Here is a 57,671-nt window from a genome sequence, read left to right as displayed (position 1 = left end):
AGTATTTGTAGCACTACCACTGGCGCTGATCCACTTTGAATCTGGCGTCGTGCCCGCGGTTGCCATGACGCTGATTACCTTTCAGGCCCATCTTTCTCACTCTAGCACGAGCATCAATCTGGGGCCGCTGCGATACATCATCGGCGACAATAAGTTCCACCGTATTCACCACTCTTCGGAAGCGCATCACCGGCACAAAAACTATGGGTTCTTTACGACGATCTGGGACACCATTTTTCTCACGGCACACTGGCCGAAAAAGAATGAGTGGCCGGAAGTCGGCCTCAAAGGCCAGTCCGAACCGCTCACCGTGCGCGACTACCTTGTGTTTCCGTTTGATCGACGCCGCTGGTGTAGAGCTAAAGTCGGAAGTGGTGCACAAGCGAGTTGAAGGTATGTTGGATGCAACGGCAGGTTTACGCTGAGAATCTGATCGTCGAGGTCGGCGTCGCTGACACATGCATTTCATCCTGCGCCGATAGTTCATCGTGACTGAAGGTCGGGCGTTTCGAGAAGCGCTGAACACCAGGGCGACGGCGCTCACGCCTGGCCCGTCTTTCGCTCGTTGCGCGGCCGCTTCCTTGAACTTCGCCGTGTACACCCAGTTCGGTATCCGAACATCTCTTTTTCGTTCCGTTGGCGGACTTTATACGCGGTCTGCTGCAAGGCGAAATCTCAGAGGGAGACTCAGCTGTGTCTGGAGGTTCCAGGGCAAAAAATATCTAAGCCCCTCGCAAAGTCGGTATCAAATCGGCACCAGCTTTTAGATGATCAAGGTAGTCCGCCCACCACTGCATCATCTTTTTTCGTTCCGGCAGGTATTCCGCATAGTTGTAGGCGGCTCGAACCTCGTCACGCTCGCCGTGCGCCAATTGACGCTCTATGGCGTCGCGATGCCACAGATGCGATTCGTTTAGCAGCGTGGAAGCGATCTTGCGGAAGCTATGCCCCGTGAATTCGTCGTTGGCATATCCAAGCCGACGCAACGCCGCATTGATTGTGTTCTCACTCATCGGCCGCTCCCGCGTTCGCTCTCCTGGAAAGACGTACTTGCCAGCGCCGGTCAGCGGCTTCAGTTCGCGTAGGATACCGATCGCCTGCGTCGGCAATGGAACGACATGAGTCGCCCTGGATTTCATCTTCTCCGCCGGGATACGCCATTCGGCTTTATCCAAATCCATTTCCTTCCATTCGGCGTGACGCAGTTCACCGGGACGCACGAATACTATCGGCGCTAAGCGCGCGGCACACCTGACCACCAACGTTGCTTGGAGACCATCCAGCGCACGGAGCAGTGCACCAACCGCGACCGGATCGGTGATCGTGGGAAACGGCGTCGTCGTCGGTCTAGATAATGCGCCCTTCAATAGTTCGGCCGGATCGTTCTTCGCTAAGCCAGCGGCGATGGCATAGCGAAACACCTTGCTACATGACCAACGCACGCGGCCAGCCGTTTCAATCGCGCCTCGCGCCTCAATGCGGCGCAAGCAATCCAAGATTTCTGACGCCTCAATTTCGTTCACAGGGCGCTTCCCAAGCCATGGAAAGATATCTGCCTCGAGGCGGTTCCAAATGCGCTCCTTATGGCTCTCGGAGCGCCCGACCATATGCTTTGCGAACCAGTCCGTTGCCACCGCTTCGAACGAATGGAACGCCGCGAGTTTAGCCTTACGCTTAACCGCCCTCTTAGCCTGTACGGGGTCTGCGCCAGCCATCAGGGTCTCTCGTGCTCCCCGATGGCGTTCACGTGCCTTCGCCAACGAGGTCTCAGGATAAACCCCCAAGGCCATCGTCTTGCGCTTGCCGAGATACCGGTAATCCCATCGCCAATACTTTCCCGCCTGGTTGACCAGCAGGTACAAGCCCCCACTATCGGTCAATTTATACGGCTTGCCCTTGATTTTGGCTTGACGGCAGGCGGTGTCGGTAAGCGGCATGTCTCGGCCCTGACGGTATTTTTTCGCGGACGCGCAGCACAGTCTATCGTATACCGTCGAAAATACCGTCAGCTGACGGTAGCTGGCAATGGACATTCGCGGACCAAGGCGGTCATGAAAAAACCCGCAACGCCTTACACGATGCGGGTTTTCAGACTTTCTCGGAACATCCGGGAAGACATTTTGGTGGGCCCCCCGGGAGTCGAACCCGGCACCAACGGATTATGCGTACCACTATGGCTTTCGCCACCCCTTTCGGGTTTGTGGTCTGGACTGTCTCTTGTCTTTACGACCTGCCCGTACAGTCTCTACACGTTCTCTCGAAGAAAGATCGAGAGCTTCGCTCGGGATCGCCACGCTGCCCGCCAACTTGAGCGGCAAGCCGGCAACAGAGGTTTCCCCGAATTTGAGCAGTTCTACCGAAGGGCAGAGTCAACTTGCCCGACGGCAACCCGTTCTGATGATGCCCGTACCCTCGCGGGCCGTAGGACACCACCCATCAAGTCCGCTGCTCTAACCAAGCATGAGCTAGAGGCCCGAAACTTCGCGATTCTACCTAAAAAAAGACCCGGCATGGCGCCGGGTCTCGCGTGAAACGCACGCCTCGATCAACTTCCTTCGAGGAACGACTTCAACTTGTCGGAACGGCTCGGGTGGCGCAGCTTGCGCAGCGCCTTCGCCTCGATCTGGCGAATCCGCTCACGCGTCACGTCGAACTGCTTACCGACTTCCTCGAGCGTATGATCCGTGCTCATCTCGATGCCGAAGCGCATCCGCAGCACCTTCGCCTCGCGCGGCGTCAGCGAATCGAGCACGTCCTTCACGACGTCACGCATGCTCGCATGCAACGCCGCGTCGGCCGGTGCGACCGTATTCGTATCTTCGATGAAGTCGCCCAGATGGGAATCGTCGTCGTCTCCGATCGGCGTTTCCATCGAGATCGGCTCCTTCGCGATCTTCATGATTTTGCGGATCTTGTCTTCCGGCATTTCCATCTTCTCGGCCAGCGTCGCCGGATCCGGCTCGAGACCGGTCTCCTGCAAAATCTGCCGCGAAATACGGTTCATCTTGTTGATCGTCTCGATCATGTGAACCGGAATCCGGATCGTGCGCGCCTGGTCCGCGATCGAACGCGTAATGGCCTGGCGAATCCACCACGTCGCATACGTCGAGAACTTGTAGCCGCGACGATATTCGAACTTATCCACCGCCTTCATCAAACCGATGTTGCCTTCCTGAATCAGATCGAGGAACTGCAAGCCGCGGTTCGTGTACTTCTTCGCGATCGAGATCACGAGACGCAGGTTGGCCTCGGTCATCTCGCGCTTCGCCTGACGCGCCTTCAGCTCGCCCGCCGCCATCTGACGGTTCGTTTCCTTCAGGTCCTTCAGCGGCAGTACCACGCGCGCCTGCAAATCGATGAGCCGCTGCTGCTGCTCACGAATCGCCGGAATGTTGCGCGACAGCACGGCGCTGTACGGATGGCCTTCGCCAACGATGCGCTCGGCCCAATCGAGGTCGGTCTCATGGCTCGGGAAGCGCGCGATGAACTCGGCGCGCGGCATCCCGCACTTGTCGACGACGATATGCAGAATCTGACGCTCGACCTGACGCACTTCGTCCACCTGCGCACGCAGCGTGTCGCAAAGCCGCTCGACGGTACGCGCGGTGAAGCGAATCGACATCAGCTCGTCCTGGATCGTTTCCTGCGCCTTCAGGTAGGACTTCGACTTGTAGCCCTCCTTCTCGAACGCACGACGCATCTTGTCGAACCACTCGCTGATCAGCGAGAACTTGTCGAGCGACGTGCGCTTCAGCGCCTCGAGCTGCGCCGCGTTGGCCGTGGCCTGCGCGGTGCCGTCGTCTTCTTCCTCTTCTTCCTCGTCTTCCTCTTCGACTTCCTCGTCGTCAGCCTCGATCGCTTCGGCTTCCTGAGCCGAGAAGCCGTCCGTATCCTCGGCGTTCGGATCGATCAAGCCGTCGACAAGCTCGTCGATGCGGATTTCGTCGTTCGCCACGCGCTCGGCCATCGCCAGGATGTCCGCAATCGTCGTCGGGCACGCCGAGATCGCCATCACCATGTGCTTGAGGCCGTCCTCGATCCGCTTCGCGATCTCGATCTCACCCTCGCGCGTCAGCAGCTCGACGGTACCCATCTCGCGCATGTACATACGCACCGGGTCGGTCGTGCGACCGAACTCGGAATCGACCGTCGAAAGCGCGACTTCGGCCTCTTCCTCGACCTCGTCGTCCGACGCCACGTTGGGCGCGTTGTCGTTCAGCAGCAGCGTCTCGGCATCGGGCGCCTGCTCGTACACCGCCACGCCCATGTCGTTGAACGTGCTGATGATGCCCTCGATCGCCTCCGTCTCCGTGAAGTTGTCGGGCAGGTGATCGTTGATCTCGGCATAGGTCAGGAAGCCCCGCTCCTTGCCGAGCTTGATCAGCGCGCGCAACTTCGAACGCCGTTCTTCGAGCTCCTCGGCGGTGCCGGGCTGCGTCGACGCGAACGCGTCCTTCAGAAGCGCCTTCTCCTTCGCGCGACGATCGCGCGCCTTGGCCTTTTCGGCTTTGCCCGAGGCAGCGTGCTGCTCGTCAGCTTGGGTTGCGTCGTCATCGACGGAAACTTCGTTCAGCTTTTTCGTCATGGAGTTCGCCGTACCGGCAATATTCTCGACTCGCGGCTGCTGGACTTCAGCCGGTTGCACCGTGGATACCTGGGTTTCGCGCACTGCCGAATCGTCCGGCCTGGCAGCCGCGCCCCTCCCGCTTTTCGCGCCCGCCTGCTTCGCGACGGGCCTCGTCTCCGGTTTGGCGGATGATTTCGCCGCCTTGGTCACATCGGCCGCTGCCGCCGAAGCCCGCGCAGCCGCCTTGGTCGTCGATTTCCCGCCGGCCGCCAAAGCACTCGCGGAAGCCTTTCTGGCCTCGGACACGTTGCGCACCGTCCGCGGCGAAACCTTGCCGGCAACGCTCTTCGCCTTGCCTGTCCCCGTTGTCTTCGCCGTCGCCTTTGCGCCTGTCGTCTTTGCCATCGCTATCTCGCCTCGCCTGTCTGCCTTCGCGCCTCTTGCCAAGAAAACCTGAAAAATCAAACCGCTGGAAACCTTTTATTATAGCACGCGCGCCCTTACCCGCCCGTCAAAGCCCAAGGCGGCGCTTCATTTCGGCCCGCTGCCGGTTGAGCTCCGCGACCTCCGCAATCTCGTCCGAGGTGTGCCTCGACTGCCGCGACAAGCGCTCGAGCCGTTGACAGCAAGCGTCGTAGCGCATCTTCAGGATTGCCGCCTGGAGTTCTTCGCCAGCGATGCGCTCTCGCTCGCGCTGTTGTTCGACGGCGGCTTCGTCGTTTTCGGGGCTATGTAGCAACAAATCCCGCACGTTTTCATCATAGACCAGAATTTCCCGAAAAATTTCTTCGAAGGTCGAGGCGTTCGCCCCCGTACGCAGTAAGTCGGACAGCAAGCGGAATTCTGCTGCACTGCCCAATTCGCGCGCGTGGGTCGCCACTTCCGCGAACAACTCGCCATGCGCTTGCGCGAAGAGGCTCTCCTCGGCCTCCTGGTCCAACGTTGCAACGATGCGCGGATACATGACGAGATTGCGCAACGCACGCTCCTCGATTCCCGTCACGCGCCGACGGTCCTTGCGCGCCGGTGCCGAACGAGCCGCGGCGACGATCCGCGCATCGACCTCGGAGAGCGCCGCGACTTCCTCGAAAGGCACGTCGAGCCGGTCCGCGAACATGTGCATGATCTGCGCGCGCAACGCGTTCGGCGGCAGCGCTTGCAGTAGCGGCTTCGCATCGAAGAGCGCGCGGGCCCGGCCTTCGGGCGTATCGAGTTCCTTGCCGGCAATCACCTCGCTCAACATGAACTGCGACAGCGGCGTCGCTCGCTCGATCTGCTCGGCGAACGCCTCCTTGCCGAACTCGCGGATGAAGCTGTCCGGGTCGTGCTCGGGCGGCAGAAACAGAAACTTGATCGTCCGGTTGTCCGCCGCATGCGGCAAGCACGCATCGAGCGCGCGGCGCGCGGCGCGCCGCCCCGCGGCATCGCCGTCGAAGCTGAAGATGACCGTATCGGTCTGCCGCAACAACTTCTGCACGTGGATCGGCGTGCAAGCCGTACCGAGGGTCGCAACGGCGTTCGGACACCCGAGCTGCGCCAGCGCGACGACATCCATGTAACCTTCCACCACCAACACCGAGTGCGCCTCGCGAATCGCAAGTCGCGCCTCGAAAAGACCGTAAAGCTCGCTACCCTTGCTAAATAGTGGCGTTTCGGGCGAATTCAAATACTTCGGCTCTCCCGACTCGAGCACGCGCCCACCGAATCCGATCACCTGTCCCTTCACGTTCCGGATCGGAAACATGATCCGTTCGCGAAAGCGGTCGTAGCGGCGCGGCTGGCCTTCGCTATCGAGCTTGTCGCTGACGATGACGAGTCCCGCCTCGACGAGCGCATCGCTGCGATAGTCGGGAAAAGCAGCCTCCAGGTTTTGCCACCCGTCGGGGGCGAACCCCAGCCCGAAACGCGCCGCGATCTCGCCCGTCAGCCCCCGCTTCTTCAAGTAGCGGATCGCCTCGGGCGAGCCGCGCAGCGCCTTGCGGTAGTAGTCGCAAGCAATGTGCATGAGGTCCGAGAGCGCAGCCGCCGTCTTGGCGTTCGCCGTGCCCGGGCCGGCCTGCCATGCCTCGCCGCCCGAGCCCGCCGGGCCCGCGCGGCCCGGCGCCGGTTCCTGCGGCACCGTCAGCCCGACCGATTGCGCGAGCTCGCCCACCGCTTCGGGGAAAGCCAGACCGGCGTGGTCCATCAGAAACCCGATCGCCGTGCCGTGCGCACCGCATCCGAAGCAGTGATAGAACTGCTTCGTCGGACTGACCGTAAACGACGGGCTTTTCTCGTTGTGGAAAGGGCACAGGCCGACGAAGTTCGCGCCGCCCTTCTTGAGCTGGACGTATTTGCCCACCACATCGACGATGTCGACGCGGTTCAGCAAGTCCTGCAGAAACGAGTGCGGAATCACGTTGCGTGTCGCCGGCGCGGCCCGCCCCGCGCGTTCGCGCGGCGGCGAGCCCGCGTTTCGCTATTTGGCGAGCGCAGCTTTGACGAGCGCCGATACGGCCGTCATGTCGGCACGCCCCGCGAGCTTGCCCTTCAGGACGCCCATCACCTTGCCCATGTCCTGGGGACCGGCGGCACCGGTTTGCGCCACGGCGTGCTGCACTTCGGCCGCGATTTCGGCTTCCGAAAGCTGCGCCGGCATATAACCTGCGAGAACCGCCAGCTCGGCCGTTTCCTTGTCGACGAGATCGGTACGGCCCGCGGCTTCGAACTGGCTGATCGAGTCCTTGCGCTGCTTGATCATCTTGTCGATGACGGCCGTGACGGCCGTGTCGTCGAGCGTCGTACGCTCATCGACCTCGCGTTGCTTGATCGCCGCGAGCAGCAGGCGAATCGTCGCGAGACGCTCCGATTCGCGCGCGCGCATGGCGGACTTCATGTCGTCGTTGATCCGATCCTTCAAACTCATCATTCACCCGAAGAACGCATTGAAACAGAAGGAAAACGCTTACCGAGCGCAAAAACCCGCTTGGGATCCGACCTCAAGCGGGTTTTTGCGCGACGCACGGACTGATCCGCACGGCGCGGCTAAATCGTTAGAGCTATCAGTAGAACTTCTTCGGCAACATCTGGCTGCGCAGGCGCTTGAAATGGCGCTTCACTGCCGCAGCTTTCTTGCGTTTGCGTTCAGCCGTAGGCTTTTCGTAAAACTCGCGCGCACGAAGCTCGGTCAGAAGACCGTTCTTCTCGATCGTGCGCTTGAAGCGGCGCATCGCGACTTCAAAGGGCTCGTTTTCTTTTACGCGGATGATCGTCATGTTCCTAACGGAAACTTGGCAAAGGTTCGGGAGTATAGCAGACGATCTGCATTAATGCCAGGCGCCTGTCAAGCGTCCGTTTTGCGAGCGTATTCCGCCGCGGCCTGGCCCGCCGCGACCCCGGACGCCCACGCCCACTGGAAGTTGTAGCCGCCGAGCCAGCCCGTCACGTCGACGGCTTCCCCGATGAAATAGAGCCCCGGGACGCGCTCGCTCATCATCGTGGCCGACGACAGCTCTCGCGTGTCGACTCCGCCCTTCGTCACCTCCGCCTTGCGGTAGCCCTCCGTGCCGCTCGGCACGAGCGTCCATACCGAAAAAGCCTCGCCGAGCCGGCGCAGCGTCTTGTCGGGAAGGTCCGCCACGCGCGCATCGGGCGAAAGTCCCTGCGTTTCGAGCCAGGCGTGCGCAAGCCGCGACGGCAGCCACTCGGCGATCAGAGTGCCAATCTGGCGCTTCGTTGCGCTCTTGGCCTGCAGCAGCTCGGCGACAGGCTCGCGATCGGGCAGCAGATCGATCCGGATCGGCTCGCCCGGCTGCCAGTAGCTCGAGATCTGCAACACGCCTGGTCCGGATAGACCGCGATGGGTAAAGAGCAGGTCTTCGACGAACGACCCGGCTACCTTCGTCTTCTTTTCGCCTGTCGCCACACCGACTTCCAGGGAGACGCCCGACAGGGCCATGAACGGCGCCCAAACATCTGACGAAAAGGTCAACGGCACGAGAGCCGGACGCGGCTCGACGAGCTTATGGCCAAACTGCTTTGCCACCCGATAAGCGAAGTCCGTTGCGCCGATCTTCGGGATCGACAGTCCGCCCGTGGCAACGACGAGCGCGCGCGCCGCGATCGGGCCCGCGCTCGTATCGAGCGCAAACCCGCTGCCGTTCGCATGACGGACCGCATCGACGGTCACGGGGCGCCGCCATGCAACCTTGCCCGTGTCGCATTCCGCCTTGAGCAGGTCGATGATCGCTTCGCTCGAGTGGTCGCAGAACAACTGCCCGCGGTGCTTCTCGTGCCATGAGACGCGGTGCGCCTTCAACAGGGAGAGGAAATCGCGCGGCGTATACCGCGCAAGCGCGGAGCGGCAAAAGTGCGGGTTGGCCGAGAGAAAATTGGCGGGGCTCGCCTGCAGATTCGTGAAGTTGCAGCGGCCGCCGCCGGAAATACGGATCTTCTCCGCAAGCCGCGCCGCATGGTCGATGAGCACGACGCGCCGACCGCGCTGTCCCGCCACCGCCGCGCACATCATCCCCGCCGCACCGGCGCCGATCACCGCGATATCGAAATCTTCCATGGCGCGCAGTGTAGCGTGTTCGATCCGCTCCGGCGCGGCTATCCATTACCGGATTACCGCGTGAGAACCGTTACGATCCAATGCCAGCAGCCGTCCTCACTCCCGGCGACAGCCAGCCGCCAATCGCTGCGCTGGTATAATTTTACGTTTCCATTGGAAAGGTTGGACGGGCGCACCACGTCGCCGGACGTCGGCTCCATCGCACCGCCCGCCGCCCTTTGCATCACCCACCATGCTCGTTCTCGGCATCGAAAGCTCCTGCGACGAGACCGGTCTCGCGCTGTATGACAGCGAGCGCGGTCTCCTGGCGCACGCCCTTCACTCGCAGATCGCCATGCATCGCGACTACGGCGGCGTCGTGCCGGAGCTCGCTTCGCGCGACCATATCCGTCGCGCCCTGCCGTTGCTCGAGGAGGTCCTCACACGCGCGAGCGCGCGCGGCACCGATGTCGACGCCATCGCCTTCACGCAAGGCCCCGGCCTGGCCGGCGCGCTGCTCGTGGGCGCAAGCGTTGCCAACGCGCTCGCCATGGCTTGGGACAAGCCGACGATCGGCATCCATCATCTCGAAGGCCACTTGCTGTCGCCGCTGCTCGTCGAAGCACCGCCGCCGTTTCCGTTCGTCGCGCTGCTCGTTTCGGGAGGACATACGCAGCTGATGCGCGTGACCGACGTCGGCATCTACGAAACGCTCGGCGAAACCGTCGACGATGCGGCCGGCGAAGCGTTCGACAAGACAGCGAAGCTGCTGGGGCTCGGCTATCCGGGCGGCCCCGAAGTCTCCCGCCTTGCCGAATACGGCACGCCGGGCGCCGTGGAGCTGCCGCGGCCGATGCTGCACTCAGGCGATCTCGATTTCAGTTTCAGCGGACTCAAGACCGCCGTCCTCACGCAAGTGAAGAAGCTCGGCCAGAACGTCTGCGAGCAGGCGAAGGCCGATCTCGCACGCGGTTTCGTCGATGCGGCGGTCGACGTCCTCGTTGCCAAGTCGCTCGCCGCGCTGAAGAAGACGCATCTGACAAGGCTCGTCGTGGCGGGCGGCGTCGGCGCGAACCGGCAGCTGCGCGACGCGCTTTCGCAAGCGGCGCAAAAGCGTCGGTTCGACGTGCACTACCCGGACCTGTCGCTTTGCACCGACAACGGTGCGATGATCGCCCTCGCCGGCGCTTTACGTCTGCAGCGCTGGCCCGAGCAGGCCAGCAGGGACTACGCGTTCACCGTCAAGCCGCGCTGGGACCTCGCCTCGCTCGCGCGATAACGGCACCCAGTTATGCAGCAAGCGCAGGCTGGCGCTTGTCGTGCTCGATCACGGCGTAAGCGCTGTGGTTGTGGATCGACTCGAAATTCTCGGCCTCGAGCGTGTAGGCGACGATCCGCTCGTCCGCATTGAGCCGCTGCGCGACATCGCGCACGAGATCCTCGACGAATTTTGGGTTCTCATAAGCGCGCTCGGTCACGAACTTCTCGTCGGGGCGCTTGAGCAACCCCCAGAGCTCGCACGACGCCTCATCTTCAGCAATCCTGATCAATTCCTCGGCCGACATGTCGCCCGTGAGCTCGGCGCGAATCGTCACATGCGAGCGCTGATTGTGAGCGCCGTATTGCGAGATCTCCTTCGAGCATGGGCAAAGGCTCGTCACGGGCACGAGGACCTGCACGAACGTGCGCAGCACGCCGTCGCGCATTTCGCCCGTCATCGTCACTTCGTAGTCGAGCAGACTCGAGACGCCCGAAACGGGCGCCGTCTTGCTGACAAAGTACGGAAACGACACCTCGATGCGGCCTGCCGGCGCTTCGAGCTTCTCGAGCATCGCGGCCAGCATCGCGCGAAACGTCGCCGACTCGAGCGGCGCCTTGCTTTCCTCGAGCAACGCGACGAAGCGCGACATGTGCGTGCCCTTCTGATCGGCGGGCAGATGGACATCGAGGTTCCAGATGCCGACCGTCGCCTGCGCGTCGCCGTTTGCCGTACGCACGGCGAGCGGGTGACGCACGCCTTTTACGCCGACGCGCTGAATGGAGATTTGCCGCGTATCAGGCGAGCTTTGCACGTCGGGCATCGCGAAGGCTGGGTTCATGAGATTCATGGTTCTTTTGGTCCTTTAAGGCGCAGCGGCGAGAAACACCGCGCACCTATCGGCGCCGGCCATGCAGATCACTGCATATAACGAAACATGGGCCGAGAGGCCCATGCATGAGTACGCTACGGCAAGAACGCAGCCGCCGTGAAGCGGCGGCCGCATCGTTACGCGACGCGTTGCGCAAGCTTCGCGGCAGGCTCGACGAAACGCGCGCGAATCGATTTTTCGATGCCCGCGCCGTCGAGACCGCACTCTGCCAACAACTTGGCCGGATCGCCGTGATCGATGAAGCTGTCGGGGAGGCCCAATTGTAGTACGGGCCGAACAACCCCATTGGCGAGCAGGGTTTCCACGCAAGCGGACCCGGCGCCGCCCATGATGCAGCCTTCCTCGACCGTCACGAGCGCATCGTGGGTTTGCGCGAGCTCGAGCAGCAACGCGGTATCGATCGGCTTCACGAAGCGCATGTTGGCCACCGTCGCATTGAGCGCCTCGGCCGCCGCGAGCGACGGTGCGACCATCGTGCCGAACGCGAGGATGGCGATGCGGTTGCCCTTGGCGGCCGTCGATTGCCGACGAACCTCGCCACGACCGACCGGAATCGCCGACATCTGCTTGGCCGTCGCGACGCCGATGCCGGCGCCGCGCGGGTACCGCACTGCCGTCGGATTCGACTGCTGCAGCGCCGTGTAGAGCATCTGGCGGCATTCGTTCTCGTCGGACGGCGCCATGACCGTCATGTTCGGAATGCAGCGCAGGAAGGCCAGATCGTAGGCGCCCGCGTGCGTCGCACCGTCGGCGCCGACGAGCCCGGCGCGGTCGATCGCGAAGACGACGGGCAGATTCTGGAGTGCCACGTCGTGGATGAGCTGATCGTAGCCGCGCTGCAGGAACGTCGAATAAATGGCGACGACGGGCTTCATGCCTTCGGCGGCCAGACCGCCCGCGAACGTCACCGCATGCTGCTCGGCAATGCCGACGTCATAGTAGCGGTCGGGGAAGCGCTTCTCGAATTCGACGAGACCGGAGCCCTCGCGCATGGCGGGCGTGATGCCGACCACGCGCGAATCGAGCTCGGCCGCATCGCAAAGCCACTCGCCGAAAACCTGCGTATAAGTCTTCTTGGGCGGCACGGCAGGCGGCTTGATCCCTTCGGCCGGATTGAACTTGCCAGGGCCGTGGTAGAGCACCGGATCGGCTTCCGCGAGCTTGTACCCTTGCCCCTTCTTCGTCACGACGTGAAGGAATTGCGGCCCGCGCAACTCACGGATGTTCTGCAGTGTCGGGATCAGCGAATCGAGATCGTGTCCATCGATCGGGCCGATATAGTTGAAGCCGAACTCCTCGAAGAGCGTAGCCGGCACGACCATCCCTTTCGCGTGCTCTTCAAGCTTGCGCGCAAGCTCGAGCATCGGCGGCGCGACGCGCAACACACGCTCCACGCCCGCGCGAGCCGCGGCATAGAAACGGCCCGACATCAGCCGGGCGAGATGACGGTTCAGTGCGCCGACGGGCGGCGAAATCGACATGTCGTTGTCGTTGAGGATCACGAGCAACGGCACGTCGTCGCAGACGCCGGCGTTGTTCATCGCTTCGAACGCCATGCCGGCCGTCATTGCGCCGTCGCCTATGACGGCGATCGAAAAACGGTTGTCACCCGCGAGCTTGTTCGCGATCGCCATGCCGAGCGCGGCCGAAATCGACGTGCTCGAATGGGCCGTGCCGAACGTGTCGTATTCCGATTCCGAGCGGCGCGGGAAACCCGAAATGCCATGGCGCTGACGCAGCGAGTGCATCTGATCGCGGCGCCCGGTGAGAATCTTGTGCGGGTACGTTTGATGGCCGACGTCCCAGACGATGCGGTCGTGCGGCGTGTCGAACACGTAATGCAGAGCGATCGTGAGCTCCACCGTGCCGAGATTGGACGACAAGTGCCCGCCCGTCTGCGACACGCTGTCGAGCACGAACGCGCGCAGCTCGTCGGCAAGCGGCTTCAGTTGACGACGGTCGAGACGGCGAAGGTCCGCCGGGTCGTCGATAGTTTTGAGCAAGTCGTACATCGTCGTTCCATTGTAGGAAAACTTACGCGCCCGCTTTTTTCTCGCGCTCCCCGTGGCATTCGCGCGGCGGCGGGCTTAGCGTTCAACTGACCCGGTTCACCACCAGGTCCGCCAACTCGGCGAGACGTTGCGCACGCCCGCCGAATGAGCCTAGTGCCTCGTGCGCCTCGCGATGCAATTGAGCCGCGAGCGCACGCGACGCCTCGAGACCGAGGATGGACACGTAGGTCGGCTTGCCGTCCTTCGCGTCCTTGCCCGCCGTCTTGCCGAGCGTTGCCGAATCCGTCGTCACGTCGAGAATGTCGTCGACGACCTGGAACGCCAGCCCGATCGCCGCGGCGTAGCGGTCGAGCGCACCCATCGCGGCGGCATCGGGCGCCTCGCCCGCGAGCGCGCCCATCCGTACGGCCGCGCGCAATAGCGCTCCGGTTTTCATCCGATGCATCGTCTCGAGCTGGATACGCGTCAGCGTCAAGCCGACGCTCGCGAGATCGATCGCCTGGCCGCCCGCCATGCCGAGCGACCCGCTCGCCAGCGCAAGCTCGCGCACGAGCGCGGCCTGAGCCGGCACGTCGAGCGCCGCTTCGTCGGTCAGCGCGATGAAAGCCTGCGATTGCAATGCGTCGCCGACGAGCAGCGCCGTGGCCTCGTCGTACTGGACATGCACCGTCGGCTTGCCGCGCCGCAGCTCATCATCGTCCATGCACGGCATATCGTCGTGCACGAGCGAGTAGACGTGGATCATCTCGATCGCGGCAGAGGCCGCTTCGAGGGCCGCCGCGCGCGCGCCCGTCAGCTCGCCCGCCGCATGCACGAGCAGCGGCCGCACCCGCTTGCCGCCGCCGAGCGCCGCGTAGCGCATCGCTTCGTGCAGCCGGGCAGGCTCGATCCGCGGGCCCGGCAGATATCGCTCGAGCGCCGCCTCGACGCGCGCGAGCACCGCGCGCATCCATTCTTCAAAAGTCATAAGTCGTCTCCGCCTTCCGCGGCAGGGGTGCCGGCGGGCAGAGGCTTCAACGTCTCGCCGTCGAGTACGCGCACTTGCTGCTCCACCTTTTCCAGTTGTTGCTGACAGTAGGCCACGAGCGCCGCGCCGCGCCGATACGCGGCGAGGGACTCCTCGAGGCTCAGCGCGCCGCCCTCCATTCGAGCGACGAGCTGCTCCAGTTCCGCGAGCGCCGCTTCATAGTTCTCGGGTAGCGGCCCCTCGCTGTCGGGCCCGCTTTGTGCGCGTGAGGCGGCGTCCTCGGGTGCGGTGTTCGCCATCGAAATAGGGTGAATTCAAAAACAAGTCGGACATTCTACGGCAAAAGCCGGCAGTCGGCCCCATCCGGCACCTTTTGCCATTCGCATCAACACAACGTTTGCGCAACTATCCTGCCCGGCGTCGCCGCAATAGGGGCATGGTAATGAAGGGGAAGTCGATATGAGCTGCTTCGAGTCGATACGGACATCCGAGTGTTGCGCGGGCGCCAAAACAATAGACGAATCACCCGTCGTTTGGCCGATGGATACGCCCGAGCGGCGGGCCAGGGCGCCCTGCTGCGGTCGAATCAACGGACAAATCATGGACTTAGGTGCCCCACGGAAGGGGGAAAGGGTATAATCGCGGGCTCCCCAAATCGAATCTTCGATGGTTGGGTTGTTCACTGCTTTCACGTCTTCACGGGAGTGGGAATGTCCAATCTGAGCAATGCATTGCAGCTGAAGGCAATCTCGAGTCAGCTGCCAGTCACGGCTTACTTTGACGAAGCGCTTCTCGAGCGCGAACTGGAAGTCCTTTTCAAGAAGGGTCCCCGTTACGTCGGGCACGAGTTGATGGTGCCCGAAGTCGGGAGCTATTTTGCGCTGCCCTCCGAAAACGAGGGCCGCGTCCTCGTGCGCAACGAGCGCTCGGAGATCGAGCTGCTCTCCAACGTGTGCCGCCATCGTCAGGCCATCATGCTGGGCGGGCGCGGACAGACGCAGAACATCGTCTGTCCGCTGCATCGGTGGACCTACAACCTCGACGGCGAGTTGCTCGGCGCCCCGCACTTCGCCGACAACCCTTGCCTGAATCTCGGCGCCACGAAGCTGCAGAACTGGCACGGCCTGCTTTTCGAGGCCGGGGGACGCGACGTGGCCAAGGATCTCGCCAAGCTCGGCACGCGCAATCACTTCGATTTCGCGGACTATATGTTCGATCACGTCGAGGTGCACGAGTGCAACTACAACTGGAAGACTTTCATCGAGGTTTACCTCGAGGACTATCACGTCGTACCTTTCCACCCGGGCCTCGGCAGCTTCGTCAACTGCGACGATCTCACATGGGAATTCGGCAACTGGTACAGCGTGCAGACCGTCGGCGTCCATGCGGGTCTTGCCAAGGCGGGCAGCCCCGTCTACCGCAAATGGCACGATGAAGTCCTGCGCATGCGCGGCGGCCAGCCGCCCGAGTACGGCGCCATCTGGATGGTCTACTACCCTGGGCTCATGATCGAGTGGTATCCGCACGTGCTGGTGCTGTCGTGGCTGATCCCGCGCGGCCCGCGCAAGACCACGAACATCGTCGAGTTCTATTATCCCGAGGAAATCGCCCTTTTCGAGCGCGAGTTCGTCGAAGCGGAGCGCGCCGCCTATATGGAAACAGCCCGCGAGGACGACGAAATCGCCGAGCGCATGGACGCCGGCCGGCTCGCGCTCATGCGGCGCGGCGAGTCGCAGGTGGGGCCGTATCAGAGCCCGATGGAAGACGGCATGCAGCACTTCCACGAATTCCTGCGGCGCGAGCTCGGTACGATCTGACGAGCATCGGGCGAGCGGCTTTGGCCCAGAGCAAGGCGGGCAAGAAGGTCTTCCTTCTTGCCCGCTTTTTCGTGCGAGGATGCGACAGTGAACGGCGCGCGCCGGCGAAACGCGCCGTCATCGGCTGAAATCGCCGTGAACAGGCCCTAAACTTTGAGCATCAATCAGCCTTCGCTCACCACGAGGACCATCATGCCGCACACCCATTACACGACGCTGATCCTGGCCACCAATCTCGCCGAGCGTCTCGAGCACGCGCCGCAATCCGTACTCGTCTTCGATTGCAGCTTCGATCTCGCCGATCCCGCTGCAGGCGTTGCGGCCTATGCGGCCGGCCATATTCCCGGCGCGCATTACCTGCATCTCGAGCGCGACCTCTCGGGGCCGAAGACAGGGAAGAACGGGCGGCACCCGCTGCCCGAGCGCACGGCGCTCGTCGATACGCTCGCCGCGCACGGCCTGATGCAGAACCAGCAGGTCGTCGCCTATGACGCGCAGGGCGGCGCTTACGCCGCACGGCTCTGGTGGCTTTTGCGCTGGCTCGGACATGATTCGATCGCCGTTCTCGACGGCGGCCTCCAGGCCTGGCAAGGCGCCGGATACAAGCTCGATACGGCGACGCCGGCCCGAGTGAAGGGTGACTTCAAGGCGGGAGCGCCGCTCGCGGTCACCGTCGATGCGCACGCGCTCGAGCAAAACCTGTCGACGCATGAGCGGCTCGTCGTCGATGCGCGCTCGCCGGATCGCTACCGCGGCGAGAACGAGACGATCGATCCCGTCGCCGGCCACATCCCCGGCGCCGTGAATCGCTTCTTCAAGGACAACCTGACGGCCGACGGGCGATTCAAGCCCGCGCATACGCTGCGCGACGAGTTCAAGGCCGCGATCGGAGCGACGCAGCCCGAACATGTCGTCCTGCAGTGCGGCTCGGGCGTCACGGCCTGCCACAACGCGCTGGCGATGGAAGTGGCGGGCTTGCACGGCTCCGTCCTCTACCCCGGCTCGTGGAGTGAATGGTGCGCGGAGCCGTCGCGTCCGATTACGGTGGGAGCTAAGCCCTAGTCCTGGGCCTGTATGTACGAACCGCGCGCGGACTCTTTGTCGCTCGTCGCGGACTCGCCAGCCGACTCAAAAGCCGTCTCGGTGCTAAGCCACGCCGTGCTCACGCAGCCAGGCGAGGGTGCGGCGCCACGCGTCTTCCGCATCCGCCTTGCGGTAGCTCGGCCGATAGTCGGCGAAGAACGCGTGCCCGGCATCGGGATAAACGACGAACTGCGAACCGCGGCCGACTTCCGGGCCTTTTGCGATCGCAGCCTTCATCCGCTCGATCACATCCTGGGGATTGCCTTGGTCCTGAAGCCCGTAAAGCCCGAGCACGGGCGCGTGCAGTTCGGCGACTCGGTCGATCGGGTTGAACGGCTTCGTGTCGGTCGGCTTGCCTTCCAGAAACCCGTAAAACGATACGACCGCCTTCAACTTCGGGTTGTGCTCGGCAAAGAGCCACGCCTGCCTGCCGCCCCAGCAGAACCCGACCACACCGACCCGCTTCAGATCGCCGCCGTGCTCGCCCGCCCATTGAACGGCGGCGTCGAGGTCGGCCATGACGGAGGCGTCGGGCACCTTGCTTACGAGCTCGTTGCTCAACTGCTGAATCGATTTGTAAGCGTTCGGATCGCCTTGACGCGAATATAGATTCGGCGCGAGCGCGAGGTAGCCGAGCTTCGCGAACCGCCGGCAGACATCGGCGATATGCTCGTGCACGCCAAAAATCTCGTGGATCACGATCACGACGGGAAGGTGCGTCTTGCCCTGCGGCTGCGCACGATAGGCGGGCACGAGTGTGCCCTGCGATTGGAACCCGACCGCGCCGGCCTCGAGGCCGGCACTGTCGGTATGGATGGTCTGCGCCGAGACGGGCAGCACGGCCGCCGCAAATCCGCTGCCGATCGTCGCCTTGAGGAACGTGCGGCGATCGAAGGGCACATGCGGCACGAGGGTATCGATATCCGGTGACAACATTTTCGCTCCTGGTTTTTTTGGGGCCACCCGCCGCGGACCGACCGGCGTACCGGCGCATCACCTCAATGCAGCTTGACGCGCGGCAACGTCGTGCGCCGCAGCCAGTGCGCGACGGTATCGAGCATCATGCGCGGATAACCGTGCAACGCGGCAATATGCAGCCTGTACAGCGACATGTACATGAAACGCGCAAAGAGTCCTTCGACGAGCATGCTGCCGCCGATCACCCCGCCCATCAGATTGCCGACCGCGCTGAAGTGACCGAGCGAGACGAGCGAGCCGAAATCGCGGTAAGTGAACTCCGGCAACGGCCGGCCGTCGAGCCGGTTGGCGAACGCGCGCAGCAGAAAGCTCGCCTGCTGGTGCGCGGCCTGCGCGCGCGGCGGCACCTTGCGGTCGTTGCCGTCGTGGCTTGGCCATGGGCACGCGGCACAATCGCCAAGTGCAAAGATATCGTCATCGGCTTCCGTTTGCAGCGTGCGCCGCACCACGAGCTGGCCGAGCTTCGTCACGGGCAGCCCGTCGAGCCGGGAAAGCACGGGCGGCGCCTTGATGCCGGCTGCCCAGACAGTCAGATCGGCACGCACCGTCTTGCCGCTAGCCGTGCGCACGAAGCCGGGCGCGATCTGAGCGACCCTCTCGCCTGTCATCAGCTTGACGCCTAGATTTCTCAGCAATTCCGCCGTTGCGCTCGAGACACGCTCTTGCAACGCGGGCAAAATGCGCGGCCCTGCCTCGATGACGACGAGGCCGATATCGTGGCTCGGATCGAGCTTATGCAGCCCGTACGCGGAAAGCACCTGTGCCGTATTGCGGAGCTCCGCCGAAAGCTCGACGCCCGTCGCACCGCCGCCAACGATCGCGATCTGGATGCGCGGCTCGCTTTCAGGCGACATCTCCGGCCCATCCTCGACGGTCACGTGCACTTGATGCTCAGCGCGCATGCAAGCGGCGATCAGCTTCTTGCGAAAGCGCTCCGCCTCTTCGACGGTATCGAGCGCGATCGAATATTCCTCGGCGCCGGGCACGCCGAAGAACGCAGTGGTGCTGCCGATGGCAATGACGAGGGTGTCGTACTCGAGCTCGCGTGCCGGCAGAATTTCGGCGCCGTCGTCGTCGATCACGCGCGCGAGCATGATCCGCTTCGCGGCGCGATCGATACCGACGAGCTCGCCCTGCTGAAACTCGAACCCATGCCAGCGCGCCTGCGCAGGGTATTCGAGCTCCTGCGTGAACGGATCCATGCTGCCGGCCGCGACTTCATGCAGCAACGGTTTCCAGATATGCGTCGGATAGCGATCGACCAGCGTAACGAGCGCGCGCTGAGCGGATTTTCGCTTGCGCCCGCCATACCGATCGCCAAGCCGCGTTGCGAGCTCCAGCCCCCCTGCCCCACCCCCTACCACGATGAAACGATGCATGCCTGATTCTCCGTAGTTGCCGTTGCTGATTCTTGTTGCCGGCATCACGATGTGATGCGCACCGCTGAGCGCGGGGGGCAGCTACCGTCAGTTTTCAGTGCGCCTCTTCCCAATTCGCTCCCACACCGACTTCCGCGACGAGCGGCACCTTGAGCTCCGCAACGCCGCACATGAGCTGAGGCAACTTCTCGCGGACGGTCGGCAATTCGTCTTCCGGTACTTCCAGCACGAGCTCGTCGTGAACCTGCATGATCATGAGGCTCGCCGCGTTCTCGCGCTCGAGCCAGTCCTGCACGGCAATCATCGACATCTTGATGAGATCGGCGGCCGTGCCCTGCATCGGCGCGTTGATCGCGGCGCGTTCGGCCGCCTGCCGGCGCGGGCCACTCCCGCCGTTGATCTCCGGCAGCCAGAGGCGGCGGCCGAACACCGTTTCGACGAAACCCTTCTCCTTCGCGCTCATGCGCGTGTCGTCCATATACCGCGCGACACCGGGGTAACGGGTGAAATAACGGTCGATATAGAGCTTCGCCGCATCGCGCGTGATGCCGAGGTTCGACGCGAGGCCGAACGAGCTCATCCCGTAGATCAGGCCGAAATTGATGACCTTCGCGATGCGGCGCTGATCGTCCGTCACTTCGAGCGGCGTCACGCCGAAGACTTCCGACGCCGTTGCACGATGGATGTCTTCGCCTTTCGCGAACGAGGCCAGCAGCGACTCGTCGCCGGAGATGTGCGCCATGATGCGCAGCTCGATCTGCGAGTAATCGGCCGAGACGATCTTGCGGCCCTCGGGGGCGATAAACGCCTCGCGGATGCGGCGACCTTCGGCCGTGCGCACCGGAATGTTCTGCAAATTGGGATCGTTCGAGGCGAGCCGCCCCGTTACCGCGACGGCCTGCGCGTAGTTGGTATGAACGCGCCCCGTGCGCGGATTGACCATGCGCGGAAGCTTGTCCGTATAAGTCGACTTCAGCTTCGACAACCCGCGATGCTCGAGCAGCAGCTTCGGCAGCGGATAATCTTCGGCAAGCTTTTGCAGGACATCTTCGTCCGTCGACGGCGCGCCGCTCGGCGTCTTCTTGATGACCGGCAGTTGCAGACGCTCGAAGAATATCTGTCCGATCTGCTTCGGCGAGCCGAGATTGAACTCGCCGCCCGCCAGCTTGTAAGCCTCGGCTTCGAGTTCGATGAGGCGCGTGGCGATTTCGTTGCTTTGCCGGCGCAAGCGCTCACTGTCGATGAGCACGCCGTTGCGCTCCACCTTGCGCAACACGCGCGACGTCGGAATCTCGATATCGCGATAGACGCGCAAGAGGCCCGGCTCGCATTCGATGCGCGGATAGAGCGCCGCATGGAGTTGGTACGTGACGTCCGCGTCCTCGGCCGCGTACTCGGCCGCGGTCGCAAGCGGCACCTCGTCGAAGCACAGTTGGCCCGCGCCCTTGCCGCAAACATCTTCGTACTTGATGGTCTCGACCCCGAGGTGACGCATCGCGAGACTGTCCATGTCGTGCGAACGGTGCGATTCGAGCACGTACGACTGGAGCAGCGTGTCGTGCTCGACGCCGTTCAATGCGATGCCGTGGTTGAGCAGCACCTGCTCGTCGTATTTGAGGTGCTGGCCCAGCTTCTTCTTCTCGGGGTTCTCGAGCCACGGCTTCAGTCGCGCAAGCACTTCATCGCGCGGCAACTGCTCGGGATGGTCCGGGCCGCGATGCGCCACCGGGATGTACGCGGCGCAGTTGGCCTCGACGGCGAGCGAAAGGCCGACGATCTCGGCGACCATCGGATCGAGCGAAGTCGTCTCGGTATCGAACGACGTGATCGGCGCCGCGTCGATTCTGGCTAGCCAGGTGTCGAATTGCTCCCACGTCTGCACGGTTTCATAGTGGCGCGGCGCCTCGATCGTCGGAGCCGGCGCGGCCGCGAGCACGTTGGCCGCTTCGGGCGCGACCTCCTGTGCCGTTTCGACTTGCTCGATGAGCGTTTCCACTTCGCGCAGCCATGTGCGGAAGCCGTAGCGCATGAACAGCTCGCGCAGATCGAGCGGCGATTCGGGGCGCGTCGTCAAGGTCTCTTCGATCGACGCGACGTGGTCCTTCAGGTCGCATGCGCGCTCGACCGTAACGAGCTTCTTGCCGAGCGGCAAAAAATCGAGGGCGCGGCGCAGATTCTCGCCGACGGCGCCTTTGATGTCCGCGGCGTTCGCGATGACGCCCTCGAGCGTCTCGTATTGCGAGAGCCACTTGACGGCGGTCTTCGGACCGCACTTGGCGACGCCGGGTACGTTGTCGACCGTATCGCCGATGAGCGAAAGGTAGTCGATGATTCGCTCGGGCGGCACGCCGAACTTCGCGATCACGGCCTCGCGATCGAGCGTTTCGTTCGTCATCGTGTTGACGAGCGTGACGTGCGGGCTCACGAGCTGAGCGAGGTCCTTGTCACCCGTCGAGATGAGGACGTTCATTCCCTCGCGCTCCGCTTCGGCGGCCAGCGTGCCGATGACGTCGTCGGCCTCGACGCCGTCCACCATCAGCAACGGCCAGCCGAGCGCGCGCACGGCGAAATGGATCGGCTCGATCTGTTTCGCCAGGTCGTCCGGCATCGGCGGACGATGAGCCTTGTACTCGGGGTACCACTCGTCGCGAAACGTCTTGCCCTTGGCGTCGAACACGCACGCGCTATACTCTGCCGTGACATCCTTGCGCATGCGCCGCAACATGTTGACGATCCCATAGAGCGCACCCGTCGGTTCGCCGTCAGGACCGCGCAAGTCAGGCATCGCGTGGTAAGCCCGATAGAGATAGCTTGATCCATCGACCAACACCAGGGTCTTACCTTTTAGGTTTCGTTCCAAAAGCATTATGAACAAGACTAGAAAAGTGATTCCGAGTCTGCGATCGCTCGCAGATCAAGAACGCGCAACGGCCAAGAAGGCCCGCGCATCGTGGCAGATGTTCACGATTATGGCAGAGTTCATCGAGGCGACCGAGTACCTCTCGGAGATCCGCCCGGCCGTCAGCATCTACGGCTCGGCGCGCCTGAAGCCGAACTCGCCGTACTACAAGCTGACGATGCAGATCGCGCGCAAGCTGTCCGACGCGGGCTTCGCCGTCATCTCGGGCGGCGGCCCCGGCATCATGGCGGCCGCGAACCGCGGCGCGCATGCGGGCAAGGCCCCGTCCGTCGGACTCAACATCGAGTTGCCGCACGAGCAGTCGGGCAATCAGTGGCAGGACATCTCGCTGCGTTTTCGCCACTTCTTCACGCGCAAGGTCACGTTCGTCAAGAACTCGGACGCCGTCATCGTGATGCCGGGCGGCTTCGGCACGCTCGACGAGCTCGCCGAAGTCCTCACGCTGATTCAGACGAAGAAGTCGCGCCACGTCCCGATCATTCTCGTGGGCGGCGAGTTCTGGAAGGGGCTCCTCGACTGGTTCCAGAATTCGATGGTGCCGATGGGGCTCATCAGCCCCGGCGACATGAACCTGATGAAGGTCATCGACGATCCGGACCAGGTGCTCGAGGCGGTGCTTTCGTTCTACGAGGATCGCGAAGAGCCCCAGCCGCAGACGGTCAAGGCGGAAGAGGATCGGATGTTTTATCTCTGAGGCGCGAAGCGGCCTACTCCCCAATCGCAATGATCTGATTCAGCTGCTCGCATGCCGCTGCGAAGACTTCGTCGGGCGCACGCTTCCATGGATGCGCCTTGGCGCCGCGCGCGCGCCAGTCGAACGACTTCGGCTGGTGCCCAAGCACGTAACTCGTAATGTTCTTCGGCCCGCGAAACTTGATTGCAAACGGGTTAGTGTCATTGAACGCCGCTGTAGTCATCGGGAGTCCAATCACGATTCCAGTTTTTTCATTGAACGGTTTCGGCGAGAGGACCAGCATCGGGTGGAAATCCCGCATCTCGCGGCCAATCTGAGGATTGCAATCGATCCAGATGATGTCGCGTCGTTCCGGCACCCATGAACCGCCCGCCATCAGACCACCTCAGCGCCGACGGGGCCCGTTGCCATCGCTTCGCCCCCGTGTTTCGCGGGGTCGAACTGTGCCAGCTTCTCCGCGAGTGTGAGTTTGCGAGGACCGATCGGCTTCACCGTCACGCCCACCTCGTCGGTCGTCACTTCGACCTCCTGCCCCACCTCGAAGTGGGCAGACCGTGCAACGGCCGCGGGGATCCGAACAGCCAAGCTGTTCCCCCACTGCTGAATCCTGAGCGTGGCCGATTTTGCCATGGCGCAATCCCCTTTCGTATAGACAAGTATATACGGTCGCGCACGACGTTTCAACATGTGGATACGCTGCGAACGCGATCGTCAGCAACGTTTCCCTATTGAAACGCCACCTCCGCAAAACTGCGCAACTTGCGGCTATGCAGACGGTCGAGCCCGTTCATCCGCAAGAGCTCCATGGCCTTCACCCCGATCTGCAGGTGCTGATCGACCTGAGCGCGATAGAACTGATCGGCCATGCCGGGCAGCTTCACCTCCCCGTGCAGCGGCTTGTCCGAGACGCACAGCAGCGTGCCGTACGGCACGCGGAACCTGAAGCCGTTTGCCGCAATCGTCGCGCTTTCCATGTCGAGCGCGATCGCGCGGCTCTGCGAAAGCCGCCGCACCGGCTCTCGATAGTCGCGCAGCTCCCAGTTGCGATCGTCGACGCTCGCCACCGTCCCCGTGCGCATCACACGTTTCAACTCGGCGCCTTCGAGCTGTGTCACCTGCGCGACGGCGCGCTCGAGCGCGACCTGTACCTCGGCTAGCGCCGGAATCGGCACCCAGAGCGGCAGGTCGGCATCGAGCACGTGATCCTCGCGCACATAGCCGTGTGCCAGCACATAATCGCCGAGCCGCTGGGTGTTTCTGAGGCCGGCGCAGTGCCCGAGCATGATCCATGCGTGCGGCCGCAACACGGCGATGTGATCGGTGATCGTCTTCGCGTTCGAGGGGCCGACGCCGATGTTGATCATCGTAATGCCGCTGCCGTCGGCCCGCTTCAGGTGATAGGCGGGCATTTGCGGCAGCCGCACCGGCGCCGTTCCTTCGTCCGGCTGCTCACCGAGATTCGCGTTGTAGGTGACGACGTCGCCGGGCTCGACGAACGACGTGTATTGGCATCGATAGGCACGCAGCTCCTCGTCGTCGGTAGGCGACATCAGGGCGTGCCCGAGTTTCGTGAATTCGTCGATGTAGAACTGATAGTTCGTGTAAAGAACGTAGTTCTGAAAATGCGTGGGCGACGTCGCCGTATAGTGCTTGAGACGATGCAGCGAAAAATCGACGCGCGGCGCCGTAAAGAGCGCAAGCGGATGCGGCTCGCCGGGCGCCGGCTCGTACGTGCCGTTGACGATGCGATCGTCGAGCTGCGCGAGATCGGGCGTATCGAAAACGTCGCGCATCGCCATCAGCCGATCACGCCCGAGGTCGCCTTCGAGGTGAATGCCTTCAGCGAACGCGAAGTGAATGGGGATCGGCTGCTGCGATACGCCGACTTCGATCGAAACGCTGTGATTCTTCGCAAGAAGCCGCAGCTGCTCGCGGTAGTAGTTGCCAAAGAGATCGGGGCGCGTCACCGTCGTTTCATAAACGCCAGGACCTGCAACGAAGCCGTAGGAGCGGCGCGAATCGACGCGCGTATTGACTTCAGTCTGAACACGCACGAACGGATAGCAGGCGCGCACATGCTCGGTGAAGGCTTCGTTGCGGCGGTAGCGCGCGAAGGCGTCGCGCAGGAACGCGGTATTGGCCTCGTAGATCGCGGAGAGCCGCGCGACGGCATCGGCCGCGTCGGTGAAGGCTTCGGTCGGAAAGTCGCTCGGGTGCACTGCCCGCGCATGCTGAGTCAGATCGTTTTTCATCTTTGATTTCGCCTCGTCGAATGCAACGACATTACCACGAAGTATGTGGCTAAACGTTGCGCGGCCGGTCACGCTGGCCATTCGGCCAGCGAGGCGTGGGGACATGCGCCACGGCGCTCAAAAAAATGTGTCCCGGTGCGTGCGCAAGCGAAGCCGTTTTGGGGGACGCATTTGCTAGAATCTAAGGGTTCCCTTGGAGAAACACTATGAAGCCGTATCTCCCCGTCGCCGTTGCCGTTTCGGCGATGCTTGCCGTGTGCGGCGTCTCCGCCGCCCAACCGGCCGATAACGCCCAGGCGCACGCGGCATCGCGCGCTGCCAACGAAGCGGCGGGTCTGCCCGATCTTGACGCCATCAATCGGCCGGCGGCGGAGGTCTCGTCGAAAGTCGATATCAACGTGCCGCGCACGCCGAGCTTCTATGAGAGGAGCGGCAACGGCACCGAAATCACCGAGTACCGCGACAAAGGCAAGCCCGTCGAGATCGACGTTCGCTCGAATTTCGGTACGCACTATCAGATGAGCGCCTCGCCCGATACTTCCCCGAAACCTCACGACAGCGGTCAGCCAAGTACGCGCCTGCCGTCGATCAACCTGCATTACTGATTGTTATGAAGGGACCGTCATCGGGCCGTCACGCATGAGCGGCCGGCCCGCCGTGGCGCTGTCTCAGCCTCAGCAACGTTCATCGTCGCGCCGCCGAACGCCGGCTTTTGCTGGCGGGTGCCTTGCAAGGCGCGCCAAGCGCACTCCCTTGCCGTTCGTCAATCCGATTTCGAAGCTCTCCGCATGGCCGTATTCACTGTCGTCAACGAAACCGACCTCGCGCAATGGATGCGCCACTACGATCTCGGCGAGGTCGTCGATTTTCGCGGCATCAGCTCGGGCATCGAAAACAGCAACTACTTCCTCACCACGACGCGTGGCGACTTCGTCCTCACGATCTTCGAAAAGCTGACGGCCGAGCAGTTGCCGTTCTATCTCGATCTGATGCGCCACCTGGCGTCGCATAGCGTGCCGGTTCCGGATCCCGTGCCGCGCGACGACGGCGCGCTCTTCGGCATCCTGCACGGCAAGCCCGCCACCATCGTGACGAAGCTCGAGGGCAAGGCCGAACTCGCGCCCGGCGCCGAACATTGCGGGGAAGTGGGCCAGATGCTCGCGCGCCTGCATCTGGCGGGCCGCGATTTCAAGTCGCATCAGCCGAATCTGCGCAGCCTCGCCTGGTGGAAAGAAACGGTGCCGCAGATCGTGCCGTTCGTCGACGAAGCGCAGCGCGAGCTTATCGTCGACGAGCTCGCCCACCAGGAGGCATTCTTCGAATCGGCCGATTACGCAGCGCTGCCGGGCGGCCCCTGCCATTGCGATCTTTTCCGCGACAACGTGCTGTTCGCGCCGGCGGCGCCGGGAACGAACCACCAGGTGCGGCTCGGCGGATTCTTCGACTTCTATTTCGCGGGCTGCGACAAGTGGCTCTTCGACGTGGCGGTGACGGCCAACGACTGGTGCGTCGATCTTGCGACTGGCCGTTTCGATGGCGCGAGGCTCACGGCGCTGCTGCGCGCCTATCAGACCGTGCGGCCCTTCACGCCGGAAGAGAACCGGCATTGGCGCGACATGCTGCGTGCGGGCGCGTACCGTTTCTGGGTCTCGCGCCTTTACGATTACTATCTGCCGCGCGCGGCCGCGATGCTGCAGCCGCATGACCCCACTCATTTCGAGCGCATTCTGCGCCAACGCATGATGCACGCCGACGCCGCGAGCGCTTCCCCGCTATGCAACTAATCGAAGTTCCCGCAAAAACCGGCTACGTCTGGTACCGGCAGGGCATATGGCTCTTTCGCCGCAACCCGCTGGCGTTCCTGACGATCTTCTTCACCTACCTCTTCGCGATGTGGATCGTCTCGCTCGTGCCGATGGTAGGCGGCATCCTGCCGCTCGCGTTCATTCCGGGTGTGGCGGTAGGGTTCATGGCGGCCTGTCGCGACACGGTGGCGGGCAAGCCGGTCTTCCCGACGATACTGGTGGACGGATTCCGTTCGTATGGAGGGCTCGCCGCGCGACGGCTCATCGAGCTCGGCGGCCTCTACGTCGCGGCGATCGCGCTCGTGTTCGCGGGCTCGGCGCTCGCCGATGGGGGGATCTTGTTCAAATTGATGCTCGGCGTCTCCGGCGTGTCTCCGGAAACGCTGGCAAAGACGAAATCAGTGCCGCTTGCGGGGCTCGTGGCACTAGCCTGCTATGTGCCGGTAGCGATGCTTTTCTGGTTCGCGCCCATTCTCGCCGCGTGGCACGGCGTGCCGCCCGCCAAGGCAATGTTCTTCAGCCTCGTCAGCTGCTGGCGCAACCGCGGTGCGTTCATCGTCTACGCCGCGCTATGGTTCGCGACGGCAATCGTCGTATCGATCGGGCTTTCGTTCCTGATGGACGCGCTCGACGCGCACGACTATGCGTTCGCCGTGCTTTTTCCGGCGACGATCACGTTGACGACGATGCTCTACTGCTCGTTCTACGCGACCTACCGCGGTTGCTTCGGGACGCAGAACGCTGAAAAGCCGGCCGGGCAATAAGGCCGGGCCGGCTCGTTCGTCAGCACTCGGCTTTGCTCAGTACTGGCCGAGCCACGCCGCGGAAGGCGTCGCCGCGTCGCGGTCGAGCTTGCGCATGCGGTACTCGAGATCGTAAAGATCGGTGGCTTCCGCCAGATAGGCATCGTCGCGCTCTTTCTTGCGCTCGTCGGCGGATTTCGTCAGGAACAGGAACAGGCGGCTAAGCAGAAACATGGTGGACCTCTCGGCAGGGTTGACCCCTAGGTATTTACCCGTATTATAGGGAAAACCCTGATCACTTGCCAGTCCTTTGTCGCAGTGCGTCAAAACTGTCGCGTTAACGCATCGCTCATCCACTTTGGCCGCCGATTCGCGGCTCAGCGGCCGGACGCCGCGGCTCGCCTGACCGCGGCGTTGACAACCCGATTGCGTCTGCGCTGATAGCGGAAAAACTCCCACATCAGCGCGCTCGCATCGGGCCCTTTGCGCGAGTGGAATGGAATCGCATCATCGCCACCAGCCCACGCATGGCCTAGATCGGCAACGCGCACGAGCCGCACGACGCGGCGGCCGCCCGCCGAGTAGTCGCGGATCATCGTCCCCGCCTCCCGCGTTTCGCGAATGGTGCCCGAGACCGGCGCACCGCTGGCGTCCACAAGCCCGTTCGCGCGCAGAAACTCGACCGCGAGCTGTTCGGCGTTTTGCGGCGCCACCACCGCATCCTGGTCGCCCTGCACGATGACCGCCGGCATGCCCGGGTACGCCGTGGCGTCGATGGCGGCATCGACGAGCGCCACCGGGTCGTGCCGCGCGCCACGCCGCATCACGTCCATTGCCGTCATGCCGGAATGCGCCTCGCCGAACGCGGGTGCAGAGTGAAGCCCGACCGCCGCGAAGCGCTCCGGGTAGTGCATCGCAAGCAGTGAAGCGAGCCCCGCGCCGGCCGAAAGACCCGCGACGTAAACGCGCTCCGGGTCGAATCCATACGCCTCGACAAGCTCGTCGACGAGCGAGACGACGGCGCGCGCTTCTCCGCGTCCCGCGGAATCCCGATCGTCGTACCAATGCCAGCATCGGTGCGCATGTGCGTGCTTCGACTGCTCCGGATAGACGACGGCGAATCCTTGCGCATCGGCGACGAGGTTCATCCGCGTGCCCGCCGCGAACTCGTCGATGGTCTGCTTGCATCCGTGCAGCATCACCACGAGCGGCATCTGCAACGTCGAGCGCGTGGGCGGCACATAGAGGCCATACGACAGATGATTGACGAGGCGGCCCGGCATCGGTGGCGCCGAGTGATACGACCGCGTCCACGTTCCCTTCGCCCACGCCGCCGCGCGCGGACGCACGCGCGACTCCGGCGCCTCGCGCGCCTGCCGTGGCTTCGCCGCGCGTACGCTATCGGCGCGCGCCTTCCGCTGTTTTTTCGTGACATCGCGCAGGTAGTCCGCCTGCACCTTGGGCAGGCCCGTCATCAACCGCTTGAAGCCGTGTAGCCAGATTTTCGTCAGACTTTTTGTCATTGAGCGAAGCCCGCTGAAAGAGGAAACCGGCGCGCCCGTCCTTCCATGACGCACTGCACAATACTACCCCTTCGTCGATGTTCGACGCATGTCAATCCGTTGCGCACCTGTTTAATCAGTAAATTCTCGTTTCGCTGATTCCCTATCCGGAGCCCGGTCGCGGGTGCAGTCGCTATACTGTGCGTTCGCGCACGTTTTTCCTGTCGTCCGGTCCGGGGGCTTGCGCGTTCTTACGTATCATCAAGCCGAGCGCCCTCGCGCACGGCCCGCCCCGAAAGGCGCCCGTGAGGAATTCTCGTTGGGAGTCCCTCTCGGGGAAGTCCCCCTCGCGCGTACTGACATGCACGACCTTCCGCTTCACCTCTGGTATACGATCACGCGCCTCGGCGGCCCGGGTCTCACGCTGCCTCTCGCCCTCACGATCGCGCTGTGGCTCGCGCTCGGCTACACGTGGCGCCTCGCGGCGGGCTGGCTCGCCATCATCGCGGGGGCATCCTGCATCGTCGCGCTGACGAAGATCGCCTTTCTCGGCTGGGGGGTTGGCGTTCGCGAATGGGACTTCACCGGAGTGAGCGGCCACGCCATGCTCTCGACCGCTGTCTATCCGGTCGGCTTATTCCTGACCTTGCTACCGACGCGGACACGTATCCGCGTGCTTGGCGTCGCGCTCGGCATGGCCGCCGGCGTCGCGGTCGGGCTCTCGCGCGTGGTGCTCGAAGCGCATTCGCCGTCGGAAGCCATCGCCGGTTGCATCATCGGCGCGCTCGCCGCCGTACTCTTCGTCTGGTGGGCTTGGGACGCTCACCCGGGCAAGCTTTCAGCCGTGCCCGTGGCGGTGAGCCTGCTGATGCTCGCGGTGGCGTTGCACGACGTCCGGGTGCCGACGCAACGTTGGATCACGCACGTCGCACTCCATCTCTCGGGCCACGAGCGTCCCTACATTCGCGCTCGCTGGAAAGCCGGGCTCGAACCGTCGCACCGTGCGCCCGTCAGCTCGGCCCCGCATAGCGCCGCGCTCGGGATCGATCTGGCCTGAAAAACGCCCTGCCCGCTCAGTCCGTCGTACCGAGGATCACGCTCGACGCCTTGAAAACCGCGATTGCCGGTGTACCTTCGCTCAGCCCTAATGTCGAGACGCTCTCATTCGTGATGATGGCAGTCACCACGGCGGGCGCCGCGGTGCCGGCCGCGGTAGTGCTATCGAGTTCCAGCGAAACTTCGGAGTTGACCGCCCCCTGAGTCACGCGCTTGACCGACCCGGGTAGCCGGTTGCGCGCGGAAATGCGCAACGACGCTGCGCCTTTCGAATCATCGACGGCCAGCATGATCCAGGAAGCCTTCACGAGCGCAAACGCCGGCTTGCCGACGGCGAGCCCGAGCCCTTCGACGCTCTCGTGCGTCACGACCGCGACGAGCATCTGCCCACCCGGCAACTTCAACACGACTTCGTCGTTGACCGCTCCGCGCGTAATCGATTCGACCGTCCCATAAAGCTGATTGCGTGCACTCGTCTTCATGCCGATTCTCCCGATCATTGCCCAGTCGCCCGCGAAATCGTCGATCGCCGCGCTCGCCCGCTCGATGAATTTGCGATGCTCGTGCTCGAGCGCGCGGTAGGTCTCAATGAGGCGCTCGGCGCGCGGCGTGAGCGTCGTGCCGCCGCCGCCCTTGCCGCCGGTCGAGCGGACGACGAGCGCGACGCCGGCAAGGTTGTTCATCGCGTCGATGGCTTCCCACGCCGCCTTGTAGCTGAGGCCGACGGCTTTTGCCGCGGCGGTGATGGACCCCGTCTCGCCGATCGCCGCGAGCAGCGCGATTCGCGCGGCGCCGGCCAACGTCTCGCCGTCCGCGCGCAACCAGAGCGATCCGGCGAGGCCGAGCGGCTTCTCGTCGGAGGCGTGATCCGGGTCAGTGGAAGCGGCGGGAGTCGACGATGGTGGAGGGACGCTCATGAGTAAAACGAAACGATGCCGCAAGTCGCGCCATTATGCGTCACGGTGCCACTTCACGCTCGATCTTCGGCTTCGGAAGCTTCGCCCGCAGACGGTCGGCCTCGTGCGCCGCCGCACGCGTGGCAGCTTCGCACCAGCCGCGTGCAAAGCCACGCTGGTAGTCGCTCACATCGAGATGTTCTTCTTCGAGAAACCGAAGCGCGGCAGCAGCGTCGTTCGCGTCGCCGAGCACGGATTGGATTCGGCTCACCTGCCTCGCTATTTTGCGGCGCCTGCGAGGCGCGACGAGCGGCTCGAAGAACTCGAGCGTATAGCGCAAGCGCTTAGCCTCGATGCGCCGGCGGTGCCGTCCCGCGGCATCGAGGGAGGCCAGCGGCGGCTCCGCCGTCAATCGCTTGTAATGGCGGCGCGCGCGTTTCGCGGCATATTCGCGCAGTGCGCGCCCGGCATGTTTCGGCGGGCCTGACGAAAAATGCTGGTTGGCCAGCCACTCGAGCCATGCGAGCGAAAGTTGCGCATACCGGCGCGAGCGCATCGCCTGCTGCAGACGCGCGCGCGCTTCGAGGCGGCGCGCATCGGCCGCGGCAATGATGCCCGACCATGCCGACGGATCGGCGTCGGCGGTGGCGAGCGCCGGCAGTGTCGAATCGACGAGCACATCGAAGTCGCGAGCTTCACCGAGCATCGCGCCGACCCACTGCAAGCCGGGTTCGACGTTGGTTCGCCATCCATCGTCGACCCAACTCGGAAACGTCTTGACGAGTGTCTTTGCGCGCCGCAACGAAACGCGCATTTGATGCACGAACTCGATCTCGCTGCTCTCGCGGACGCCGCGTTCGTTGCCGAACCATTGGTGCGCGATGTTCGTGGCGATCGCAATCAAAGCTTCATGCGGCGTGCGCGCGCCGGCAAGATCGACGCGCGACGCGCGCACGGGCTGGCGGGGCTTTGCGTTGCAGGCGCCGGCGGCGGATGTTTCGGTCGATTCCGGGAACGCGGGTAGATGATCGAGCAGCATTCGGGCCGCCGCGAACACCGCGCGCGTTGCGGACAGTCGAGCCGCATCAGCGTCCTCTGCGGAGACGGAATCGGCTCCGGCATCGATAGCGGAGGCATCGTCGTCAACATTGCAAGACAGGCGCAGCTCGCAGAATAACGATGCGTCTGTCGGTGGGGCGGCTTCGGAGGGCGCAGCCCCCGGCTCTTCCGCGGACTCGATCGCAAGCGCATCGACGAATTCGATCGCGACCGACCTACTGTCGGATGTCTGCCAGCGAAAAGCCAGCGGATGCGACGGCAACGACTCGCACTGTGTGCGCGCTTCGCGCTCGTCGGCCGCCGCGATCTCGATGCCGGGCAAATGTTCGAGCACATCGACGATGGCGCGGCCGATCGACCGCGCCGCAGCCCCCCCTTCAGCGTCGCGAGCGGTCTCGGCCCGTTCGCGAAACCATTGTCCAGCAGCCTTTGGCTCGACTGCGAGCACAATCTCCACGGCGTGCCGTGGCGGTCCGCTGGTGTTCGTGGGCTTGCGCATGCCGTCAATATTACACACTCACCGCGCTATCGCGCACGCCCCTGGCCCGGCGCGTGGTTCAGGCAACCATCGCCACCCACGAAACGTCAGGCATTTCAATTACTTTTTTACGTATTGCGCATCGCCAAGACCGAACGACCAGTTCTCCGGCAGGACTTCGACGAGATTGATGAAAACATCCTCCTTGCGCAGACCCGGCCGCTCGGCGAGCCGTTCGACGATGCGCTTATATAGCGCCTGCTTTTGACTGAGCGAGCGCGTATTGCTGACCGTCAGCTGAATGACGACAAAGTCGTCGCTGCGTTCAATGCCGAAGTAGCTGCGGTTATAGACGAGCGTTCCTGGTTGGTGCTCCGTGAGCAGCATGAACTGGTCGTCGGGCGGAACGTTGAATGTCTCCACGAGCGCCTGCTGGATACCTTCAGTCAATGCGTGGCGGTATTCGGCGGACTTCCCCGCGGCGAGAGAGATGCGAGCGAGCGGCATGGCAGCCTCCATGTGAACGATTCCCGAGCTCGCAGATTACCCTCCGCGTGCCATAATGAATACTCATCTTCGGATATTTCATTCATTTACGATTAAAATGGCTGATGTCCTCGATCTCGACGCGGTGCGCGCGTTCATCCACGTTGCCGATTTATGCAGCTTCACGCGCGCCGCCGACGCGCTCGGCACGACTCAATCGGCCGTCAGCCTGAAGGTCAAGCGCCTCGAGGCGCACCTCGGGAAAGCGCTTTTCGAGCGTACGCCGCGCTCGGTGCGCCTCTCGGCGGCCGGGCACGCGTTCCTCACTTCGGCGCGCGATCTGCTCGACGCCCATCAGCGCGCCCTCGCGTCGCTGACGGCCGAGCGGCGCACGCTGAAGATCGGGATCAGTGAGCACGTTGTCGGCTCGCAACTCGTACGGGTCGTCGAGAACCTGCACCGGCACGATTCGCGGTTGATCCTCGAGGTGCATCTCGGCTCGTCGTTCCCGCTCCTCGCGCAATACGACGAGCGGCGGCTCGATGCGGTCATCGTCCGCTACGAAGCCGACGAAGCGCCTGCCTGGTCGGCACGAACGGATGCGGAGCCGCTTTTCGTCGAGCCGCTCGTCTGGCTCGCGGCCGCGGGCTGGCGTCCCGAACCCGGCGAACCGCTCCCGCTTGCCATGATCGCCCCGCCCTGCGGCGTGCGCGGCGTGGCGATTCGCGCGCTCGAACGCGCCAATATCGCGTGGCAGGAGACGTTCGTGGGTGGTGGGATCGCCGCTGTCGGCGCGGCGCTTGCGGCCGGCCTCGCTGTCTCGGCATTGGCGAAGCGCGTGGCGCCGGCAGGCCTCGTGGAAGTGAACGGCAAGAATGGCCTGCCCGCGCTGCCGGCGCTTCCGAAATCGCAGATCGTCATGCATTCGCGCATGCGCGACCCGCGCGCCGCCGCCGCGCTGCGCATTCTCGCGGCATCGATCGAGCGCGGGTAAGGGCGTTTCGGCGCGCGCGTGCACGGGCTACACTGAAGCCTTGTCCCGACCATCGCATCGTCCGCCATGGCGCACCTCTTTTTCGCCCCGTCGATTCAACGGCACATCGTCATTCCCGAATGCGAGATCGCCGCGAAATCCGTCGATGAAGCGCTCGCGGCCGTGTTCGCCGGCGAGCCGCGACTGCGCGGCTACATCCTCGACGATCAAGGCGCGCTGCGCCGCCACCTCGCCGTCTTCGTCGACGGCCGGCCGGTGCGCGACAGACGTCGTCTTTCCGATGAAGTCGGCGAAACGAGCCGGATCTATGTCGTGCAGGCGCTGTCCGGCGGGTAGCGGCTGCATGAAAACCGCCGGCCGCACGGCAGATAACAGCTACCAGAGGAGACATCCAAAATGAGCGATCGGCTGATCGTCGGTACCCGCAAGGGCCTGTTCGAATTCGCATGGAACGACGGGGCGTTCGGTATCGGCCCGGGTACGCCGCATTTCCTCGGCGAGCCCGTCACGATGGCGCTCCTGGACCCGCGCGACGGCACGCTCTACGCCGCGCTGAACCTCGGGCACTTCGGCGTGAAGTTGCATCGTCGGCGCCCCGGTGGGATCGAATGGGAAGAATGCGCGGTGCCCGTCTATCCGCCGCAGCCGGAACGCGAGGCAGTCGCGCTCGAGGAAGAGCAAGCCGCCGACGCCCGAGCCGACGCTCTGTCGCAGTCTCAATCGCAGTCGTCACCAGACAACCGAGGCGCCACGGACGGGCCCTCCTGGACGCTCGAGCAAATCTGGACGCTCGAGCCGGGCGGCCCCGACGAGCCCGGTGTCCTCTGGGCCGGCACGATCCCCGGCGGGCTGTTCCGGTCAGACGACGGCGGCGATAGTTGGACGCTGAACCGCCCATTGTGGGACCGTCCCGAGCGCAGCGAATGGATGGGCGGCGGCTACGATCATCCAGGCATTCATTCGATCCTCGTCGATCCGCGCGACAGCCGACACGTGACGATCGGCATCTCCTCCGGCGGCATCTGGCAAACGAACGACGGCGGCGCAAGCTGGCGCCCGACCGCGGACGGGATGGAGGCCGACTATATGCCGCCCGAGCGGCGACACGACCCGAACATTCAGGACCCTCATCGCGTCGTCCAGTGTCCGGCCAGCCCGGACATGCTGTGGGTGCAGCACCATTGCGCGATATTTCGATCGATCGACGGCGGCGCGCGATGGAAGCGCGTCGAAGCGAAGCCGTCGAGCTTCGGCTTTGCCGTCGCCGCCCATCCGCATGATCCCGATACGGCCTGGTTCGTCCCGGCCGTCAAGGACGCGTGCCGCGTGCCCGTCGATGCGCGCTTCGTCGTGACGCGTACACGCGACGGCGGGCGCACGTTCGAGTCGTTCTCGGCGGGACTGCCGGACATGCCGGCCTACGATCTCGTCTATCGGCACGGGCTCGCCGTCGATTCGACCGGCAAGCGGCTCGCGATGGGCTCGACGACCGGCGGCCTCTGGACCTCCGAGGACGGAGGCGAAAGCTGGCGGCAGGCCTCGGCGCATTTGCCGCCGATCTACTGCGTGCGATTCGCGTAGAGGAATCAACGGTCACCGCCGACGAGCGGTCATGTCGCCGGTGGACAACATCACGGCTGGATGACTATGACATTGCCGCTCGACATACGTCATTCTCGGCTCTGAGGGCCCGTTCGCGCCGATCGCGGGCCCTCGGAGTTCAGAGCCTCGTCGCAATCTGAAATTCGATCTGGTGCCGGTGCGGATCGATCCTCAATGCCCATCACTGTGTCCAAGCACGAAAGGAATAAGCAAAACAACCCTACACGCGCGAATCTGCTGATGCTGTTTGCCGCCATGATCTGGGGCTCGGCGTTCGTCGCCCAGCGACTGAGTCTAGACGTGATCGGCCCGTTTCTGTTTACGGGCCTGCGTTTCCTGCTCGGCTCGGCGGTCGTCCTCGCGTTGTGTCTACGGCCCTCGGCGCGCGCCTCGCGCGGCGAGCTTGCCGCGCTCGTCCACGCCCCTGCGCGCGCATGGCCCGGCGCGCTGATCGGCGTCGTGCTGTCCATCGCTATCGGGCTGCAACAGGTCGGCCTGCAATACACCAAAGTTGCGAACGCCGGGTTCATTAGCTCGCTCTATGTCATCGTCGTCCCGATCCTCGGCGTCGCCCTCGGACATCGGACCCGGGCGGCCACATGGCTCGGTGCGCTGCTCGCCGTCGTCGGCATGTATCTGCTGAGCGTCAACGAATCGTTCGTCGTCCAAAGCGGCGACTTCTATCAGCTCGGATGCGCCATCATCGTTTCGCTGCAGGTTTTGCTCGTCGGCCGCTACGCGCGCTCGATCGACGTACTCGCCCTCTCCTTCGTCCAGTTCGCCACGTGCGGCTTCGTTTGCCTCTTCGTCGCGCTGCTGGTCGAGCCGATTCGCGGATCCGCCATCGTCGACGCGCTGCCGACGATTCTCTATAGCGGTGCTTTCTCGGTCGGCATCGGCTATACGATCCAGGTCGTCACGCAGCGTGACGCCGCGCCGGCTCATGCAGCCGTCATTTTCAGCATGGAAGGCGTGTTCGCGGCACTCGCCGGGTGGCTCGTACTCGATGAAACGCTGTCGTTGCGTGCCATCTACGGCTGCGCGCTGATGGTCGCCGGCTTGATCGCCTGCCAGTGCCTGCCGGACCGTGTGCAACGCCGCGCCGCGGGCTCCTCAGTCGCCGGCCCGCCACAGCTCGGTTGCAAAAATCCAGAAATGGACTAATATCGGCGTATAGACCGTTTCTGGATGAACCAGATGCCTGCCGCCGCCGTCCACCGCTTTCCGTCCACCGCGCGCGCCGTCAAGCCTTCGGGCGCGACGGCTTCGGTCGCCGAAATGTCTGCGGCCGGCTTGCGTGCGTTCTTCAATATCGCCCGCGACTGGGATCTTTCCATCGACGAGCAACTCGTCCTGCTCGGCTCGCCCGGCCGTTCGACGTTCTTTAAATGGAAGGCCGCCCCTGAATCGGCGCGCCTCACGCGCGATACGCTCGAGCGCCTGTCGCTGCTGCTTGGCATTTACAAGGCGCTGCAGATCCTGCTGCCCGAACACGCCGCGGCCGACGCCTGGGTCAAGCGCCCGAACAGCGCTCCGCCGTTCGGCGGCGCGCGCGCACTCGATCGGATGCTCGCAGGCAATGTCAGCGATCTCGTCGCCGTGCGGCAATATCTCGACGCGATGCGGGGCGGGTGGGCGTGACGGGTGCCTGGCGTCTCACGCTCATCGACTGGTCACCCGCGTATCGCGTCATTCCCACGCGCTTTCCCGCGGTGAACCTCTTCGATCGCGTCGCCTCGCCCGAGGATTTCGACGCGCTCTATGCGCTCGAATCGTTGACGAACGATCGACTCCGCACGGAGATCGGCGATCTGGATCTCGTGCCGCGCGAGGAGCGCCGCTTCGGTCCCGGCACCGGGCCGATCATGGCCGCGTTCACGCATCTGAACCTGCTCGGCAGCCGATTCTCGGACGGCAGCTACGGCGTGTTCTACTGCGCACGCGAGGCGCGCACGGCCATCGCTGAAACGCGCTTTCACTCGGCGAAGTTCCTGGCGGCCACGAACGAGCCGCCCATACGACAGCAAATGCGGCTCTATACGGTGACGGCGCAAGGCGAGGTCGCCGATTTGCGCGGCGACGAGACGATCGATTCGGCCATTCTGTCTCCGACCAACTACAGCGCGGGCCAGACGCTCGGGCGTGCCGTGCGCGCGGCGGCCGTGGCGGGCATCGTCTATCCATCCGTGCGCGATACGCATGGCGAATGCCTTGCAGCGTTGAAAACGACCATCCTGCGCGACTGCCGCCATGCGGCGTACCTCGAATACAACTGGAACGGCAGCGCGATCGACAGTGTTTTCGAATTGAAGCAGGTCGGTTAGCGGACCGCCGCCATCATGGCAGCGCCATTTGCGCCGCGCCTTCGGCGAGGGCGGTTTCGAGCGAAACGGACCATGCGCGTGGCGTCAGCGCCTCGGTGATCGTGAGCTTGCCGGTCAGCGCGAACGCACCCGTATCGACGAATATCTGCGAGCCGATGCGCCCCATCTCGCGCATCGGCGTATGGCCGCAGTACGTCACCGAGAGCCCCTCCTGTCGAGCCGGGTCGCCGTTGCCGAGCGCGAGCTCGCGCCCCCATAGCATTTGCTGCCGCACGCGTTCCGTAAAAACGCCAGCGTCGAGATCCGCGTCGCTGCCGAAGAACTCCGCGTGCACGATGTTGAAACGTTCCGCACCGCTGCCCACGACGCGCGCGAGCGGCAACGTCCGCAAGCGGTGCGCGTAGTGCAGCAACGCTTCGTCCGAGAGTGAATCGGCCCACTCTCCGCCAATGCTGTACCACCAGTTGCGGCGCATGCCGCCCTCGGCCACGAGGCAAAGCGCTTCCTCATGGTTGCCGAGCACGGCGTGGAACCACGGCTTGTCGAGCAGCGCCAGCGCCTCCTCGGATTGGCTGCCGCGGTCGATGAGGTCGCCTACGGAAAAGAGCCGGTCACGCGTGCCGTCGAACTGGATCTCGCGCAGCAGGTAGCGCAGCGCGTCGACGCAGCCGTGCAGATCGCCGACGATGAAATCACGGCCAACGGTATTGGCAGCGTGGCGGCAAACGATGGGAAAGGGTTCGGGGCTCGTGTCCATATCGCGATCATAGCCCTGTGCCCGCGGGCGGTCCTGGGTTTTCCCCCTCGCGCTGATTTGTCATCACTGCTGCCTCGCGCGCAGCTTGGCAACGTCTGCTGCCGTCATGGCCGCCCGCGGGTTGCCGAAGTGCTGCGTCACGTAATTCGCGATCGCGGCGACCTGCTCGTCGTTCAGTTCGTCGCCGAACCCCGGCATCATCACGTCGGCGTCCTTGGTGCGCCGCGCCACGCCATGCAGAATGACCATCGTCAGATTGTCGGCGTCGCCGGCGCCGGTCGCGCTGTTATGAATCAGCGACGGATAGGCGAGCGGCACGTTGCCGCCAACGCCCTGCCCCGACCAGTCGTGACAGGACGCGCAGTTGGCGACGAAAAGCTGCGCACCGTTGACGCCCTTGACGGCCGTGCCGCGCAGCGCGGTCACGTCGTCGGCCGGCTTGCCCCATTGATCGCGCGAGCGCGTCGCACCGCCCGAAACCGGCGGCACCGAGCGCAGATAGGCACCGATGGCGCGCAGATCGTCGCTCGTCAGGTATTGCGTGCTGTTGGCCACCACGTCGGCCATCGGGCCCGCCGCATTGGCGCGACCGGGCGCGACCCCCGTCGCAAGGTAGCGGACGAGTTCGTCGTCGCTCCAGTTGCCGATGCCGCCGGCCTTGTCGGGCGTGATGTTGAAGGCGCGCCATCCGGCCTGCTCCGCCCCGGAAAAGCGGTCGCTCATCTTCAGTCCCTGCATGAAGTTGCGCGGCGTATGGCATTCCTCGCAATGCGCGAGCCCTTCGACCAGGTAAGCGCCGCGATTCCATTGAGGGCTTTGCTTCGGATCAGGCACGAAGCGGCCGTCGTGAAAATTGAACAGGTTCCAGAAAAACATCAGCCAACGCTGATTGAAAGGGAAATTCAGATCGTTGCGCGGCGGCGTGTAGTGGATGGGCACCAGCGTGTTCAGATAGGCGCGGATCGCGAGCACGTCGCGTTCGGTGATGCGCGTGTATTCGGTGTAAGGAAATGCCGGATAGAGTCGCTCGCCGCTTTTGCCGATTCCTTCGTGCATCGCACGGACGAAGTCCGCATCGGTCCAGCGGCCGATGCCCGTGTCGGGGTCGGGCGTAATGTTCGGCGTGTAGAGGGTGCCGAACGGCGTCGCGATCGGCAGGCCGCCCGCGAAGGGACGGCTCTTGTCGGCCGTGTGACATGCGATGCAATCGCCGGCACGCGCGAGGTAAGCGCCGCGCTTGACGAGGTCCGGATTGTCGACGTCGCTCGCCTGGCTCCCTTGCGCCAGGCCAGCCGTCGGGCCCGACGTGGGCGGCGCATCAGGGCTCGTCGCGGAGTTCGATCCGCCTTGCGCGAGCGCGGCGGAGAGCGGTATTTCGTCGGCGGGCGCCCCATCGGCATCGCTCGCCGCGTGCCACGCCAGATAGAGCGCAAAGAGCGCGAACGCGGCGGCGACACTCGCCATGCGAACGGGACGAGGCAGAGAACGATGCGAGGGAGGGGATTGTCTCGTCATCTCAGAGTTCATGCTTGAGCTTGTCGGCCAATCGCAAAGCGAGTGCGGCAACGGTCAGGGTGCAATTGACCGAAGCCGCCGAGGGCATGACTCCGCTCGTCGCGAGAAACAGATTTCGATGATCGTGCGTGCGGCAATCCGCATCGACGACCGAATCGGCCGGATCGTTTCCCATGATCGTCGTGCCCATGATGTGATTGTTCGGGGCGAAGTGATCGTCGAACGTCACTTCCGTACCGCCAAAAAGCCCGGCGATCTGCGCATAGAGCTCGTGAGTGTGAGCCGCGCTCTTCTTCACGTAATCGCCGATCGAGTAGTAAATCTCGGGTTGCGGAATACCGAGCGCGTCTTTGTGATCGGCCGACGGCACAATCCGGTTGCGCGGCTCGGGCAGGATCTCGTGAAAGCTGTTGATCGTCAGCGTGCGCGAGGCGCGATCGCGGATTTCGCGATCGAGTTCGCCGCCGGTCACGCCTCTTTTGAGCAGCGCCGCCGTGATCGCCATCGTCGGTACGCCATTCGACAGGTGCAGCTTCTTCGCGGCGTATTCGGAGCGGAATTTGCCGTCGCGGAAATTCACGACCGACGTCATCTCCATCGGCCCGCGGCCTGGCCAGAGCGCTTCGTTCGCCAGGAAGCTGACGCCGGTGCCGGGATGGTCCATCAGGTTACGGCCCACCTGATCGGAGCTGTTGCCGACTCCGCGCCGAAACTTGTCGGACGTCGACATCAGCATCAGCTTCGGCGTCTCGATGCCGTTCGCCGCGAGAACGAAGAGCTTGCCCGTCACGCGCGTGCTGCCTCCCGACGGATCCTTGTAGTGCACGGCCGCGACGAGTCCCTTGTCGTCGACTTCGATGCGATAGACGACGGCCTGCGGCACGAGCTGCGCGCCGGCCTGCTCCGCCTTCTCGACATGGACGATCCCGTTGTACATCGCCGCGATCGGGCAGATCGGCATGCAATTGTTGTTGCCGCAGCAAGTGGGGCGTTCATCGTATGGAACGCTGTTGCGCGCGACGGGCTCGGGCACCACCTTGAAGCCGTTAGCATTCAGCGTTTCGGTGAAGCGCGTGTCGAGATACGAGAGCGGCAGCTGCGGCATCGGATAGGGCTTGGCGCGCGGCGAACCCAGATCGATCGATAGATCCGGGCCGGAAACGCCGAGTTGCACTTCAGCCGCGTAGTACCAGGGCTCGAGCGTGTCGTAGGGATAAGGCCAGTCCCGTCCTACACCGTAAAGGCTTTTCAGCTTGAGGTCGGACGGTACCAGCCGCCACGTCGCGGCGGCCCAGTGCCAGGTGGTGCCGCCTACCACGCGCAGATATTGCGAGTCATACGGATAGTCGCCCTTCTGAACCAAATAGCCGTTCGGCGGCGCGTACTCGGGGTGCGGCGCATACGGCATGGACGGATACGGCGTCGCGAAGTCGGCCTTCGCGGGCGAGTTGCGAAAGTTCTCGACGATTTGCCAGCGCGGAATGCGCGGGCCCGCTTCGAGCACGATCACGGACGCGCCGGCGAGTGCGAGCTGGTGAGCGACGAGGCCGCCCGCCACGCCGGAGCCGACTACGACGACGTCGGCGGAAGTGTTGTTAGCCATGTGCGCAATGCCAAGCCAAATCGATCGACCGTGACGTTTTTTTGAAAGCCGCGTCCGCAAGACACATGCCATGCGGAAACACGACGCGTTGCCGGGCCTTCGACCGCCGAGTCGCTGCCGGCGGCGAGCATTGCCCTAGTTCGTCTCCTGCGGGAGACTATCCGCCTCCGGGCTTCTTGCTCCAGTAGAACGGCACGTCGCGGCAATACGACGGAATCGTCAGCACGTCTTTGACGGGATCGAACATGAGGGCGCTTTCGTAAGCGACGACCTTCGTCATCGGCGTCTCGCCGACGAGCCCGAGATACCAGGCGCGCATGACGTCGCCGACGGTCTTCGCAAGATGCGGATTCTCGACGGCGAGGGCGGCCGTGACCGTATCGCTCGGCACACCGCCGTGAGACTTAAGCCACGTGTTGAGCGCGGCGACGCTTTGCGGGAAGCTGCTGTCCGATTGCGCGAGTGCCTCGTAGATTCGCTTGCCGAGCGTCGCATTGAGGCTCGTGCGCCCTGTCAGCTGCTGCGATAGCGCGACGAACGCGTTCAGCCCGCCGCCCGCGGGCGGCTCGAACGCAAAGGCGGAAGCAGTGCCGATCGGAAGACCGAGCGTCGCGGCGAACGAGAGCGCCGCCGCCGACGCGCACGCGCCGAGAACGAACGCTCTGCGGGCGAAAGCCGCCGGTACCTCGCTCGGCCGATTCTCTCTGGCATCTGCTGTCATGTGGGCTCCAAGGTCGTATCGTTGACCCTGCCGGCAAGTGCCGGCGGCGAGTCGCCCCGAATCCGGTCTTGAACGCCGCCCTTCCGACCGGCGGTCTTTCATTATGCGAGATGCGCGGGCGGGGCCCACTGCGACGAAATATATCCGCGTCCGCGCCGTTAGACAATCGTTGGCACGACGATTGTCGGCTGATTGGGCGCCCACGATGTAAAAACCGACCGCGGCACGGTGTCAGATTTACACCATTCACGCCGATGCGATTCGCCGCGACCCTGTCCGTGTCGGAAACCGCTCACGGTCCGCCGCCGATACGCGCATACTTGTTTTCGTCCGAAGGGCGTCAGCCGACGGGAGTCTCGGCGGCCGGCGCGGCATGCAACCTGCTTAGCAGATTCGCGCGCTGAAGCTCGCCGCCAACGTGGACCGACACCGAAGGAACGTCGCCGCAATGCGCGCCATCAAGCGCCGCCTTGTTCGGCGATGCGATCGCGCGCAGTGCGTGCCATCCCCATCGCCGTCCGCCACCAGGGGCTGTTCACCTATGGAACGACCACAAGCGTATGCGCCGCGGATCTACTTCATCCATCCTCTGCTCGTCGGGCCGCTCGACGCCTGGTCGGCACAATTCGAGCACGCCGCCACGCTCGGCTTCGATCATGTTCTGATCGGCTCGCCGTTCGCGTCGGGGGCAGCGGGCCATTTGCAGCTCGTGGCCGACCATCGCCGGCTCCATCCCGCTCTCGCATCCGAGCGCGATGCCGACGAGGCCTTGCGTCGGCTCGCCGATGCGGCACGCGAGCAAGGGCTTGCGCTGCTCGTCGATCTCGTCCTCGATCGCGTGGCCGCCGACGGCGAACTCTACCGCGATCATCCGCACTGGTTCAGACCGTTCGAGCCCGAGCATGCGCGCCTCGACCCACGCCACGCACGCGGCGAGGACAACGCGGCCTACGCGAACTTCGACGACCCGGCGGCCGCCGCTCAACTCGGCGCCTGGTGGAGCGAGCGGCTCCTGGCGCTGGCGCAAGCGGGCGTCGCCGGCTTTCGCTTCGATTCTCCCCATCACGTACCCATCGACGTCTGGCGCGAACTCGGCGCGGCCGTGCGCACACGTCATCCGGATGCGCGCTTTCTCGCCGCCACGCCCGGCCTTGCCCGAAGCGATGTCAGCCGACTCGCGGAGGCTCGTTTCGACAGCGTGTTCTCGTCCGTCCGCTGGTGGGACTTCCGCGAGGATTGGCTCGTAGACGAGCACGCCGCGCTCGTGCAGGTCGCGGCACCGATCGCGTTCCCCGAAGCGCCTTATGGTTCGCGTCTCGCATCGGAGCTCACCTGGGCAAGCGATGCCGTCATCGTCGAGCGCGCCTATCGCCGCGCCATCGCGGCCGCCGTTGCGCTCGGCACGGGATGGCTCGTGCCGATGGGCTTCGAATACGGCATCGCGGAACCGCTCTCCTACCGATCGGGGAGCCCCGAGCAGTACCGCAACGCATGCGCGACGGCGCGATTCGATTTGGGCGCCGAAATCGCGCAGGCGAATTCGTTGCAACAGCATACGCCGGTGTTGCGGACGACGGGTGACCTGCGGGCGCTGTCGGCCGCGGGCGCGAACGTCGCGGCCCTGCTGCGCGGCGAATGCGGCGACCTGCGCAACGCGCGCGAAGCCGCGCTGCTGATCGCGAATCCCGACCTCAGCAGGCCGGCCTTCGTGGACCCGGCTCACTTTCTCGACGGCGTGCCCGGCAGCTTCACCGCGTTCAAGCCGATGACAAGTGCGTGCACGACGCCGGCCGAGCCGCTCGAACCGTTCGTGCTGCCCCCCGGAGAAGCGCGGCTTTTTCGGGCGAGCTCAAATCCTAGCGTCACGATGCGGCATGGCTCGAAGCGCGCCGCGGCCGCAGCCGTCGTCGAAGCGATCGCCGCGCCGCGCATCGCGATCGAAAGCGTTTCGCCGTCGGTCGATGGCGGGCGCTTCGTCGCCAAGCGCGTCGTCGGCGAAGAAGTCGAAATCAGCGCCGCCATCTTCGGCGAGGGACACGACAAGATCGCCGCCGCCGTCATCTGGCGCGCCGCCGATGAAGTCGCGTGGCGCGAGACGAGCATGACGCCGGCCGAGCCCGCGGGCCTCGATCTCTGGCATGCGCGCATCACGCTGACTCGCGTGGGGCGCCACGAGTTCACCGTGATCGCCTGGCGCGACGATTTCGCCTCGCTCGTCGATCACGTCCGCAAAAAACTCAACGCGAACCAGGCCGTCGATCTCGAGCTCGAGGAAGCGCGGCATCTCATTGCGCGCGTGCTGGCCGAAGCGGAGACGGCCGACGCCACCGGCGAGCACCAAGAGATTCGTCATGAGCATCGCGCGCACGAGGCGCAGCAAGCGGCGATCGATCGACTGAAAGAGCTCGCCACGCAGTTCATGCACGGGAGCTCGCCGGCACGACTCGATCTCCTGCTCGCACCCGAAACGGCGGAAGTCGTCGCGCTCGCGCGCCATCGCCCATTCCTCTCGCGCGATGCGACCGTCTACCGCATCGACGCGGAACGCAGCGCCGCCCGTTTCGGAAGCTGGTACGAGATATTCCCCCGTTCGATGAGCGACGATGCGAACCGCCACGGCACTTTCGACGACGTCATCGCGAAGCTGCCGCGCATTCGCGACATGGGCTTCGACGTGCTGTACTTTCCGCCGATCCATCCCATCGGCAAAGTCAATCGGAAGGGGCGCAACAACACGCTCAATGCGCAACCCGGCGACGTGGGCAGCCCCTATGCCATCGGCAGTGAAGAAGGCGGCCACACGGCCGTGCATCCCGAGCTCGGCACGCTCGACGATTTCAAGCGAATGTTGCGAGCGGCCCACGAGCACGGCCTCGAGATCGCGCTCGATTTCGCGATACAGTGCGCGCCCGATCATCCGTGGCTGACCGAGCACGCATCGTGGTTCGCCTGGCGTCCCGACGGCACGCTCCGTTACGCGGAGAACCCGCCGAAGAAATACCAGGACATCGTCAACCCCGAGTTCTATGCGCATGACGCGAAGCCCGCGCTGTGGCTCGCCTTGCGCGATGTCATCAGCTTCTGGATCGACGCGGGCGTGCGCATCTTCCGCGTCGACAATCCGCACACGAAGCCGTTGCCATTCTGGGAATGGATGATTGCCGACATTCGCGCACAGCACCCAGACGTCATTTTTCTTTCGGAGGCGTTCACGCGCCCGCGCCTCATGTACCGGCTCGCGAAGCTCGGCTTCTCGCAGTCGTATACCTACTTCACATGGCGCGAGTCGAAGCGGGACTTCGTCGACTATCTGACGGAGCTCACGCAAACGAACGTGCGCGAGTACTTTCGCCCTCAGTTCTTCGTCAATACGCCCGATATCAATCCGCGCCATCTGCAGGCTTCGGGCCGCGGTGGGTTCATGATTCGCGCGGCGCTGGCCGCGACGCTGTCCGGACTTTGGGGCGTCTACTGTGGCTTCGAGCTTTGTGAAGCGACGCCGTTGCCGAGGAGCGAAGAGTACCTCGACTCGGAGAAGTATCAGTTGCGCGCCTGGGACTGGAATCGGCCCGGCAACATCGTCGACATCATCACGGCGCTGAACCGGATCCGCAGGTCCAACCCTGCTCTGCAGACGCACCTGGGCCTCACGTTCCTGCCCGCTCACAACGACAGCATTCTCTTTTTCGAAAAGGCGACCGCGGCACGTGACAACGTGATCCTGGTGGCGATCAGCCTCGATCCGTTCGCGCCGCAGGAAGCCGATATCGATCTGCCATGGCAAACGCTCGATCACTGGCGCATGCACGACTGGGATCCGCTCGCCGTGACGGATCTCATGAGCGGCGCGCGCTTCGAATGGCGTGGACGCCGTCAGCACATTCGCCTTGAACCGGATACGCGGCCTTTCGCGATATGGCGCATTGCGCCGGCGGCTGGACTGCCGCGCGACGCACGCGCTCACGCGGAGGCGGCGGCGACGAGCGTCGGGACCCCGGGGGGAGATTGACCATGAAGCGTGAAGAGCAACACATCGATACGCCGCCGGCGCACACGCCATCCGCCCCGCGGGGGACCGAGACGGCAAAAGCCGAAAGCGCGGTGCATACGGCCCGGCTGCGAGGCAGCCGCCGCGTGAAGCGCTCGCCGCTTGCCGACGATCCGCTCTGGTACAAAGACGCGATCATCTACCAAGTCCACGTGAAGTCGTTCTTCGACGCAAACAACGACGGCGTCGGCGATTTCCAGGGCCTCATCGCGAAGCTCGACTATATCGCGGAGCTCGGCGTCGACACCGTCTGGTTGCTCCCGTTCTATCCTTCGCCGCGCCGCGACGACGGCTATGACATCGCCGACTATCGAGGCGTCCATCCCGATTACGGTACGCTCTCCGATGTGCGGCGCTTCATCCAAGGCGCGCATGCGCGCGGCATCCGCGTCGTGACCGAGCTCGTCATCAATCACACGTCGGACCAGCATCCGTGGTTTCAGCGAGCGCGACGCGCGAAGGCGGGATCGAACTATCGCAACTATTACGTCTGGTCCGACACGGATCAGAAATATCTGGGCACGCGTGTCATCTTCATCGATACCGAGCCCTCTAACTGGACGCACGATCCTCTCGCGGGCGCCTACTACTGGCATCGCTTCTACTCTCACCAGCCCGACCTCAACTTCGACAACCCGGCGGTGCTGCGCGAAGTGCTCTCGGTCATGCGCTTCTGGCTCGACATGGGCATCGACGGACTGAGGCTCGACGCCGTGCCCTACCTCGTCGAGCGCGAGGGGACGAGCAATGAGAACCTGCCGGAGACGCATGCGGTTCTGAAGAAGATTCGCGCGACCATCGACGCCGAGTATCCGAACCGAATGCTGCTCGCCGAAGCCAATCAATGGCCCGAAGACGTGCAGGAGTATTTCGGCAACGAGGATGAATGCCACATGGCGTTCCACTTCCCGCTGATGCCGCGCATTTATATGGCGATCGCGAGCGAGGACCGCTTTCCGATCACCGACATCATGAAGCAGACGCCGGAGCTGCCGCCGAGCTGTCAATGGGCGGTCTTCCTGCGCAATCACGACGAGCTGACGCTCGAGATGGTGACGGACTCCGAGCGCGACTACCTCTGGAACGCCTATGCGAGCGATCGGCGCGCACGGCTCAACCTCGGCATTCGCCGGCGGCTCGCGCCGCTCATGGAGCGCGACAGGCGCCGCATCGAGCTCATCAACTCGGTGCTGCTCTCCATGCCGGGCACGCCCGTCATCTACTACGGCGACGAGCTCGGCATGGGCGACAACATCCATCTCGGCGATCGAGACGGCGTGCGCACGCCCATGCAGTGGTCGTCCGATCGTAACGGCGGCTTCTCGCGCGCGGATCCGGAGCAGCTCGTTTTGCCGCCGCTGATGGGCACGCTTTATGGATTCGACGCCGTCAACGTCGAAGCGCAAACACGCGATCCCCATTCGTTGCTGAACTGGACGCGCCGCATGCTCGCCACGCGTCGCTCGACGCATACGTTCGGGCGCGGCAGCATTCGTTTTCTGAAGCCCTCGAATCGCAAGATTCTCGCGTACCTGCGCGAGCTCGAGGGCCATCCGCCCATCCTTTGCGTGGCCAATCTCTCGCGTGCGCCGCAGGCGGTCGAGCTCGACCTCTCCGAATTCGCCGGCCGCATCCCGATCGAAATGACGGCCGACTCGGTGTTTCCGGCCATCGGCCAGCTCACGTATCTGCTGACGTTCCCGCCTTACGGCTTCCTCTGGTTCCTTCTCTGCGGCCGCGAGGATCGTCCCGCCTGGGCTCAGCCGGGCCCCGAGCAATTGCCGGAGTTCGTCACGCTCGTCATTCGCGCCGAGCAGACGGGGCCGACGCCCGAGAACGTGCGGTTGCTCGAATCGGAAGTGCTGCCCTCGTATCTGAGCCGGCGCCGCTGGTTCGCCTCGAAGGACCAAAGACTGAAAGCCGTGCGGCTGGCGGCCTTGACGACGATCCCCCAAGCGGGCTTTGCGTTCACGGAGATCGAGGCCGACGTCGGCACGCATACCGAGCGCTATGTGCTGCCGCTCGCGATCACCTGGGGCGCGGACACGACCGTGCCGCTCTTCACGCAGCTCGCGCTCGCGCGCGTGCGGCGCGGACGCACGATCGGGCACCTGACTGACGCATTCTCACTGCCGCAGTTCGCGCACGGCGTGCTGAAAAAGATGCACGAGCACGCCGCGATACAGACGGTGCAAAAAAGCGAGATCCGCTTCATGCCGACCGCGCGTTTCGGCGAGCTCGACGACCTCGGCGAGACACCGGAAATCCGCTGGATCTCCGCCGAACAGACCAACAGCTCGCTCATCGTCGCTGAGCGCGCGGTTCTCAAGCTCGTGCGGCGCGTAGTCGGCGGCATCCACCCGGAAGCCGAAATGAGCCGACATCTGACCGAGATCGGCTATGCCAATACGGCGCCTCTTTACGGCGAAGTGGTGCGCGTCGATCCGGCCGGTGTGCCGCACACGCTCGTCCTGCTTCAGGGCTTCATCGACAATCAGGGCGATGCCTGGAACTGGGCGCTCGATTATCTGCGCCGCGTCATCGAGGAGATGGTGCTGGCCGCGGAGACCGAGGAGCCCGATGCGGAAAAGATCCAAGGCTACTGCGCCCTCACCGGCACCATCGGCCGGCGGCTCGGCGAGTTGCATGCCGCGCTCGCCGCGCCCTGCGACGATCCCGCCTTCGCGCCGGAGGCCGTCACGCCGACCGACGTGCGCGACTGGATGGACGGCGCGCAATCGATGCTCGCCGGCGCGTTCGACGTGCTCGCCGCGGAGCTCGCGAAGCCGGGCGAACATTTGCCCGAGCAGACGCGCGCGGCGGCCCAACGTCTCATGCAGATGCGCGAGCGTCTCGTGCAAGCGCTCGAGACCCACGTGCCGCTCGAAATCGATGCCCTGCGCATCCGTGTTCACGGCGATTTTCACCTCGGTCAGGTCCTCGTCGCGCAGAACGATGCGTATCTGATCGACTTCGAGGGCGAACCGGCGCGCCCCCTCGAGGAGCGGCGTATGAAGCGAAGTCCGCTCGTCGACGTAGCAGGGCTCCTGCGCTCGCTTTCGTATGCGAGCGCGGCGGCACAACCGACGCTCGAAACCTTGACGGCGCAGGCGGCGGACCGCAAGCGCACGCTCTATGAATACTTCCGCGAGCGCGGCGAGGAGAGCTTCCTCGTGGGCTATCGCGAGGCCGTGAGCCGGGCGGTCAAGCCGCTCGTCTCGGTCGAAGCCGAGGCGGCGCTGCTCGACCTCTTCCTGATCGAGAAAGCTGCGTACGAGGTCCGCTACGAAGCCGCGAACCGGCCCGCGTGGCTCGGATTTCCCGTGCGCGGGCTCGCTGCGCTCGCGAGCCGGCTGCTCGGCGAGTCGGCCGCGCCTGCCGATAACGGAGAAGACGGCGGCGACAGCGGCGGTAACGGTAGCGATGGGACACGTGAGAACGGCAACGACGGCGCCGGTACGCCTTCCGCATCGCCTTGATTTCCATGGGTTCGCGCCATGAACGAGCAATCTACCCTCTCTCGCATTCATTCGATCGCCGAGCGCGACCCCACCGCCGGGCTCGACAAGCTCGACATTCAAGCGCTCGTCGACGCACAGCACCCCGATCCGTTCTCGAAGCTCGGCCTGCATCGCACGACGGACGGCTATGTCGTACGCGCGATGCTCCCCGGCGCCGCCGCGGTCGCCGTCATCGAGCGCGATAGCGGCGCGATCCTCGGTCGGCTAGCCTCGATCGATCCGTCCGGTCTTTTCGCCGGATTCGTCGAGCGTGCGGCGCCCTATCGGCTGCGCATCGACTGGCACGGTGTCGAGCAGGACATCGAGGACACCTATTCGTTCGGCTCCGTGCTCGACGAAGACGCGCTCAACCGACTCGCGCGCTCCGATCCCTATGCGGTGCTGCAATGTCTCGGCGCCCGCCCCTGCACGATGGACGGCATCCCCGGCGTGCGCTTCGCGGTCTGGGCGCCGAACGCCCGCAGGGTCTCGGTGGTCGGCGATTTCAACTCCTGGGACGGCCGCCGGCATCCGATGCGTCTGCGGCACGTCGCGGGCGTCTGGGAGCTTTTCGTGCCGCGCCTCGCTGCCGGCGGGCGCTACAAGTACGAGATCATCGGCCACGACGGCCATACGCTTCCGCTGAAGGCCGATCCTTGCGCGATGCAGACGGAACGCACGCCGGCAACCGCATCGATCGTCGCCGAGGTGAGCCGCATCGAGCAGTTCGGCTGGACCGACGGCGAATGGATGACGAAGCGCGCGGCGCTGCAGACGCCGCATGCGCCGATCATGATCTACGAAGTGCACGCGGAGTCGTGGCTGCGTGTCGAGGAGGAAGGCCGGCGCGGCCTGAATTGGTCCGAACTCGCGGATCGGCTGATTCCGTATGCACTCGGCATGGGCTTCACCCATGTCGAATTTCTGCCAATCGCCGAGCATCCGTTCGGCGGATCGTGGGGCTATCAACCGCTTTCGCCTTTCGCGCCGTCGGCTCGCTATGGTCCGCCGGAGGGCTTCGCCGAGTTCGTCAACCGCGCGCACGAGGCGGGCCTGGGCGTGATCATCGATTGGGTCAGCGCGCACTTTCCGAACGATGCGCATGGCCTTATCCAGTTCGACGGCACCGCGCTCTACGAGCATTCCGATCCGCGCGAGGGGTATCACCAGGACTGGAACACGATGATCTACAACCTCGGTCGCAACGAGGTCAGCGCGTTCCTCATCGCCTCGGCGCTCGCATGGCTTTTGCGCTATCACGTCGACGGACTGCGCGTGGACGCCGTTGCCTCGATGCTCTATCGCGACTACTCGCGCGCGGCCGGCGAGTGGGTGCCGAACATCTACGGAGGCCGCGAGAACCTCGAAGCGATCGCCTTCCTCAAACGCGTCAATCATGAAGTCGCTTATGCGCCCGGCGTGCCCGGCGCGATCACGGTCGCCGAGGAATCGACGGCATGGCCCGGCGTCAGCGCGCCGGTCGAGCAAGGCGGGCTCGGATTCAACTTCAAATGGAACATGGGGTGGATGCACGACACGCTCCACTACATGCACGAGGATCCGGTCTACCGCCGCTATCACCATCACAGCATGACGTTCGGGATGATCTACGCCTACTCCGAACGCTTCGTGCTGCCGCTCTCACACGACGAAGTCGTCCACGGCAAGGGATCGCTGCTCGGCAAGATGCCAGGCGATCGCTGGCAGCGCTTCGCCAATCTGCGCGCCTACTTCGGCTTCATGTGGACGCATCCGGGCAAGAAGCTGCTTTTCATGGGCGGCGAGTTCGCGCAGGACGCGGAGTTCGATCACGACGGCTCGCCGCGCTGGCATCTGCTCGACGATCCGATGCATCACGGCGTGCAGATGCTCGTTCGCGACCTCAATCGCATCTATGCGAGCGAGCCGGCGCTCTATGCCACCGACTCGGAACCTGGCGGCTTCGAATGGCTCATCGGCGACGACAGCGACAACAGCGTCTTTGCCTATCGACGCTGCGACGGCAACGGCGCGGAGTTGACGATCGTCTGCAACTTCACGCCCGTGCCGCGCCACGGCTACCGGATTGGCCTTCAACGCGCAGGGCACTGGGCCGAAATTCTCAACACCGATGCAAGCCTCTACGGCGGCTCGAACGTCGGCAACGGCGGGACGATCGTCACGGAAAGCATTGCGAGTCACGGTAAGCCGCAATCGGCCGTGCTCGTGCTGCCCCCACTCGCGACAATCGTGCTGCGCGCGCCCTAGAGCCGGGCGTGCGGTGACGTCCATATCAACGAACAAGGGACAACGGGGTCAAGCGAATGGCGAATTCTTTGCCCGACCGGCTCGAAACCGGTACGCCGCACCCGCTCGGCGCGACGTGGGATGGTCTCGGGGTGAACTTCGCCGTGTTTTCCGCGAACGCGCAGCGCGTCGAACTCTGCGTCTTCGATCCGACCGGTCATAGAGAGCTCGGACGGCTGCCGCTTCCCGAATGCACCGACGAAGTCTGGCACGGCTATTTGCCCCGCGCGCACCCGGGCACCGTGTACGGCTATCGCGCGCATGGACCCTATCAGCCGCATCACGGGCATCGCTTCAATCCGCACAAGCTGCTGCTCGATCCGTACGCGAAGAAGTTGACGGGCGGGTTCCGCTGGTCCGACGCGATGTTCGGCTATCGCGTCCATTCGAGCCGGCTCGATCTTTCGTTCGATCGCCGCGACTCGGCGCCGGCCGTGCCGAAATGCGTCGTCATCGACGAAGCATTCGACTGGTCGCGCGACGCCCGACCCGACGTGCCGTGGAGCGAATCGGTCGTCTACGAAGCGCATCTGCGCGGTGTCTCGATGATGAACGGCGAGCTGCGCCCGCACGAACGCGGCAGCTTTGCGGCACTCGCGTCGCCGCGCTTCGTCGATCATCTCGTCAAGCTGGGCGTCACGGCGATCGAGCTGTTGCCGGTACACGCGTTCCTCGACGAGCGCTTCCTGCTCGAACGGCATCTCACGAATTACTGGGGCTACAACACGGCCGCGTTCTTCGCGCCGCATCCGACTTACCTCTCGACGCGGCGTCTTTCCGAAATGCGCATTGCGGTTCGTCAGCTTCATGCCGCCGGCATCGAGGTCATTCTCGACGTGGTCTACAACCACACCTGTGAGGGCAACGAGCTGGGGCCGACCGTCTCCTGGCGGGGCCTCGACAACGCAAGCTACTACCGGCTGATTCCCGGCGACGAGCGTCATTACATCAACGACACGGGATGCGGCAACACCGTCAATCTCTCGCACCCGCGCGTGTTGCAGATGGTCATGGATTCGCTGCGCTACTGGACGAACGCCTATCACGTCGATGGCTTTCGCTTCGACCTCGGCGCAACGCTCGGGCGCGAAGGCCACGGCTTCGATCCCGGCTCGGGCTTTTTCGATGCGATTCGTCAGGACCCGGTATTGTCGCTGCGCAAGCTCATTTCGGAGCCCTGGGACGTCGGGCCCGGCGGCTATCAGGTCGGCCGGCATCCACCTGGATTCGCCGAATGGAACGACAAATTTCGCGACTGCGTGAGGCGTTTCTGGCGCGGGGACGCGGGCATGCGCGCCGAACTCGCGGCACGCATCACGGGCTCGGCGGACCTGTTCAATCACCGCTACAGGCGGCCGTGGGCCTCGATCAACTTCCTCGCGTCGCACGACGGCTTCACGCTCGCCGACCTCGTTTCGTACGAGCAAAAGCACAACGAAGCGAACGGCGAAAACAACGCGGACGGCCACAACGAGAATTGCAGCTCGAACTGGGGGGCCGAGGGGCCGACCGAGGACGCGACGATCAACGAAACGCGCCGCCGCGTCATGCGCTCCATGCTCGCCTGCCTGTTCACGTCGCTCGGCACGCCGATGCTCACGGCAGGCGACGAGTTCGGTCGCACGCAGAAGGGCAACAACAACGCTTATTGTCAGGACAACGAAACATCGTGGCTCGACTGGGTCGAAGCCGATACGGAAGAGGCGCGATCGCTCGCTTCGTTCACCGCGCGCCTCATCGCTTTGCGCAAGAATCATCCGCTCTTGCGCGATAGCCGCTTTCTGCATGGCGACAACGAAGTGCTGGCCGGCATCAACGACGTCGGCTGGTTCGACGAGCGAGGCGAGCCGCTCACGAGCGAGGTGTGGCAAGACCCCGAAGGCCGCGCGTTGGTGCTGCGTCGCGCGGGCGCGGGGCTCGGCGGCACGACCGAAGTGCTGCTGCTGATGTTCAACGGCGCCGATACGCCGCTATCGTTCCTGCCGCCCGCCCCCCATCTGGAATGGAACGTGCTGCTCGATACGACAGCGCCCGGCGCCGAGCCGCATCCGCTCGAGAGCGACGCGCTCGAGCTCGGTGAGCACGGCTTCGCCGTCCTTGTCGCCCGATCGCTCGGAGAGCACGTTCAACCCTAGAGCCAGGACTACGCTACGGCCGGCCTCAGACCGACCTACACTTTTTATCGGTGACGACGTAAAGACAAGGATGAGCCCCATGTCCGAACATCCGCTCGATTGCCGGCAGCAGCGTCACGCGCACTGCCTGCCGTTCGGCGCCCATCTGATCGATGCCGCTTCCGGCGCGCCGCCGCACACGCGGTTTCGCTTTTGGGCGCCTGCGTGCACGGCGGTCAGCGTGGAAATCGAATACGCCTCGACGACGGTCTCTGTCGAAATGACGCCCGCAGGCAACGGTTGGTTCGAAGCGCAAGCCCAATGCGGTGCGGGCGCGCGCTATCGCTATCGGCTCGGCGGCCCCGAGGGACCCGCCGTTCCCGATCCCGCCTCGCGTTTTCAACCCGAGGACGTGCATGGGCCGAGCGAAGTGATCGATCCGCGCGCTTATGTCTGGCAGCAATCGCAGTGGCTCGGTCGGCCATGGGAAGAAATGGTCGTCTACGAACTGCACGTCGGTACGCTCGGCGGCTACGAGAGCGTGGCCAAGCGCCTGCCCCGCATCGCCGAACTCGGCGCCACGGCCATCGAGCTGATGCCGATCAACGATTTCCCAGGCCGCCGCAACTGGGGATACGACGGAACACTCCCGTTCGCGCCGGATTCGGCCTACGGCCGCCCCGAAGACCTCAAGGCGATGATCGATCGCGCGCACGAGCTGGGACTCGCCGTGCTCGTCGATGTCGTCTATAACCATTTCGGCCCGGAAGGCAACTATCTGCCTTCGTACGCACCCCAGTTCTTCCGCGAAGACGTGGTGACACCGTGGGGTCCGGCCATCGACTTTCGGCGCCTCGAGACGCGCGAGTTTTTCGTGCAAAACGCGCTTTACTGGCTCGACGAATATCGCTTCGACGGCTTACGAATCGATGCCGTGCACGCGATAGGCGACGACGAATGGCTCCGCGAGCTGGCGGACCGCATACGGCGCACCACGGAGTCGGGGCGCCACGTGCATCTCGTGCTCGAAAACGAGCACAACACGGCAAGTCTCTTGCAAGGCCATTTCGACGCTCAATGGAATGACGATGCGCACAACGCGTTGCACGTGCTGCTGACCGGCGAGCACGAAGGCTATTACCGCGCGTATGCCGACGAGCCGATCCGCAAACTCGCGCGCGTGCTGGCCGAGGGTTTCGCCTACCAGGGAGAGCCGTCGCCGATTCACGACGGCGCGCCGCGCGGCGAGCCCAGCGGCCACCTTGCGCCGACTTCGTTCGTGATGTTCCTGCAGAACCACGATCAGATCGGCAATCGCGCGTTCGGCGAACGGCTGCGCACGCTTTGCGCGCCGCAGGCACTGCTTGCGGCGACAGGGCTCATGCTGCTGTCGCCGCAAATTCCTCTTCTCTTCATGGAAGAAGAGCACGGCTCGACGCAACCGTTCGTTTATTTCACCGATTACGACGGCGAACTCGCCGATGCCGTGCGCGAGGGACGCCGCCGCGAATTCGCGAAATTTTCAGCATTCAGCGATGCGGAGCGGCGTGCGCGCATTCCCGATCCCAACGCCGTACAGACGTTCGCGCTATCGTCGCCGCCCGCCGAAAACGGCAGTTGCGAAACGACGACGACGGGTAACGGCAATGCCGGCGGCGAGCGCGATGCATGGCTTCACTTCTACCGCTCGGCGCTTGCCGTGCGGGCCAAGCTGATCGCGCCGCGCATCGCGCACGCACGCGCGCTCGGTGCCTCGGTGCTCGCCATGCGCAACGGCCACGAAGCGAACGCGCTCGTTGCGCGCTGGCGGCTTTCGGACGGCGAGACGCTCGCCATCGCACTGAACCTGACGCCGGATGCGCTACCGTTCGCGGAACGCCCCGACGGCATGGTCGTTTTCGAAACACCTCCGCGTTCGCGCGACAGTGTCGAAGCGGGCGACCTGCCGCCCTACGCATGCATTGCGTGGCTGACCGGCGACGTCAACAGCTACGCATTGCGGCACGATTCGCGCGTGCTTCAGCCGCGGGAGAACAACGCGTGAATGCGCCGACGCAACCGCCGACACCCGCGCCCTCGCCCGAGGCGCTGCGCTCCGCTCGTTCCGCGCGTCAAGCCATCGAGCGCGTCGCCACGCGAGCGGGATTCTCGGTGCATTGGGAAGACGCGCATCGCCGCAAGCGCCGCGTGCCATCCGAAACGCTGGCCGCCCTGCTCGCCGCGCTCGGACTGCCCTGCGCCACGCGCGAGGAAGCCGCCGAGAGCCTTGCCGCGCTCGACGCCGAACACCAACATGGCGCGTTGCCTCCGCTCGTCACCGCCGAATGCGATCGTGCAATCGCGTTGCCCGCCGCAGCCATCGAAGCGGGCACTCAATATCGTATCGAGCTAGAGAGCGGCGAAGTCATCGACGGCCGTCTCAGCGCACCGAGAGCCCAATCGGCGCTGCTTTCGCCGATCGCCGAGCCGGGCTACCACCAGCTCGTCCTCAACGATCGCCGCATCGCGCTTGCCGTTGCGCCCTCGCGGTGCCACACCGTCAGCGACGCGTGCCTCGCGGCAGGCGTGGAAGGCAGCGAAGCGCCGGCGCTATGGGGTATCGGTGCCCAACTTTACGGACTGCGTCGCGCAGGCGATGGGGGCATCGGCGACTATTCGGCGCTCGCCGCATTCGCGGCCGAGAGCGCGCGCCGCGGGGCGCACGCGCTGGCGATCAGTCCCGCGCATGCGATGTTCAGTGCAGACCCGGGCAAGTTCAGCCCCTACTCGCCGTCTTCACGTCTTTTCCTCAACGTGGCTCACATCGACCCCGCAGCCGTGCTCGGCGACGAG

Annotated in this window: 46 protein-coding genes (2 of these 46 cut by a window edge); 21 read left to right on the top strand and 25 right to left on the bottom strand. The window is 64.3% G+C overall.

Annotated elements, in window-relative coordinates; genetic code table 11:
• Nucleotides 1–391: the final stretch of a sterol desaturase family protein gene (locus C9I57_RS28010; protein WP_107153845.1), read on the top strand. The gene continues 464 nt to the left of window position 1, outside the view; 391 of the gene's 855 nt are visible here — the last part of the coding sequence; the start codon falls outside the window, past its left edge; its stop codon occupies nucleotides 389–391.
• 331 nt (nucleotides 392–722) lie between these two features.
• On the opposite strand, the gene C9I57_RS28005 is transcribed toward C9I57_RS28010, so the two are convergent.
• From C9I57_RS28005 to C9I57_RS27980, 6 genes are all read right to left on the bottom strand, one after another.
• A complete protein-coding gene (locus C9I57_RS28005; RefSeq protein ID WP_181321976.1) occupies nucleotides 723–1,937 on the bottom strand; it encodes a tyrosine-type recombinase/integrase in 1,215 nt (404 codons plus the stop codon).
• Nucleotides 1,938–2,545: 608 nt separating this feature from the next.
• Nucleotides 2,546–4,972, bottom strand: coding sequence for an RNA polymerase sigma factor RpoD (rpoD, locus tag C9I57_RS28000; protein WP_107153823.1), 2,427 nt, complete (start codon nucleotides 4,970–4,972; stop codon nucleotides 2,546–2,548).
• 106 nt (nucleotides 4,973–5,078) lie between these two features.
• Nucleotides 5,079–6,965 carry a DNA primase gene (gene dnaG / locus C9I57_RS27995; RefSeq protein WP_107153822.1) on the bottom strand — a complete coding sequence of 629 codons (1,887 nt, stop codon included), beginning with the start codon at nucleotides 6,963–6,965 and terminating at the stop codon, nucleotides 5,079–5,081.
• 60 nt (nucleotides 6,966–7,025) lie between these two features.
• Complete coding sequence (locus C9I57_RS27990) at nucleotides 7,026–7,472, bottom strand: GatB/YqeY domain-containing protein (RefSeq protein WP_107153844.1); 447 nt, start codon at nucleotides 7,470–7,472, stop codon at nucleotides 7,026–7,028.
• A gap of 136 nt (nucleotides 7,473–7,608) precedes the next feature.
• Nucleotides 7,609–7,821 (bottom strand): 30S ribosomal protein S21, encoded by a 213-nt coding sequence (gene rpsU, locus C9I57_RS27985; protein WP_018439737.1) that lies wholly within the window; start codon nucleotides 7,819–7,821, stop codon nucleotides 7,609–7,611.
• A 68-nt stretch (nucleotides 7,822–7,889) separates the two neighbouring features.
• The gene (locus tag C9I57_RS27980) at nucleotides 7,890–9,119 is read right to left on the bottom strand and encodes an NAD(P)/FAD-dependent oxidoreductase (RefSeq protein ID WP_107153821.1); all 1,230 of its coding nucleotides are present in this window, start codon (nucleotides 9,117–9,119) and stop codon (nucleotides 7,890–7,892) included.
• 232 nt (nucleotides 9,120–9,351) lie between these two features.
• Between C9I57_RS27980 and tsaD the strand changes: the two genes are divergently transcribed.
• Entirely contained in the window at nucleotides 9,352–10,377 is a 1,026-nt protein-coding gene (gene tsaD, locus C9I57_RS27975) for a tRNA (adenosine(37)-N6)-threonylcarbamoyltransferase complex transferase subunit TsaD (RefSeq protein ID WP_107153820.1), read from the top strand.
• A 10-nt stretch (nucleotides 10,378–10,387) separates the two neighbouring features.
• Here the strand turns inward: tsaD and folE2 are convergent, their stop codons facing one another.
• From folE2 to C9I57_RS27955, 4 genes are all read right to left on the bottom strand, one after another.
• Nucleotides 10,388–11,206: a GTP cyclohydrolase FolE2 gene (gene folE2 / locus C9I57_RS27970; protein WP_107153819.1), complete on the bottom strand. Its 819-nt coding sequence runs from the start codon at nucleotides 11,204–11,206 to the stop codon at nucleotides 10,388–10,390.
• A 158-nt stretch (nucleotides 11,207–11,364) separates the two neighbouring features.
• Nucleotides 11,365–13,260: a 1-deoxy-D-xylulose-5-phosphate synthase gene (gene dxs, locus C9I57_RS27965; RefSeq protein ID WP_107153818.1), complete on the bottom strand. Its 1,896-nt coding sequence runs from the start codon at nucleotides 13,258–13,260 to the stop codon at nucleotides 11,365–11,367.
• 82 nt (nucleotides 13,261–13,342) lie between these two features.
• On the bottom strand, nucleotides 13,343–14,227 hold the full coding sequence (locus C9I57_RS27960; protein ID WP_107153817.1) for a polyprenyl synthetase family protein: 885 nt from the start codon (nucleotides 14,225–14,227) through the stop codon (nucleotides 13,343–13,345).
• The gene (locus C9I57_RS27955; protein WP_107153816.1) at nucleotides 14,224–14,526 is read right to left on the bottom strand and encodes an exodeoxyribonuclease VII small subunit; all 303 of its coding nucleotides are present in this window, start codon (nucleotides 14,524–14,526) and stop codon (nucleotides 14,224–14,226) included. The genes C9I57_RS27960 and C9I57_RS27955 overlap by 4 nt, the downstream gene beginning before the upstream one ends.
• Nucleotides 14,527–14,937: 411 nt before the next feature.
• Here C9I57_RS27955 and C9I57_RS27950 point away from each other — a divergent pair, with 411 nt between their 5' ends.
• Together C9I57_RS27950 and C9I57_RS27945 are read left to right on the top strand one after the other, a co-directional pair.
• Complete coding sequence (locus tag C9I57_RS27950) at nucleotides 14,938–16,044, top strand: aromatic ring-hydroxylating oxygenase subunit alpha (RefSeq protein WP_107153815.1); 1,107 nt, start codon at nucleotides 14,938–14,940, stop codon at nucleotides 16,042–16,044.
• Between the two features lie 192 nt (nucleotides 16,045–16,236).
• Nucleotides 16,237–17,106 (top strand): sulfurtransferase, encoded by an 870-nt coding sequence (locus tag C9I57_RS27945; RefSeq protein ID WP_107153814.1) that lies wholly within the window; start codon nucleotides 16,237–16,239, stop codon nucleotides 17,104–17,106.
• A gap of 84 nt (nucleotides 17,107–17,190) precedes the next feature.
• Here C9I57_RS27945 and C9I57_RS27940 read toward each other — a convergent pair whose 3' ends face one another.
• The 3 genes from C9I57_RS27940 to polA form a co-directional block, all read right to left on the bottom strand.
• Nucleotides 17,191–18,063, bottom strand: coding sequence for a dienelactone hydrolase family protein (locus C9I57_RS27940; protein WP_107153813.1), 873 nt, complete (start codon nucleotides 18,061–18,063; stop codon nucleotides 17,191–17,193).
• Nucleotides 18,064–18,125: 62 nt separating this feature from the next.
• On the bottom strand, nucleotides 18,126–19,484 hold the full coding sequence (locus C9I57_RS27935) for an NAD(P)/FAD-dependent oxidoreductase (RefSeq protein ID WP_107153812.1): 1,359 nt from the start codon (nucleotides 19,482–19,484) through the stop codon (nucleotides 18,126–18,128).
• A 94-nt stretch (nucleotides 19,485–19,578) separates the two neighbouring features.
• Entirely contained in the window at nucleotides 19,579–22,350 is a 2,772-nt protein-coding gene (gene polA / locus C9I57_RS27930) for a DNA polymerase I (RefSeq protein WP_107153811.1), read from the bottom strand.
• A 1-nt stretch (nucleotide 22,351) separates the two neighbouring features.
• Between polA and C9I57_RS27925 the strand changes: the two genes are divergently transcribed.
• Complete coding sequence (locus C9I57_RS27925; protein WP_018439749.1) at nucleotides 22,352–23,098, top strand: TIGR00730 family Rossman fold protein; 747 nt, start codon at nucleotides 22,352–22,354, stop codon at nucleotides 23,096–23,098.
• 13 nt (nucleotides 23,099–23,111) lie between these two features.
• On the opposite strand, the gene C9I57_RS27920 is transcribed toward C9I57_RS27925, so the two are convergent.
• From C9I57_RS27920 to C9I57_RS27910, 3 genes are all read right to left on the bottom strand, one after another.
• The gene (locus C9I57_RS27920; RefSeq protein WP_107153810.1) at nucleotides 23,112–23,474 is read right to left on the bottom strand and encodes a type II toxin-antitoxin system PemK/MazF family toxin; all 363 of its coding nucleotides are present in this window, start codon (nucleotides 23,472–23,474) and stop codon (nucleotides 23,112–23,114) included.
• Nucleotides 23,474–23,728: an AbrB/MazE/SpoVT family DNA-binding domain-containing protein gene (locus C9I57_RS27915; protein WP_107153809.1), complete on the bottom strand. Its 255-nt coding sequence runs from the start codon at nucleotides 23,726–23,728 to the stop codon at nucleotides 23,474–23,476. The genes C9I57_RS27920 and C9I57_RS27915 overlap by 1 nt, the downstream gene beginning before the upstream one ends.
• 95 nt (nucleotides 23,729–23,823) lie before the next feature.
• Nucleotides 23,824–25,350, bottom strand: coding sequence for an AMP nucleosidase (locus C9I57_RS27910; protein WP_107153843.1), 1,527 nt, complete (start codon nucleotides 25,348–25,350; stop codon nucleotides 23,824–23,826).
• A 206-nt stretch (nucleotides 25,351–25,556) separates the two neighbouring features.
• Here C9I57_RS27910 and C9I57_RS27905 point away from each other — a divergent pair, with 206 nt between their 5' ends.
• From C9I57_RS27905 to C9I57_RS27895, 3 genes are all read left to right on the top strand, one after another.
• Nucleotides 25,557–25,955, top strand: a complete 399-nt coding sequence (locus tag C9I57_RS27905; RefSeq protein ID WP_107153808.1) for a hypothetical protein — start codon at nucleotides 25,557–25,559, stop codon at nucleotides 25,953–25,955.
• Nucleotides 25,956–26,138: 183 nt separating this feature from the next.
• Nucleotides 26,139–27,134 carry a homoserine kinase gene (locus tag C9I57_RS27900; RefSeq protein WP_107153807.1) on the top strand — a complete coding sequence of 332 codons (996 nt, stop codon included), beginning with the start codon at nucleotides 26,139–26,141 and terminating at the stop codon, nucleotides 27,132–27,134.
• On the top strand, nucleotides 27,125–27,919 hold the full coding sequence (locus C9I57_RS27895) for a BPSS1780 family membrane protein (RefSeq protein ID WP_107153806.1): 795 nt from the start codon (nucleotides 27,125–27,127) through the stop codon (nucleotides 27,917–27,919). The genes C9I57_RS27900 and C9I57_RS27895 overlap by 10 nt, the downstream gene beginning before the upstream one ends.
• A gap of 36 nt (nucleotides 27,920–27,955) precedes the next feature.
• Here C9I57_RS27895 and C9I57_RS27890 read toward each other — a convergent pair whose 3' ends face one another.
• Nucleotides 27,956–28,132: a DUF3563 family protein gene (locus C9I57_RS27890; RefSeq protein ID WP_018439757.1), complete on the bottom strand. Its 177-nt coding sequence runs from the start codon at nucleotides 28,130–28,132 to the stop codon at nucleotides 27,956–27,958.
• A gap of 143 nt (nucleotides 28,133–28,275) precedes the next feature.
• Nucleotides 28,276–29,421, bottom strand: coding sequence for an extracellular catalytic domain type 1 short-chain-length polyhydroxyalkanoate depolymerase (locus tag C9I57_RS27885; protein ID WP_107153805.1), 1,146 nt, complete (start codon nucleotides 29,419–29,421; stop codon nucleotides 28,276–28,278).
• Nucleotides 29,422–29,761: 340 nt separating this feature from the next.
• Here C9I57_RS27885 and C9I57_RS27880 point away from each other — a divergent pair, with 340 nt between their 5' ends.
• Nucleotides 29,762–30,457 carry a phosphatase PAP2 family protein gene (locus tag C9I57_RS27880; RefSeq protein ID WP_107153804.1) on the top strand — a complete coding sequence of 232 codons (696 nt, stop codon included), beginning with the start codon at nucleotides 29,762–29,764 and terminating at the stop codon, nucleotides 30,455–30,457.
• 16 nt (nucleotides 30,458–30,473) lie between these two features.
• On the opposite strand, the gene C9I57_RS27875 is transcribed toward C9I57_RS27880, so the two are convergent.
• The 3 genes from C9I57_RS27875 to C9I57_RS27865 all read right to left on the bottom strand — a co-directional run bounded on the left by C9I57_RS27875 (nucleotide 30,474) and on the right by C9I57_RS27865 (nucleotide 33,396).
• Nucleotides 30,474–31,373, bottom strand: coding sequence for a TOBE domain-containing protein (locus C9I57_RS27875; RefSeq protein ID WP_107153803.1), 900 nt, complete (start codon nucleotides 31,371–31,373; stop codon nucleotides 30,474–30,476).
• A 40-nt stretch (nucleotides 31,374–31,413) separates the two neighbouring features.
• Nucleotides 31,414–32,928 (bottom strand): CHAD domain-containing protein, encoded by a 1,515-nt coding sequence (locus tag C9I57_RS27870; protein WP_146166277.1) that lies wholly within the window; start codon nucleotides 32,926–32,928, stop codon nucleotides 31,414–31,416.
• A gap of 81 nt (nucleotides 32,929–33,009) precedes the next feature.
• Nucleotides 33,010–33,396: a tautomerase family protein gene (locus C9I57_RS27865; RefSeq protein ID WP_107153801.1), complete on the bottom strand. Its 387-nt coding sequence runs from the start codon at nucleotides 33,394–33,396 to the stop codon at nucleotides 33,010–33,012.
• Nucleotides 33,397–33,493: 97 nt separating this feature from the next.
• Here C9I57_RS27865 and C9I57_RS27860 point away from each other — a divergent pair, with 97 nt between their 5' ends.
• From C9I57_RS27860 to C9I57_RS27835, 6 genes are all read left to right on the top strand, one after another.
• The gene (locus tag C9I57_RS27860; RefSeq protein ID WP_258187857.1) at nucleotides 33,494–34,369 is read left to right on the top strand and encodes a LysR family transcriptional regulator; all 876 of its coding nucleotides are present in this window, start codon (nucleotides 33,494–33,496) and stop codon (nucleotides 34,367–34,369) included.
• A gap of 66 nt (nucleotides 34,370–34,435) precedes the next feature.
• Complete coding sequence (locus C9I57_RS27855; protein ID WP_107153799.1) at nucleotides 34,436–34,705, top strand: MoaD/ThiS family protein; 270 nt, start codon at nucleotides 34,436–34,438, stop codon at nucleotides 34,703–34,705.
• 60 nt (nucleotides 34,706–34,765) lie between these two features.
• On the top strand, nucleotides 34,766–35,950 hold the full coding sequence (locus tag C9I57_RS27850) for a WD40/YVTN/BNR-like repeat-containing protein (RefSeq protein ID WP_107153798.1): 1,185 nt from the start codon (nucleotides 34,766–34,768) through the stop codon (nucleotides 35,948–35,950).
• Between the two features lie 195 nt (nucleotides 35,951–36,145).
• A complete protein-coding gene (locus C9I57_RS27845) occupies nucleotides 36,146–37,135 on the top strand; it encodes a DMT family transporter (protein ID WP_107153797.1) in 990 nt (329 codons plus the stop codon).
• Between the two features lie 114 nt (nucleotides 37,136–37,249).
• Complete coding sequence (locus C9I57_RS27840; RefSeq protein WP_051089988.1) at nucleotides 37,250–37,612, top strand: MbcA/ParS/Xre antitoxin family protein; 363 nt, start codon at nucleotides 37,250–37,252, stop codon at nucleotides 37,610–37,612.
• On the top strand, nucleotides 37,603–38,295 hold the full coding sequence (locus C9I57_RS27835; protein WP_107153796.1) for an RES family NAD+ phosphorylase: 693 nt from the start codon (nucleotides 37,603–37,605) through the stop codon (nucleotides 38,293–38,295). Before C9I57_RS27840 ends, C9I57_RS27835 begins: the two co-directional genes overlap by 10 nt.
• A 13-nt stretch (nucleotides 38,296–38,308) precedes the next feature.
• Here C9I57_RS27835 and C9I57_RS27830 read toward each other — a convergent pair whose 3' ends face one another.
• The 4 genes from C9I57_RS27830 to C9I57_RS27815 all read right to left on the bottom strand — a co-directional run bounded on the left by C9I57_RS27830 (nucleotide 38,309) and on the right by C9I57_RS27815 (nucleotide 42,891).
• Complete coding sequence (locus tag C9I57_RS27830) at nucleotides 38,309–39,052, bottom strand: metallophosphoesterase (RefSeq protein ID WP_107153795.1); 744 nt, start codon at nucleotides 39,050–39,052, stop codon at nucleotides 38,309–38,311.
• Between the two features lie 63 nt (nucleotides 39,053–39,115).
• Nucleotides 39,116–40,567 carry a c-type cytochrome gene (locus tag C9I57_RS27825; RefSeq protein WP_258187856.1) on the bottom strand — a complete coding sequence of 484 codons (1,452 nt, stop codon included), beginning with the start codon at nucleotides 40,565–40,567 and terminating at the stop codon, nucleotides 39,116–39,118.
• 1 nt (nucleotide 40,568) lies between these two features.
• Nucleotides 40,569–42,170, bottom strand: a complete 1,602-nt coding sequence (locus C9I57_RS27820) for a GMC family oxidoreductase (protein ID WP_107153793.1) — start codon at nucleotides 42,168–42,170, stop codon at nucleotides 40,569–40,571.
• A gap of 157 nt (nucleotides 42,171–42,327) precedes the next feature.
• Complete coding sequence (locus C9I57_RS27815) at nucleotides 42,328–42,891, bottom strand: sugar dehydrogenase complex small subunit (RefSeq protein ID WP_107153792.1); 564 nt, start codon at nucleotides 42,889–42,891, stop codon at nucleotides 42,328–42,330.
• 541 nt (nucleotides 42,892–43,432) lie between these two features.
• Here C9I57_RS27815 and C9I57_RS27810 point away from each other — a divergent pair.
• From C9I57_RS27810 to malQ, 6 genes are all read left to right on the top strand, one after another.
• Nucleotides 43,433–46,900, top strand: coding sequence for a maltotransferase domain-containing protein (locus C9I57_RS27810; RefSeq protein WP_107153791.1), 3,468 nt, complete (start codon nucleotides 43,433–43,435; stop codon nucleotides 46,898–46,900).
• A 2-nt stretch (nucleotides 46,901–46,902) separates the two neighbouring features.
• Nucleotides 46,903–50,418, top strand: a complete 3,516-nt coding sequence (treS, locus tag C9I57_RS27805; RefSeq protein WP_258187855.1) for a maltose alpha-D-glucosyltransferase — start codon at nucleotides 46,903–46,905, stop codon at nucleotides 50,416–50,418.
• An 18-nt stretch (nucleotides 50,419–50,436) separates the two neighbouring features.
• Nucleotides 50,437–52,686: a 1,4-alpha-glucan branching protein GlgB gene (gene glgB / locus C9I57_RS27800; protein WP_440130254.1), complete on the top strand. Its 2,250-nt coding sequence runs from the start codon at nucleotides 50,437–50,439 to the stop codon at nucleotides 52,684–52,686.
• 56 nt (nucleotides 52,687–52,742) lie between these two features.
• On the top strand, nucleotides 52,743–54,860 hold the full coding sequence (glgX, locus tag C9I57_RS27795) for a glycogen debranching protein GlgX (protein ID WP_107153789.1): 2,118 nt from the start codon (nucleotides 52,743–52,745) through the stop codon (nucleotides 54,858–54,860).
• A 79-nt stretch (nucleotides 54,861–54,939) separates the two neighbouring features.
• Nucleotides 54,940–56,883 (top strand): malto-oligosyltrehalose trehalohydrolase, encoded by a 1,944-nt coding sequence (treZ, locus tag C9I57_RS27790; RefSeq protein WP_107153788.1) that lies wholly within the window; start codon nucleotides 54,940–54,942, stop codon nucleotides 56,881–56,883.
• Nucleotides 56,880–57,671: the 5' end (the start) of a 4-alpha-glucanotransferase gene (malQ, locus tag C9I57_RS27785; protein ID WP_258187854.1), read on the top strand. It continues 1,446 nt past the right edge of the window; only the first 792 of its 2,238 coding nucleotides appear in the window; it begins with the start codon at nucleotides 56,880–56,882; the stop codon falls past the right edge of the window. Before treZ ends, malQ begins: the two co-directional genes overlap by 4 nt.

This window comes from Trinickia symbiotica (assembly GCF_003028655.1).
GTDB classification, from domain to species: Bacteria; Pseudomonadota; Gammaproteobacteria; order Burkholderiales; family Burkholderiaceae; genus Trinickia; species Trinickia symbiotica_A.
Note: the sequence above shows the minus strand (reverse complement) of the source record. Positions and strands in the feature narration are given on the sequence as shown.

Excerpts from the sequence above, each read along its gene's own strand:
- C9I57_RS27945 (WP_107153814.1), top strand. The coding sequence starts at position 16,237 with ATGCCGCACACCCATTACACGACGCTGATCCTGGCCACCAATCTCGCC.
- C9I57_RS27900 (WP_107153807.1), top strand. The coding sequence starts at position 26,139 with ATGGCCGTATTCACTGTCGTCAACGAAACCGACCTCGCGCAATGGATG.
- C9I57_RS27905 (WP_107153808.1), top strand. The coding sequence starts at position 25,557 with ATGAAGCCGTATCTCCCCGTCGCCGTTGCCGTTTCGGCGATGCTTGCC.
- glgX (WP_107153789.1), top strand. The coding sequence starts at position 52,743 with ATGGCGAATTCTTTGCCCGACCGGCTCGAAACCGGTACGCCGCACCCG.
- C9I57_RS27935 (WP_107153812.1), bottom strand. The coding sequence starts at position 19,484 with ATGCATCGTTTCATCGTGGTAGGGGGTGGGGCAGGGGGGCTGGAGCTC.
- C9I57_RS27920 (WP_107153810.1), bottom strand. The coding sequence starts at position 23,474 with ATGGCGGGCGGTTCATGGGTGCCGGAACGACGCGACATCATCTGGATC.
- C9I57_RS27915 (WP_107153809.1), bottom strand. The coding sequence starts at position 23,728 with ATGGCAAAATCGGCCACGCTCAGGATTCAGCAGTGGGGGAACAGCTTG.
- C9I57_RS27890 (WP_018439757.1), bottom strand. The coding sequence starts at position 28,132 with ATGTTTCTGCTTAGCCGCCTGTTCCTGTTCCTGACGAAATCCGCCGAC.
- C9I57_RS27820 (WP_107153793.1), bottom strand. The coding sequence starts at position 42,170 with ATGGCTAACAACACTTCCGCCGACGTCGTCGTAGTCGGCTCCGGCGTG.
- rpsU (WP_018439737.1), bottom strand. The coding sequence starts at position 7,821 with ATGACGATCATCCGCGTAAAAGAAAACGAGCCCTTTGAAGTCGCGATG.
- C9I57_RS27955 (WP_107153816.1), bottom strand. The coding sequence starts at position 14,526 with ATGGCGAACACCGCACCCGAGGACGCCGCCTCACGCGCACAAAGCGGG.
- glgB (WP_440130254.1), top strand. The coding sequence starts at position 50,437 with ATGAACGAGCAATCTACCCTCTCTCGCATTCATTCGATCGCCGAGCGC.
- C9I57_RS27910 (WP_107153843.1), bottom strand. The coding sequence starts at position 25,350 with ATGAAAAACGATCTGACTCAGCATGCGCGGGCAGTGCACCCGAGCGAC.
- C9I57_RS27860 (WP_258187857.1), top strand. The coding sequence starts at position 33,494 with ATGGCTGATGTCCTCGATCTCGACGCGGTGCGCGCGTTCATCCACGTT.
- C9I57_RS27815 (WP_107153792.1), bottom strand. The coding sequence starts at position 42,891 with ATGACAGCAGATGCCAGAGAGAATCGGCCGAGCGAGGTACCGGCGGCT.
- C9I57_RS27950 (WP_107153815.1), top strand. The coding sequence starts at position 14,938 with ATGTCCAATCTGAGCAATGCATTGCAGCTGAAGGCAATCTCGAGTCAG.
- C9I57_RS27885 (WP_107153805.1), bottom strand. The coding sequence starts at position 29,421 with ATGACAAAAAGTCTGACGAAAATCTGGCTACACGGCTTCAAGCGGTTG.
- C9I57_RS27810 (WP_107153791.1), top strand. The coding sequence starts at position 43,433 with ATGGAACGACCACAAGCGTATGCGCCGCGGATCTACTTCATCCATCCT.
- tsaD (WP_107153820.1), top strand. The coding sequence starts at position 9,352 with ATGCTCGTTCTCGGCATCGAAAGCTCCTGCGACGAGACCGGTCTCGCG.
- C9I57_RS27855 (WP_107153799.1), top strand. The coding sequence starts at position 34,436 with ATGGCGCACCTCTTTTTCGCCCCGTCGATTCAACGGCACATCGTCATT.
- C9I57_RS27840 (WP_051089988.1), top strand. The coding sequence starts at position 37,250 with ATGTCTGCGGCCGGCTTGCGTGCGTTCTTCAATATCGCCCGCGACTGG.
- rpoD (WP_107153823.1), bottom strand. The coding sequence starts at position 4,972 with ATGGCAAAGACGACAGGCGCAAAGGCGACGGCGAAGACAACGGGGACA.
- treZ (WP_107153788.1), top strand. The coding sequence starts at position 54,940 with ATGTCCGAACATCCGCTCGATTGCCGGCAGCAGCGTCACGCGCACTGC.
- C9I57_RS27895 (WP_107153806.1), top strand. The coding sequence starts at position 27,125 with ATGCAACTAATCGAAGTTCCCGCAAAAACCGGCTACGTCTGGTACCGG.
- C9I57_RS27850 (WP_107153798.1), top strand. The coding sequence starts at position 34,766 with ATGAGCGATCGGCTGATCGTCGGTACCCGCAAGGGCCTGTTCGAATTC.
- dxs (WP_107153818.1), bottom strand. The coding sequence starts at position 13,260 with ATGTACGACTTGCTCAAAACTATCGACGACCCGGCGGACCTTCGCCGT.
- C9I57_RS27940 (WP_107153813.1), bottom strand. The coding sequence starts at position 18,063 with ATGTTGTCACCGGATATCGATACCCTCGTGCCGCATGTGCCCTTCGAT.
- C9I57_RS27990 (WP_107153844.1), bottom strand. The coding sequence starts at position 7,472 with ATGAGTTTGAAGGATCGGATCAACGACGACATGAAGTCCGCCATGCGC.
- C9I57_RS27875 (WP_107153803.1), bottom strand. The coding sequence starts at position 31,373 with ATGAGCGTCCCTCCACCATCGTCGACTCCCGCCGCTTCCACTGACCCG.
- polA (WP_107153811.1), bottom strand. The coding sequence starts at position 22,350 with ATGCTTTTGGAACGAAACCTAAAAGGTAAGACCCTGGTGTTGGTCGAT.
- C9I57_RS27960 (WP_107153817.1), bottom strand. The coding sequence starts at position 14,227 with ATGACTTTTGAAGAATGGATGCGCGCGGTGCTCGCGCGCGTCGAGGCG.
- treS (WP_258187855.1), top strand. The coding sequence starts at position 46,903 with ATGAAGCGTGAAGAGCAACACATCGATACGCCGCCGGCGCACACGCCA.
- C9I57_RS28005 (WP_181321976.1), bottom strand. The coding sequence starts at position 1,937 with ATGCCGCTTACCGACACCGCCTGCCGTCAAGCCAAAATCAAGGGCAAG.
- C9I57_RS27830 (WP_107153795.1), bottom strand. The coding sequence starts at position 39,052 with ATGGACACGAGCCCCGAACCCTTTCCCATCGTTTGCCGCCACGCTGCC.
- C9I57_RS27845 (WP_107153797.1), top strand. The coding sequence starts at position 36,146 with ATGCCCATCACTGTGTCCAAGCACGAAAGGAATAAGCAAAACAACCCT.
- folE2 (WP_107153819.1), bottom strand. The coding sequence starts at position 11,206 with ATGAATCTCATGAACCCAGCCTTCGCGATGCCCGACGTGCAAAGCTCG.
- C9I57_RS27825 (WP_258187856.1), bottom strand. The coding sequence starts at position 40,567 with ATGACGAGACAATCCCCTCCCTCGCATCGTTCTCTGCCTCGTCCCGTT.
- C9I57_RS27925 (WP_018439749.1), top strand. The coding sequence starts at position 22,352 with ATGAACAAGACTAGAAAAGTGATTCCGAGTCTGCGATCGCTCGCAGAT.
- C9I57_RS27865 (WP_107153801.1), bottom strand. The coding sequence starts at position 33,396 with ATGCCGCTCGCTCGCATCTCTCTCGCCGCGGGGAAGTCCGCCGAATAC.
- C9I57_RS27980 (WP_107153821.1), bottom strand. The coding sequence starts at position 9,119 with ATGGAAGATTTCGATATCGCGGTGATCGGCGCCGGTGCGGCGGGGATG.
- C9I57_RS27880 (WP_107153804.1), top strand. The coding sequence starts at position 29,762 with ATGCACGACCTTCCGCTTCACCTCTGGTATACGATCACGCGCCTCGGC.